This is a genomic window from Sinorhizobium sp. P24N7, from assembly GCF_042436655.1.
In the GTDB taxonomy this organism is placed as follows: domain Bacteria; phylum Pseudomonadota; class Alphaproteobacteria; order Rhizobiales; family Rhizobiaceae; genus Sinorhizobium; species Sinorhizobium meliloti_A.
Genome location: NZ_JBHMIW010000007.1, coordinates 169,956 through 226,830, shown reverse-complemented (window position 1 = coordinate 226,830; position 56,875 = coordinate 169,956). Strand labels below are relative to the sequence as shown.

50 protein-coding genes and 1 riboswitch (1 of these 51 running past the window's edge) are annotated in these 56,875 nt (G+C 63.3%); of the genes, 29 read left to right on the top strand and 21 right to left on the bottom strand.

Annotated elements, in window-relative coordinates; all coding sequences use genetic code 11:
- Nucleotides 1-43 precede the first annotated feature (43 nt).
- Complete coding sequence (locus ACFHWW_RS14455) at nt 44-1,243, bottom strand: winged helix-turn-helix domain-containing protein (protein ID WP_275602609.1); 1,200 nt, start codon at nt 1,241-1,243, stop codon at nt 44-46.
- Between the two features lie 132 nt (nt 1,244-1,375).
- Between ACFHWW_RS14455 and ACFHWW_RS14450 the strand changes: the two genes are divergently transcribed.
- From ACFHWW_RS14450 to ACFHWW_RS14430, 5 genes are read left to right on the top strand one after another with little or no spacing between them, the layout of a single operon-like run.
- Nucleotides 1,376-2,056: an energy-coupling factor ABC transporter ATP-binding protein gene (locus ACFHWW_RS14450; protein WP_379938870.1), complete on the top strand. Its 681-nt coding sequence runs from the start codon at nt 1,376-1,378 to the stop codon at nt 2,054-2,056.
- Nucleotides 2,050-2,655 carry a CbiQ family ECF transporter T component gene (locus ACFHWW_RS14445; RefSeq protein WP_379938868.1) on the top strand — a complete coding sequence of 202 codons (606 nt, stop codon included), beginning with the start codon at nt 2,050-2,052 and terminating at the stop codon, nt 2,653-2,655. Before ACFHWW_RS14450 ends, ACFHWW_RS14445 begins: the two co-directional genes overlap by 7 nt.
- 31 nt (nt 2,656-2,686) lie before the next feature.
- Nucleotides 2,687-3,250 carry a biotin transporter BioY gene (locus tag ACFHWW_RS14440; RefSeq protein WP_379938866.1) on the top strand — a complete coding sequence of 188 codons (564 nt, stop codon included), beginning with the start codon at nt 2,687-2,689 and terminating at the stop codon, nt 3,248-3,250.
- Between the two features lie 4 nt (nt 3,251-3,254).
- Entirely contained in the window at nt 3,255-4,751 is a 1,497-nt protein-coding gene (locus ACFHWW_RS14435) for a class I adenylate-forming enzyme family protein (protein ID WP_379938864.1), read from the top strand.
- Nucleotides 4,735-5,928: a thiolase family protein gene (locus tag ACFHWW_RS14430; protein ID WP_379938862.1), complete on the top strand. Its 1,194-nt coding sequence runs from the start codon at nt 4,735-4,737 to the stop codon at nt 5,926-5,928. Before ACFHWW_RS14435 ends, ACFHWW_RS14430 begins: the two co-directional genes overlap by 17 nt.
- Here ACFHWW_RS14430 and ACFHWW_RS14425 read toward each other — a convergent pair.
- Nucleotides 5,916-6,317, bottom strand: coding sequence for an acyl-CoA thioesterase (locus ACFHWW_RS14425; protein WP_379938860.1), 402 nt, complete (start codon nt 6,315-6,317; stop codon nt 5,916-5,918). The two genes, ACFHWW_RS14430 and ACFHWW_RS14425, sit on opposite strands and share 13 nt — an antisense overlap.
- A gap of 13 nt (nt 6,318-6,330) precedes the next feature.
- Here ACFHWW_RS14425 and ACFHWW_RS14420 point away from each other — a divergent pair, with 13 nt between their 5' ends.
- The 7 genes from ACFHWW_RS14420 to ACFHWW_RS14390 all read left to right on the top strand — a co-directional run bounded on the left by ACFHWW_RS14420 (nt 6,331) and on the right by ACFHWW_RS14390 (nt 13,854).
- Entirely contained in the window at nt 6,331-7,299 is a 969-nt protein-coding gene (locus ACFHWW_RS14420) for a zinc-dependent alcohol dehydrogenase family protein (RefSeq protein WP_100669189.1), read from the top strand.
- Nucleotides 7,300-7,361: 62 nt separating this feature from the next.
- Nucleotides 7,362-8,291 carry a histone deacetylase family protein gene (locus tag ACFHWW_RS14415; protein ID WP_018094426.1) on the top strand — a complete coding sequence of 310 codons (930 nt, stop codon included), beginning with the start codon at nt 7,362-7,364 and terminating at the stop codon, nt 8,289-8,291.
- A gap of 3 nt (nt 8,292-8,294) precedes the next feature.
- Nucleotides 8,295-8,546, top strand: coding sequence for an exodeoxyribonuclease VII small subunit (locus ACFHWW_RS14410; RefSeq protein ID WP_003535810.1), 252 nt, complete (start codon nt 8,295-8,297; stop codon nt 8,544-8,546).
- A 199-nt stretch (nt 8,547-8,745) separates the two neighbouring features.
- Nucleotides 8,746-9,669, top strand: a complete 924-nt coding sequence (locus ACFHWW_RS14405) for a pirin family protein (protein ID WP_379938857.1) — start codon at nt 8,746-8,748, stop codon at nt 9,667-9,669.
- A gap of 220 nt (nt 9,670-9,889) precedes the next feature.
- Nucleotides 9,890-11,803 carry a 1-deoxy-D-xylulose-5-phosphate synthase gene (dxs, locus tag ACFHWW_RS14400; RefSeq protein WP_033047215.1) on the top strand — a complete coding sequence of 638 codons (1,914 nt, stop codon included), beginning with the start codon at nt 9,890-9,892 and terminating at the stop codon, nt 11,801-11,803.
- A 51-nt stretch (nt 11,804-11,854) separates the two neighbouring features.
- The gene (locus ACFHWW_RS14395) at nt 11,855-12,610 is read left to right on the top strand and encodes a TlyA family RNA methyltransferase (RefSeq protein WP_018094423.1); all 756 of its coding nucleotides are present in this window, start codon (nt 11,855-11,857) and stop codon (nt 12,608-12,610) included.
- On the top strand, nt 12,607-13,854 hold the full coding sequence (locus ACFHWW_RS14390) for a class I SAM-dependent RNA methyltransferase (RefSeq protein ID WP_379938855.1): 1,248 nt from the start codon (nt 12,607-12,609) through the stop codon (nt 13,852-13,854). The genes ACFHWW_RS14395 and ACFHWW_RS14390 overlap by 4 nt, the downstream gene beginning before the upstream one ends.
- Before the next feature lie 80 nt (nt 13,855-13,934).
- Here ACFHWW_RS14390 and mcpU read toward each other — a convergent pair whose 3' ends face one another.
- From mcpU to ACFHWW_RS14375, 3 genes are all read right to left on the bottom strand, one after another.
- Entirely contained in the window at nt 13,935-16,031 is a 2,097-nt protein-coding gene (gene mcpU / locus ACFHWW_RS14385) for a methyl-accepting chemotaxis protein McpU (protein ID WP_379938853.1), read from the bottom strand.
- Nucleotides 16,032-16,326: 295 nt separating this feature from the next.
- Nucleotides 16,327-17,079, bottom strand: a complete 753-nt coding sequence (locus ACFHWW_RS14380) for a crotonase/enoyl-CoA hydratase family protein (RefSeq protein ID WP_379938851.1) — start codon at nt 17,077-17,079, stop codon at nt 16,327-16,329.
- Between the two features lie 9 nt (nt 17,080-17,088).
- Nucleotides 17,089-18,870, bottom strand: coding sequence for an acyl-CoA dehydrogenase (locus ACFHWW_RS14375; protein WP_379938849.1), 1,782 nt, complete (start codon nt 18,868-18,870; stop codon nt 17,089-17,091).
- A gap of 191 nt (nt 18,871-19,061) precedes the next feature.
- On the opposite strand from ACFHWW_RS14375, the gene ACFHWW_RS14370 reads away from it, so the two are divergent.
- A complete protein-coding gene (locus tag ACFHWW_RS14370; protein WP_275596646.1) occupies nt 19,062-20,051 on the top strand; it encodes a transporter in 990 nt (329 codons plus the stop codon).
- A gap of 14 nt (nt 20,052-20,065) precedes the next feature.
- On the opposite strand, the gene ACFHWW_RS14365 is transcribed toward ACFHWW_RS14370, so the two are convergent.
- Nucleotides 20,066-20,485, bottom strand: coding sequence for a BA14K family protein (locus ACFHWW_RS14365; RefSeq protein ID WP_275596647.1), 420 nt, complete (start codon nt 20,483-20,485; stop codon nt 20,066-20,068).
- A 258-nt stretch (nt 20,486-20,743) separates the two neighbouring features.
- Between ACFHWW_RS14365 and ACFHWW_RS14360 the strand changes: the two genes are divergently transcribed.
- Nucleotides 20,744-21,805: a glycoside hydrolase family 25 protein gene (locus tag ACFHWW_RS14360; protein ID WP_198516562.1), complete on the top strand. Its 1,062-nt coding sequence runs from the start codon at nt 20,744-20,746 to the stop codon at nt 21,803-21,805.
- 1 nt (nt 21,806) lies between these two features.
- Here ACFHWW_RS14360 and ACFHWW_RS14355 read toward each other — a convergent pair whose 3' ends face one another.
- Both ACFHWW_RS14355 and ACFHWW_RS14350 read right to left on the bottom strand, forming a co-directional pair.
- The gene (locus tag ACFHWW_RS14355) at nt 21,807-22,907 is read right to left on the bottom strand and encodes a 2Fe-2S iron-sulfur cluster-binding protein (protein WP_379938846.1); all 1,101 of its coding nucleotides are present in this window, start codon (nt 22,905-22,907) and stop codon (nt 21,807-21,809) included.
- Nucleotides 22,904-24,148: an aromatic ring-hydroxylating dioxygenase subunit alpha gene (locus ACFHWW_RS14350; RefSeq protein ID WP_379938844.1), complete on the bottom strand. Its 1,245-nt coding sequence runs from the start codon at nt 24,146-24,148 to the stop codon at nt 22,904-22,906. Before ACFHWW_RS14350 ends, ACFHWW_RS14355 begins: the two co-directional genes overlap by 4 nt.
- A gap of 112 nt (nt 24,149-24,260) precedes the next feature.
- A riboswitch (cobalamin riboswitch) is annotated at nt 24,261-24,464 on the bottom strand.
- Nucleotides 24,465-24,784: 320 nt separating this feature from the next.
- Here ACFHWW_RS14350 and ACFHWW_RS14345 point away from each other — a divergent pair.
- The 3 genes from ACFHWW_RS14345 to ACFHWW_RS14335 all read left to right on the top strand — a co-directional run bounded on the left by ACFHWW_RS14345 (nt 24,785) and on the right by ACFHWW_RS14335 (nt 27,898).
- Nucleotides 24,785-25,378: a DUF6656 family protein gene (locus ACFHWW_RS14345; protein ID WP_379938842.1), complete on the top strand. Its 594-nt coding sequence runs from the start codon at nt 24,785-24,787 to the stop codon at nt 25,376-25,378.
- A 65-nt stretch (nt 25,379-25,443) separates the two neighbouring features.
- Nucleotides 25,444-26,418 carry an L-threonylcarbamoyladenylate synthase gene (locus tag ACFHWW_RS14340; RefSeq protein ID WP_379938840.1) on the top strand — a complete coding sequence of 325 codons (975 nt, stop codon included), beginning with the start codon at nt 25,444-25,446 and terminating at the stop codon, nt 26,416-26,418.
- Between the two features lie 46 nt (nt 26,419-26,464).
- Nucleotides 26,465-27,898 carry an FAD-binding oxidoreductase gene (locus ACFHWW_RS14335; protein ID WP_379938838.1) on the top strand — a complete coding sequence of 478 codons (1,434 nt, stop codon included), beginning with the start codon at nt 26,465-26,467 and terminating at the stop codon, nt 27,896-27,898.
- Between the two features lie 40 nt (nt 27,899-27,938).
- Here the strand turns inward: ACFHWW_RS14335 and ACFHWW_RS14330 are convergent, their stop codons facing one another.
- A complete protein-coding gene (locus ACFHWW_RS14330) occupies nt 27,939-30,248 on the bottom strand; it encodes a DUF1217 domain-containing protein (protein ID WP_379938836.1) in 2,310 nt (769 codons plus the stop codon).
- A gap of 371 nt (nt 30,249-30,619) precedes the next feature.
- Here ACFHWW_RS14330 and ACFHWW_RS14325 point away from each other — a divergent pair, with 371 nt between their 5' ends.
- On the top strand, nt 30,620-31,186 hold the full coding sequence (locus ACFHWW_RS14325) for a DUF6101 family protein (protein ID WP_100669217.1): 567 nt from the start codon (nt 30,620-30,622) through the stop codon (nt 31,184-31,186).
- 78 nt (nt 31,187-31,264) lie between these two features.
- Here the strand turns inward: ACFHWW_RS14325 and ubiA are convergent, their stop codons facing one another.
- The 3 genes from ubiA to ACFHWW_RS14310 form a co-directional block, all read right to left on the bottom strand.
- A complete protein-coding gene (ubiA, locus tag ACFHWW_RS14320) occupies nt 31,265-32,224 on the bottom strand; it encodes a 4-hydroxybenzoate octaprenyltransferase (RefSeq protein WP_379938834.1) in 960 nt (319 codons plus the stop codon).
- 72 nt (nt 32,225-32,296) lie between these two features.
- Complete coding sequence (locus tag ACFHWW_RS14315; protein ID WP_379938832.1) at nt 32,297-33,103, bottom strand: MipA/OmpV family protein; 807 nt, start codon at nt 33,101-33,103, stop codon at nt 32,297-32,299.
- Nucleotides 33,104-33,903: 800 nt separating this feature from the next.
- Nucleotides 33,904-34,719: a helix-turn-helix domain-containing protein gene (locus ACFHWW_RS14310; RefSeq protein ID WP_018094407.1), complete on the bottom strand. Its 816-nt coding sequence runs from the start codon at nt 34,717-34,719 to the stop codon at nt 33,904-33,906.
- Between the two features lie 114 nt (nt 34,720-34,833).
- Here ACFHWW_RS14310 and ACFHWW_RS14305 point away from each other — a divergent pair, with 114 nt between their 5' ends.
- The 5 genes from ACFHWW_RS14305 (at nt 34,834) to ACFHWW_RS14285 (ending at nt 41,542) form a co-directional block, all read left to right on the top strand.
- Nucleotides 34,834-36,030 carry an MFS transporter gene (locus ACFHWW_RS14305; RefSeq protein WP_018094406.1) on the top strand — a complete coding sequence of 399 codons (1,197 nt, stop codon included), beginning with the start codon at nt 34,834-34,836 and terminating at the stop codon, nt 36,028-36,030.
- Nucleotides 36,031-36,135: 105 nt separating this feature from the next.
- Nucleotides 36,136-37,176: a spermidine/putrescine ABC transporter substrate-binding protein gene (locus ACFHWW_RS14300; RefSeq protein ID WP_275596656.1), complete on the top strand. Its 1,041-nt coding sequence runs from the start codon at nt 36,136-36,138 to the stop codon at nt 37,174-37,176.
- On the top strand, nt 37,173-39,545 hold the full coding sequence (locus ACFHWW_RS14295) for a putative bifunctional diguanylate cyclase/phosphodiesterase (RefSeq protein WP_379938829.1): 2,373 nt from the start codon (nt 37,173-37,175) through the stop codon (nt 39,543-39,545). The genes ACFHWW_RS14300 and ACFHWW_RS14295 overlap by 4 nt, the downstream gene beginning before the upstream one ends.
- Nucleotides 39,546-39,671: 126 nt before the next feature.
- Nucleotides 39,672-40,943: a phosphoribosylamine--glycine ligase gene (purD, locus tag ACFHWW_RS14290; RefSeq protein ID WP_379938827.1), complete on the top strand. Its 1,272-nt coding sequence runs from the start codon at nt 39,672-39,674 to the stop codon at nt 40,941-40,943.
- A gap of 116 nt (nt 40,944-41,059) precedes the next feature.
- The gene (locus ACFHWW_RS14285; protein WP_379938825.1) at nt 41,060-41,542 is read left to right on the top strand and encodes a plant virulence effector HPE1-like domain-containing protein; all 483 of its coding nucleotides are present in this window, start codon (nt 41,060-41,062) and stop codon (nt 41,540-41,542) included.
- A gap of 110 nt (nt 41,543-41,652) precedes the next feature.
- On the opposite strand, the gene ACFHWW_RS14280 is transcribed toward ACFHWW_RS14285, so the two are convergent.
- The 4 genes from ACFHWW_RS14280 to ACFHWW_RS14265 all read right to left on the bottom strand — a co-directional run bounded on the left by ACFHWW_RS14280 (nt 41,653) and on the right by ACFHWW_RS14265 (nt 47,085).
- Entirely contained in the window at nt 41,653-42,168 is a 516-nt protein-coding gene (locus ACFHWW_RS14280) for a DUF523 domain-containing protein (protein ID WP_379938823.1), read from the bottom strand.
- A gap of 59 nt (nt 42,169-42,227) precedes the next feature.
- Complete coding sequence (gene glyS, locus ACFHWW_RS14275) at nt 42,228-44,393, bottom strand: glycine--tRNA ligase subunit beta (protein WP_379938821.1); 2,166 nt, start codon at nt 44,391-44,393, stop codon at nt 42,228-42,230.
- A 91-nt stretch (nt 44,394-44,484) separates the two neighbouring features.
- Nucleotides 44,485-46,419 (bottom strand): DUF2207 domain-containing protein, encoded by a 1,935-nt coding sequence (locus ACFHWW_RS14270; protein ID WP_379938819.1) that lies wholly within the window; start codon nt 46,417-46,419, stop codon nt 44,485-44,487.
- Between the two features lie 117 nt (nt 46,420-46,536).
- Entirely contained in the window at nt 46,537-47,085 is a 549-nt protein-coding gene (locus ACFHWW_RS14265) for a LemA family protein (RefSeq protein ID WP_018094398.1), read from the bottom strand.
- Between the two features lie 239 nt (nt 47,086-47,324).
- Here ACFHWW_RS14265 and ACFHWW_RS14260 point away from each other — a divergent pair, with 239 nt between their 5' ends.
- On the top strand, nt 47,325-47,570 hold the full coding sequence (locus ACFHWW_RS14260) for a hypothetical protein (protein WP_345774906.1): 246 nt from the start codon (nt 47,325-47,327) through the stop codon (nt 47,568-47,570).
- On the opposite strand, the gene ACFHWW_RS14255 is transcribed toward ACFHWW_RS14260, so the two are convergent.
- The 5 genes from ACFHWW_RS14255 to ACFHWW_RS14235 form a co-directional block, all read right to left on the bottom strand.
- On the bottom strand, nt 47,571-48,533 hold the full coding sequence (locus tag ACFHWW_RS14255; protein ID WP_379938817.1) for a glycine--tRNA ligase subunit alpha: 963 nt from the start codon (nt 48,531-48,533) through the stop codon (nt 47,571-47,573).
- A gap of 99 nt (nt 48,534-48,632) precedes the next feature.
- Nucleotides 48,633-48,824, bottom strand: a complete 192-nt coding sequence (locus ACFHWW_RS14250; protein WP_003533286.1) for a hypothetical protein — start codon at nt 48,822-48,824, stop codon at nt 48,633-48,635.
- Between the two features lie 145 nt (nt 48,825-48,969).
- Nucleotides 48,970-49,836 (bottom strand): S49 family peptidase, encoded by an 867-nt coding sequence (locus tag ACFHWW_RS14245; RefSeq protein ID WP_102761391.1) that lies wholly within the window; start codon nt 49,834-49,836, stop codon nt 48,970-48,972.
- Between the two features lie 138 nt (nt 49,837-49,974).
- Nucleotides 49,975-50,745 (bottom strand): tRNA1(Val) (adenine(37)-N6)-methyltransferase, encoded by a 771-nt coding sequence (locus ACFHWW_RS14240; RefSeq protein ID WP_324763026.1) that lies wholly within the window; start codon nt 50,743-50,745, stop codon nt 49,975-49,977.
- A 34-nt stretch (nt 50,746-50,779) separates the two neighbouring features.
- Entirely contained in the window at nt 50,780-51,001 is a 222-nt protein-coding gene (locus tag ACFHWW_RS14235; protein WP_100669239.1) for a DUF2007 domain-containing protein, read from the bottom strand.
- 107 nt (nt 51,002-51,108) lie between these two features.
- Between ACFHWW_RS14235 and ACFHWW_RS14230 the strand changes: the two genes are divergently transcribed.
- The 5 genes from ACFHWW_RS14230 to ACFHWW_RS14210 form a co-directional block, all read left to right on the top strand.
- Entirely contained in the window at nt 51,109-52,125 is a 1,017-nt protein-coding gene (locus tag ACFHWW_RS14230) for a polyprenyl synthetase family protein (RefSeq protein ID WP_010968861.1), read from the top strand.
- A gap of 262 nt (nt 52,126-52,387) precedes the next feature.
- A complete protein-coding gene (locus tag ACFHWW_RS14225; RefSeq protein WP_379938813.1) occupies nt 52,388-54,211 on the top strand; it encodes a tetratricopeptide repeat protein in 1,824 nt (607 codons plus the stop codon).
- Between the two features lie 7 nt (nt 54,212-54,218).
- Complete coding sequence (locus tag ACFHWW_RS14220) at nt 54,219-55,124, top strand: 4-(cytidine 5'-diphospho)-2-C-methyl-D-erythritol kinase (RefSeq protein WP_275596666.1); 906 nt, start codon at nt 54,219-54,221, stop codon at nt 55,122-55,124.
- A 6-nt stretch (nt 55,125-55,130) separates the two neighbouring features.
- On the top strand, nt 55,131-55,673 hold the full coding sequence (gene moaB, locus ACFHWW_RS14215; protein ID WP_018094389.1) for a molybdenum cofactor biosynthesis protein B: 543 nt from the start codon (nt 55,131-55,133) through the stop codon (nt 55,671-55,673).
- 455 nt (nt 55,674-56,128) lie between these two features.
- On the top strand, nt 56,129-56,875 hold the 5' portion of the coding sequence (locus ACFHWW_RS14210; protein ID WP_379938810.1) for a hypothetical protein. Its footprint extends 333 nt past the window's final position; 747 of the gene's 1,080 nt are visible here — the first part of the coding sequence; the start codon lies at nt 56,129-56,131; its stop codon lies off the right edge, out of view.

Genomic DNA, 56,875 nt, shown 5'->3' with positions numbered 1-56,875 from the left:
CGCCGGCCCGCAAGCCAAGAAAAAACAAAGCACGGAAAATCGGTCAGGAAAGGGCAGCGTTCCAGCCATCGAGCAATTTGACCTGCTCGACGCCGGCAAAGCGGGCGATGCGGTCGAGTTCGGCCATAAGCTTTTCCATCCGGCCCGAAGAGGGTTTGACGCCGCGCTCCAGCCAGAGGCGCCGAACGTCGAGGCTTCCGCGCTTGCGATCGGCCTTCATGTCGATGCGGCCGATCAGCCGGTCGCCTTCGAGCAAGGGGAAGACATAATAGCCATATTCCCGCTTCGGCTCCGGTACGAAAACCTCGATACGGTAGAAGAAATCGAAGAGCCGTTCGGCCCGGTTCCGGTCGCGCAGCAGCGGATCGAAGGGGCTCAGCACCCGGACGCGGGCGGGCGGGTCGGGAATGTCGCCGAGCCCGTCGGGAAAGCCGGCGAACGCAAAGGACGGGCGCGGCTTGCCACCATTGGCAGATTCGATGACGATCTCGCACAGTTCGTCCCGATGGGCAGCGACCCAGTCCTTCGCCTCGTCCGGCGATACGAGATCCCAGAAGGCGGCGATCTCGCCGTGGGTGGCGAAGCCCAGCCGCTCGAGCGCGCTGCGGCAGGCCCAGTCGATGAACTCCTCATGCGCGACCTCGCCGTCGTAGTGGCGAGCCGGAATGACGCGTTCCGTCAAATCATAGACCTTCTGGAAATTTTCGCGCCGGGCGATCGCAAGCTTGCCCTGGCGCCAGAGCACCTCGAGAGCCGTCTTCGACGGGTGCCAGTTCCACCAGCCGCCGGATTCGTGGCCGTCCTCCTTAAGGTGGCGCGCCATGACGGCGCCATTGTTCGCTATCCTCGCATAGGTCTCCTCGCAGCCCGCGTCGAAGTCTTCTCCGCGCCATTTGCGCCAGCGCTCGCGGAGCGTTTCGCTCTCCCATTTGAATCGATGCTTCCAGTAGACGAAGAAGGTGCTCGGTATGATCGAAGCGTCGTGGGTCCAATGTTCGAAGAGCTCGCCGTCCTTTTCGAGAAGCTCGGCCAGATGCTCGCGGCGATAGGTCTGATTGCGGGAAAAGAGAATCTGATGATGGGCCCGCTCGACGGTCGCTATGCTGTCGACCTGCACGAAACCCATGTCGTGGATCAATTGCAGCAAGCCGTCCTTGCCGAGCGCGCGATGCGGCGCGGCCGAGAGCCCCTGCTTGGCGAGAAAGATGCGCCGGGCATCGCGATTGGAAAGGCGAATCGTCATGAACAGAGAGTAGGCTTTTATTCCCAAGTTTCAAACGTGAGTCGGCAACAGACCTGTTGTGCACACTACATTGCCCTTTACGATCGACTTGTCCTATAGAGCGATCACGCAAAACATCGCGAGGACCGACGCTTGGAAATCCGCTTTACCGATTGCTCGGTCAGCTTCGGCGAACGGGTCGCGCTTCAACCTCTGAGCCTTGCCCTCGATGAGCGGCGGGTCGGCGTCATCGGTCTCAACGGCTCCGGAAAGACCACATTCGCACGGCTGATCAACGGGCTCGTCAAGCCGACGACCGGACGGGTCAAGGTCAACGGCCTCGACACGGTCGAGGACGACAGGGCAGTGCTCGCCGAAGCCGGTTTCATCTTTCAAAATCCGCAGCACCAGCTGATCATGCCGATCGTCACCGACGATATCGCCTTCGGGCTCAAGAACCGGGGGCTGCCTGCGCATGAGATCGCGTCGCGGACCGAGGCAGTCCTTGTACGCTTCGGCGTCAGCCACCTCGCACGGAGGCGGGTGCACGAGCTTTCCGGAGGCGAAACGCAACTCGTCGCCATGGCGAGCGTCATCGTCACCGGGCCGAAAATTCTGATCCTCGACGAGCCGACCAATCAGCTCGACCTCAGAAATCGCCGGATGGTCGCCGAGACGATCGACACGCTCGACGAAGACACGATCGTCATCACCCATGATCTGGCGCTGGCCGAGAGCGCCGAACGGGTCCTGCTCTTTCACGAGGGCCGCCTTGTTGCCGACGGTGGGCCGACCGAAACCATCCGGCGCTATCACGAGGTCGCCGGATGCTGACGAGCCTCTATGTCGAGGGAGGTAGCTGGTTTCACCGCGTGCCGGTGCGCGCCAAGCTTGTCGCGCTCGCCGTCTTGAGCATCGCGCTCTTCGCGACGGACTCACCCTTCCTGCTGCTGCCTGCCTTTCTCCTCAGCGGCTGGCTTTACCTCTCGCTCGGGCTGAAACCGCGCGAAGCGCTGTCGCGCGTCGGTTTCGTTTTCTTCACCATTCTGATCCTTGCCGCGGTCAATCTGTTCCTCGTTCCCGTGCCGCAGGTCGCGGCGCTCGTCTTGCGGCTGATGGCGCTCGTCCTCTTTGCAGCCGCGGTCACGGCGACCACGACGATCGGCGCTTTCATGGACGAGGTAACGATCCTCCTGAAGCCGCTGGAGCGCCTCGGTCTCTTGAGGGCGGCAGATGTCGGTCTGGCGCTTGGCCTCGTGCTGCGGTTCGTGCCCGACATCTTCGCCCGGTATCAGGCACTCGCCGAAGCGCATCGGGCACGCGGACTGCCGATCCGGCCGTTGACCATCATCGGCCCGCTGATCATCCTGACGCTGAAAGATGCGGACACGATCGCGGCCGCCATTGACGCGAGGGGATTTCGCCGTCAATAAATTCGCGTTTTCTAATAAAAGGTAGGGCTATATGAACACCAGAGACCTCGTCCTCGTTGCGCTTTTCACTGCCATCATCGTTGTGCTCGGCCTCGTACCGCCGATCACGCTCGGCTTCATTCCCGTTCCGATCACGGCGCAGTCGATGGGCGTGATGCTCGCCGGCTGCATCATCGGCGCGAAGCGCGGCGCCCTCGCCTTCCTCCTGCTCATCCTGCTCGTCACGATCGGACTGCCGGTACTTTCCGGCGGCCGCGGCGGACTCGCCGTCCTGGCCGGCCCCTCGGGCGGGTTCATCTTCGGCTGGGCAGTTGCCGCCTTCGTTACCGGCCTGATCGCCGAGCGCTTCGTCCAGTCCACGAATTCGGAAGCGCGCCAGTTTGTCGGCTTCTTCCTCGCCTCGGTCCTTGGCGGCATCGTCGTGCTCTATGGGATCGGGGTTCCGTGGCTCTCTGCCGTCACCGGCACGCCTCTGATGGCCGCCGCAACCGGTTCGCTCGTCTTCATTCCGGGCGACCTGTTGAAGGCCGTGATCGCGACGCTCGCCGCCCGGGCCGTCTACGCCGGCTATCCGCTGCTGCCGGCGCGCGTCTGACGCAGTGCCGCTCTCCGAGGCAGTCGCGATCCATGCGAGCGAACGCCCGTATTCCCCGGCCTTCCGCATGGAAGGCCGGGTTTTCACCTTTGGCGACCTTGCCGCGGAGGCCGGACGCATCCTCTCGGCCATCCACCGCTCGGGTGCACAGGCGACAGAAGAAAGCATACTTTCCGGCCGCGTTCGGCTGGTCGCGCTCGAAACGGGAAATCACCCGCTTTTTCCCGCCGCTTTCATTGCCGCGACCGCGGCCGGCCATTGCGCCGCCCTGATCGACCCGCATCTGCCCGAGATCGCGCGCCAACGGATGAAAGAGCGCCTGCGGCCGGAGATCGTCATCCGCGCCGAACGCGATCTCTTGCGCATCGACGTGCCGTCGGCAGGACAAAGCCGTCTGCTGCAAGGCGCCTCCGATGCTCCGCCCGCAATCCCCGCCGGCTGCGGCGGTGATCCGTTTCTCGTGGTCTTCACCTCGGGCACGACAGGCGATCCGAAGGCGATCATCCGCGACCGCCGGTCCTGGCGGGTGAGCCTTGAGACCGGGCAGAGCTTTTTCGGGCTCGGGCCGGAGACAACGACTTACGCTCCGGGACCGTTGGCGCACGGCCTGACGCTTTACGCGCTCGCGGAGACCCTGACGGCCGGAGCCGAATTCGTGGGCGCTCGGCACTTCGAGGCGGATCAGGCTTTGGCCACGATCGCGGCCACCGGGGCGAAACGGCTGGTGCTGGTGCCCACGATGCTGCGGCGGCTCTGCGAGCGCGCGGCCGGTTCGCCGTTGACATCGGTCAGACAGATTACCGTCGCCGGAGCCAAGCTCACGCCGACGGATCGGGAAGCGGCGACACGCGCTTTTCCGGAGGCTCAGGTCACGGAATATTACGGCGCCTCGGAACTCGGCTTCATCAGCGTTTCCCGGCCGACGGACAGGCACACGCCGACCGCAGTCGGAAAGGCCTTTCCCGGCGTTCGCCTGGAGATCCGGGACGAGAAAGGCGAGCGCCTTCCCGCAGGAGAAACGGGCACGATCTTCGTCGAAAGCGAGCTCATATCCGACGGTTACATCGCGGGCGGCGACGGAGCGGGATTCCGCCGGCAAGGAAAGCTCGCGACGGTCGGCGACCTCGGTTTCCTTGACGAGGGCGGCACCCTGCACCTCATCGGCCGGGCGGGCGGGATGGTGGTCTCGGGCGGGAACAACATCTATCCATCGGAGGTGGAGATCGTGATCCAGGGAGCCGGCGGCGTGAACACGGCCCTTGTCTTCGGTCTCGATCATCCGGATCTCGGCAGCGAGCTTGCGGCGGTGATCGAGCCCGGCGCCGGATTCGACCATGCGGCACTCGAACGTCATCTTGCCGCCGCCCTGCCGCGCTACAAGCGCCCGCGCAGGATATGGCTCTGCCGGAAGATGCCGATGACCGCCTCCGGCAAGGTCGCGGCGGGAGAGCTTCGGCAATGGATCGCGGAGGAGAACAGTGCCCTTGAACGCCTCCTCTGACCCCGATCGCACCCCGGTCGTCATCGCCGCACTGCGAACGCCGGTCGGCCGCGTCAACGGCAGCCTTGCCGCGATCGAGCCTGCAAGCCTTGCCGCCTTGCTGATCGAAAGGATCATTGCGGATACTGGCATCGACCGGGCAGAGATCGACGACGTGATCGTCGGCAATGCCGCCAACAGTGCCGGCAATCTCGCACGCCTCGCCGCGCTCGAGGCAGGATTGCCCGTGGCAATTCCGGGCGTCACCGTCGACCGTCAATGCGGCTCCGGGCTGGAGGCGATCGTCCTTGCGGCTCGGCAGATCCAGGCCGGCGCGGGTCGTTTCTACCTTGCCGGAGGCACCGAGAGCGCCAGTCGCGCGCATATCCGCCTTCGGCCCCCGCTCACGCGCGGCGAAGAGCCACAGCCGGTCCAACGCGCGCGGATGGCGCCCGATTCGATCGGCGATCCGGATATGGGCGTTGCAGCGGAGAACGTCGCCACGGCCTGCGGCATCTCGCGTGAGCGGCAGGACCGGTTTGCGCTCGAAAGCCACCGACGCGCCGTCGCGGCCGAAGCGGCAGGCCGGTTCTCGCGCGAGATCGTGCCCGTGTCGACATCATCAGGGCCTGTCGCAAGGGATGAGTGCCCTCGCGCAAACGCATCTGGCGAGACGCTCTCGCGATTGAGGCCGGTTTTCGTTGCTGGCGGCACCGTCACCGCCGGCAATGCATGCCCGGTCAATGACGGCGCGGCGATGGTACTGATGACGAACCTCGCGGAGGCGCGCAGGCGCGGTGTCGCCTTCGGTCTCGTCTTCACCGATGCGGCGACGGCCGGCGTCGAACCGAAGCTACTCGGCCTTGGCCCCGTCCCCGCCATGGCGAAGCTTCGCGCGCGCAATCCCGCGCTCGATGTGGCCCGCGTCGATTTCATCGAATTCAACGAGGCCTTCGCCTCGCAGGTTCTCGGGAGCCTCGACCAGCTCGATATCGCACCCGAACGCGTCAACAGCGACGGCGGCGCGATCGCGCTCGGCCACCCTTATGGCGCTTCCGGCGCCATTCTCGTCGTCCGGCTGTTCTCGCAGATGTTCGCGGCCTCTTCCCCGGCGGAAGGGCTGGCCATGATGGGCATCGGCGGCGGCATGGGGATCGCCGCCCACTTCAGCAGCTGCAGACCGGATCAGGCGGCATAGCCGGCGAGCCATTCCCGGATGGGAGCGGGCAGCTGTACCGGTTGATGGCGGGCACGGTCGACGGCCACCCAGACGATCTCGACCTCGGCGGCAAGTTTGTCGCCGGTCTCGACGCGCACGGCAAAACCTATCGAGCTGCCGCCGATCTTCGCGACGGTCACCGTAAAGCGCGCGGGATCGTCGAAGCGCAGACCACGATGGAAGATGCAGGCGGAGCGGCGGACGAGATAGGCCGGTTCTTCCGCGATTGCCGGCCGGTGACGCCAGAGATTGGCAAGTGCGGCCTCCGCATGCGCATAATAGGCCGCATTGTGCATATGGCCGTGCATGTCTATATCGCGGAACGGAATGCGGACTTCCGTGACATTTTCCCGCTCTGTGCCGTCCATGCGAGGCTCCCCGATGCGCTCCACACTCGTTAGACAGTTTGGCGACCCCGGACAAGTCATCGAGCTCGTGGACGCACCCCGCCCTGCCGCAGGCGCGGGCGAAGTCGAGGTCGAGATATCGCTCGCGGCAATCAATCCTTCGGACCTGATCCCCGTTACGGGCGCCTACAGCGCGCGCACCGTCCTGCCTTTCGTCCCCGGCTTCGAGGGCGTCGGCATCGTCAGGCGCGTCGGGCCGGACGTGCAAGGCTTCAAGGCCGGAGATCGGGTCGTCCCGATCGGCGCGAGCGGACTTTGGCAGCAATTCCTCCTCCGACCTGCCGAATGGTGCTTTCGCGTGCCGGACGGGATCGAAAACGCACAGGCGGCGATGAGCTATGTCAATCCGCTAACGGCGTTGAGGCTTGTCGAAGCGCTGCGGGAGCATTTCGGATCGCTCGAGGGCATGGATGTCGGCGTGACCTCTGCGGGCTCTGCCATCGGCGGCATGCTGATGAAGCTGCTTGCGCTCGAAGGCGCGGTGCCGACGGCCATGCTTCGCAGCGAGAGGAGACGCGGCCGTCTCGGCGAGGCACACCGGATCCTGGTGGCCGAGAGCGGCGATCTCCTCATGGACAGCCAATTCGATGCGGTGCTGGATGCCGTCGGCGGCGCGCTGGCGGGCGAGCTGATCGGGCGGTCCATTCGCCCCGGCGGGACCTTCATCCAGTATGGAGCGCTCAGTGGCGCACCCGTGCCTCAGACGGCGATCAGCGGCCGGCCCGACATACGTTTCGCCTTTCTTTGGCTGAGAACCTGGGTGCATTCCGCCGGCCGGGAGACACTCGAAGCCGCTTTCCTGCGCAGCTTCGCCGGGCTGCAGAGCGGCCTCTTTGCCAGCCCCATTGCCGCCACCTACCCCTTGAGCAGGCTCGCCGACGCCCTTGCGCATCAGGCCGACCCGGATCGCGACGGCAAGATCCTGCTCGATCCGCGCTGTTGAAAATCGGCAGTTTCGCGTCGCGCGCCATGGATTTTGACAGGCATGCGCACTAATTTCGCCGGATGACCACGCATCTCTACGAAAATCCGGTCTTCCTGAAGCACGAGGTCCCGGAAGGGCACCCCGAACGGCCGGATCGGCTGAAGGCCTTGAATCTTGCGTTGGAGCATCCGAATTTCGCGGATCTGGAGCGGGTCGAGGCATCGAAGGGTGACGAAAATCTGGTGTTGCTCGCCCACACGGAAGAGCACCTGCTGCGAATCAAGCGGGACATCCCGGACGAGGACATCAACCAGCTCGAGGCCGATACCTATGCTGGCCCGCAAAGCCTCGAGGCCGCGTTGACCGGCATCGGCGGTGCTGTGGCGGCTGTCGACGCGGTCTTCGCCGGGGAAGCGGACAATGCCTTCGTCGCAGCCCGCCCGCCCGGCCACCATGCCGAGAAGAACAGGGCCATGGGCTTCTGCTTTTTCAACAATGTAGCGATCGCCGCGCGCCACGCGCAGACGGCGCATGGTGCCGAACGCGTTGCCATCGTCGATTGGGACGTCCACCACGGCAACGGCACACAGGACATTTTCTGGGACGACCCGTCGGTGCTCTTCTGCTCCACGCATCAGATACCGCTCTATCCCGGTACCGGTGCCAAGGACGAGACGGGCGTCAGGAACAATGTCGTCAATGCGCCGATTTCGCCCAATAGCGGCAGCGAGCATTTCCGCGATGCCTTCCGTTCGCGCGTGCTGCCCGCGCTTGAGAATTTCCGGCCCGACTTTCTTCTGATTTCCGCCGGCTTCGACGCCCACCACCGCGATCCATTGGCCCAGATCAATCTGGTCGGCGAAGATTTCGACTGGGCGACGGGTCGTCTCATTGACGTTGCCGGCAGGAGCGCCGGCAACCGCATCGTCAGCCTGCTCGAAGGCGGCTATGACTTGCAAGGCCTGGCCGAGTCGGCCGGCCTGCATATTCTGAGATTGATGAGAGGGTAATTCATGAACAACAATGCGCAACCGGACGTTTCCGCCCTCTCCTTCGAGCAGGCCGTCGAGGAATTGGAACGTATCGTTTCGGCGCTTGAACGCGGCGACGTCGCACTCGACAAATCGATCGAGATCTACGAGCGGGGCGAGGCCCTGAAAAAGCACTGCGAGGCCTTGTTGAAGGCGGCAGAGGACCGTATCGAAAAGATCCGCCTCGACCGCGCCGGCCGGCCGCAGGGAGTCGAGCCGCTCGACGCGGAGTAGTCTTCATTCCAGGCGAGATTCGCCCCTCATCCGGCCTGCCGGCCCTCCCCCGCAGGCGGGGCGAAGGGACAAGCGGCACGCATCGGTGCAAACCCGCTTGCGGGACTCCAAACAGAAACACTCCGTCTCCCGATTGCCGCTACCGAACCGGAAGCACTGACGGTAATCTTCAGTGAATGCCACAACCGGAGCGCCTGCCATGTCCTTCTTTCCCGGTCCCGATCCGCTCGCCGGCGACAAGCCCGCCTGCGACGCAATCGAGCATCTGATCATCCCGCGTACCAGCGATATCGGCGGCCTGCAGGTCAGGCGGGCGCTGCCGACTGCAAAGCGCCGGCTCGTCGGTCCTTTCATCTTCTTCGACCGGATGGGCCCGGCGCTGCTGCGTGCCGGCCAGGCGATCGACGTCCGCCCGCATCCGCATATCGGACTTTCGACCGTCACCTACCTGTTCGACGGCGAGATCAAGCACCGCGACAGCCTCGGCACCGAAATGGTCATTCGCCCGGGCGACGTGAACCTGATGACCGCCGGGCGCGGCATCGTGCATTCGGAGCGCTCGCCGGAAAACCAGCGCGGGCACGAACGCTCTCTTTCAGGACTGCAGACCTGGCTGGCGCTGCCCGACGCCATGGAGGAGATCGATCCGGTCTTCGCGCATACCGAGGAGCGTATGCTGCCGCATCTTGCCGATGGCGGGGTTCGCGCGCGCGTCGTCATCGGTCAGTTCGAAGGGGCGGCTTCGCCCGTCTCCACCTTTACCGATACGATCTATGTCGACCTCATGATCGAGCCCGGCAAGAGCGCGCCGTTCGCGGCCAACTGGGAAGAGCGCGCGCTCTACATCCTTGCCGGCGAAGCGATCATCGCCGGCGACCATTTCGACGACAATCAACTCCTCGTCTTTCGTCCCGGCGACGAAATCACCATCACCGCAGGGCCTGCAGGCTGTCACGTGATGCTCTTCGGCGGGGCAGCGCTCGGCTCGCCGCGCCATATCTGGTGGAACTTCGTTTCCTCCTCCAAGGAGCGGATCGACATGGCAAAGGAAGAATGGCGCACGGGACGCTTCGATATCGTGCCGGGAGACGAAGAAGAGTTCATACCCTTGCCCGCAAGCTGATCTCCGTTAAGGTCGTTTTCAGGGGTTCGATCGCGATGCGACGGAAAACCGCGCAGGTTTTCCTTATCCCGCTCTTGGTTGAAGCCGCAGGAAAGCCTAATTTTGCATTCAACGGCGATTACCTCTAAGAAAGAGCCGTTCCGACGACCCAACAACAATGCGCGCGCCTATCTCCGGCGCGCATGAGGCATGCAGCGTGACACAACTGCCAACCAATCCGATGCCGGCAACTCCCCTGCTCGATAAGGTCGAATATCCCGACGATCTGAAGAAGATCGACGACAGGGACCTGCCGCAGCTGGCGGCCGAATTGCGTGCCGAGATGGTCGATGCCGTGTCGCGCACCGGGGGGCATCTGGGCGCGGGCCTCGGCGTCGTCGAACTGACGATCGCCATCCACAAGATCTTCGACACGCCGCATGACCGCTTGATCTTCGATGTCGGACACCAGTGCTATCCGCACAAGATCCTGACCGGCCGGCGCGATCGCATCCGCACCTTGCGCCAGGAAGACGGGCTCTCGGGCTTCACCCGGCGGGCGGAAAGCGAATACGACCCCTTCGGCGCAGCGCACTCCTCCACCTCGATCTCGGCCGGTCTCGGCATGGCTGTCGCCGCCGAACTCGACGGCAAGAGCCGCAATGTGATCGCGGTGATCGGCGACGGCGCGATGTCGGCCGGGATGGCCTTCGAAGCGCTTAATAATGCCGGCGCGCTCGATGCGCGCCTCATCGTCATTCTCAACGACAACGACATGTCGATCGCACCACCGACGGGCGCGATGAGCGCCTATCTGGCGCGGCTCGCCTCCGGGCGGACCTATATGGGCATTCGCGAGGTCGGCAAGAAACTCACTGCCTATCTCGGCAAGACCGTCGACCGGGCGATCACCCGCGCGGTGGAGCATGCCCGGGGCTACGTCACCGGCGGCACGCTCTTCGAGGAGATGGGCTTCTACCATATCGGTCCGATCGACGGACACTCCTTCGACCACCTGCTTCCGGTCCTGCGCAACGTTCGCGACAATGCGAAAGGCCCGGTCCTGATCCATGTCGTCACGCAGAAGGGCAAGGGCTATCCGCCAGCGGAAGCCGCGGCCGACAAGTATCACGGCGTCAACAAATTCGACGTGATTACCGGGGCTCAGGCGAAAGCGAAGCCCAACGCACCCGCCTACACCTCCGTCTTCGCGGACGCGCTCACGCAGGAGGCGACCCTCGACGACAAGATCGTTGCGATCACTGCCGCCATGCCGTCCGGGACGGGCCTCGATAAGTTCGCCTCGGTGCATCCCTCGCGCTGCTTCGATGTCGGCATAGCCGAGCAGCATGCCGTGACTTTCGCCGCCGGCCTTGCGGCGGAGGGGTACAAACCCTTTGCGGCGCTTTATTCCACCTTCCTGCAACGCGCCTATGATCAGGTTGTCCACGACGTGGCCATCCAGGGTCTGCCGGTCCGCTTTCCGATCGACCGCGCCGGCTTCGTCGGCGCCGACGGGCCGACCCATGCAGGCTCCTTCGACACGACTTATCTGGCGACACTGCCGGGCTTCGTCGTCATGGCGGCGGCCGACGAGGCGGAGCTGAAGCATATGGTGCGCACCGCCGCGGCCTTCGACGAGGGTCCGATTTCGTTCCGCTATCCGCGCGGCGAAGGCGTGGGCGTCGAGTTGCCGGAGCGCGGCGAAATTCTTGCGATCGGCAAGGGCCGGATCGTCAAGCAGGGGAGCAAGGTGGCGCTGCTTTCCTTCGGCACACGGCTCGCCGATTGTCTGCTGGCGGCGGAAGACCTGGATGCCGCCGGCCTCTCGACGACCGTCGCCGACGCCCGCTTCGCCAAGCCGCTCGATCATGATCTGATCCGTCAGCTTGCCCGCCATCACGAGGTTCTGATCACCATCGAGGAAGGGGCGGTCGGCGGCTTCGCAAGCCACGTGCTGCAGTTCCTTGCGGAAGAAGGCCTCCTCGACGGCGGCCTCAAAGTGCGCCCCATGGTCATGCCCGACATTTGGATGGAGCAGGCAAAACCGGAAGCGATGTACGCCCGTGCCGGCCTCGACCGCGCCGGCATCGTATCGACCGTCTTCAAGGCGCTCGGCCAGAAGCACGGCGTCGGCCTCGGCGCCGCCGGCTGAGCCGTCCAAGAGTTCACTTGCATTGCGCGGCGGGACGCGCGATGACGACCCATGTCCCAAGATACACAGATGACGATCCGCCTCGATCAATTGCTCCTGAACAGGGGCTTGGTGGCCAGCCGCGCACGCGCACGCGACGCGATCCAGCGGGGAACCGTGAAGGTCGACGGCCGCACCGTGACCAAGCCGGCCTCGACCTTCGCGCAAAGCGTTACGCTCACCATTGACGATCCGGCGCAGGATTATGTTTCGCGTGCGGCACTGAAACTCGTGGCGGCGCTCGATCACTTCGGCCTCGATCCATCGGAGCAGACCTGTCTCGACGTCGGGGCCTCGACCGGCGGCTTTACCGAGGTGCTGCTGAAGCGCGGCGCCGCGCATGTGGTCGCCGTCGATGTCGGCCACGGTCAGATACATCCGCGCGTCGCCGAAGACCCGCGCGTGACGAACATCGAAGGCCTGAATGCCCGGTCCATGACCCGCGGCGACGTCGGTGAGCGCGCCATCACTTTCATCGTCTCGGATGTCTCCTTCATCTCGCTGAAGCTGGCGCTGCCGCCGGCCCTCGGCCTGGCGGAACCGGGCGCCTGCTGCATCCTGCTCGTCAAGCCGCAGTTCGAGGCCGGCCGCGATGCGATCAGCAAGGCCGGGCTGCTGAAGGATCCGGAGAGCGCTCCGGCGGTGGCAGCCGAACTCGAGCGGTGGCTCGTCGAAGACATGGGCTGGCGAAGCCTCGGCCTGATCCCCTCGCCCATTGCCGGCGGTGACGGCAACAGCGAATTTCTTCTGGCGGGGCGCAAGCCATGAGCACCAGGATCGTGACCATCGATCGTCTCGGCGCCCAAGGCGACGGCGTCGCTCGGACAGAAGCCGGTCTCGTCTTTGCACCGTTCACGCTCCCCGGCGAGACCGTCTCGCTCGCGGTCAACAAGGCGAGCGGCACGCTGATATCGCTGAAGGAGGCCTCCCCGGAGCGGGTCGAGCCGCCATGCCGGCATTTCGGGCCGGACGGTGTCAACGGGACGTGCGGCGGCTGCACGCTGCAGCACGCATCCGACGCGCTCTACCACGCCTTCAAGCGCAATCTCGTCATCGACGCCTTGAGGTCGAAGGGACTGACGCCGGAGGTCGCCCCGCTGATCATCGCGCGGCCCGGCGATCGCCGCCGTGCCGTTTTCACCGCTCGGCGGACGGAAAAGGAACTGCTGCTCGGCTATAACCAGATGCAGAGCCATCATATCGTTTCGATCGGCGAATGTCCGATCACCAGCCCCGGCATCGTCTCGCGGCTGGCGACCATCCGCAAAATCGCCGCGGCCATGGCGTCGAGCGCCGAACCATTCCGTATTACCGTGCTCGAAACCGATACGGGCCTCGATCTCGCCTTCGAGGGGGTGAAACTCAGCGATCCGCAGCGGCGCTCTACCGTCGATGCCGTTCTTGGCGAGCGAGGCATCGCGCGCGTCAGCTTGAATGGCGAGATCGTCGTCGAGCCGATCAAGCCCGCGATCGATTTCGGCGGTGTGACGGTTTTGCCGCCGCCCGGCGCCTTCACTCAGGCGACACGGCCTGCCGAAGACGCGATGGCGAAGCTGGTGCTGGCTCACGTCGGCAAGGCGAAGCGCGTTGCCGATCTCTTCGCCGGCATCGGCACTTTTGCGCTGAGGATTGCACGAACGGCACGCGTTCACGCGGTCGAAGGCGACGACAGGGCCGTGAAGGCGCTGGATTTCGCCGCACGCAACACCCAGGGGCTGAAGCCGGTGACCGCCGAGAAGCGCGATCTTTTCCGCCGGCCGATGATGGCGCAGGAATTGAAAGCCTTCGACGCCGTGGTCTTCGACCCGCCCCGCGCCGGCGCCGAAACGCAATGTCACGAGCTTGCCCGATCCGGCGTGAAGAAGGTCGCCGCCGTCTCCTGTAATCCGGTGAGCCTGGCGAGGGACCTTTCGATACTGACCGCAGCCGGTTATCGCATTACCGGGGTGACGCCGATCGACCAGTTCCTCTGGTCGGCGCATGTGGAAACGGTAGCGACGCTCGAAAAATGAAAAAGGCCCGGCGACGAACCGGGCCTTGTTTGTTCAAGCTATTCCAGACGGAAACCGCTGCACAGTCCCCGGGATTGCCGTCAGGCCGCGCGGCGGCGGCTCGCGGCCTGGTAAGAGGCCGCTTGCGTCTCGCCCAGTATGAACTGGGAGAGCAGCGCGTTGAGCGCCGCTGCCTCGGATGCGAGACCGTGACTGGCGGCCGTCTGCTGCTCGACCATCGCGGCGTTCTGCTGCGTGCCCTGGTCCATCGTGTTGACGGCCGTGTTGATCTCCTGGAGACCGGTCGACTGCTCGCGCGTCGCGGTCACGATTGCGCTTACATGCTTGTTGATCTCCTGCACCTCGGCGACGATCGCCTGCAGCGCCCGTCCGGTATCGCCGACCAGCGTCACGCCCGAATGCACCTGCTCGCCGGAGGTCGTGATCAGCGCCTTGATTTCCTTGGCGGCATTGGCCGAGCGTTGAGCGAGCTCGCGCACCTCCTGGGCGACGACCGCGAAACCCTTGCCCGCCTCGCCGGCCCGTGCCGCTTCGACGCCGGCATTCAGCGCCAGGAGATTGGTCTGGAAGGCGATGTCGTCGATGACGCCGATAATGTTCGAGATTTCTCCTGATGATTTCTCGATGGCATGCATGGCCTCGACCGCATTCTGCACCACTTCTCCGGACTTTTCCGCACCGGCACGGGTACGGGCGACCAGCGCACCGACTTCCTCGGCCCGGTGGGCGGAATCGCGGACGGTCGTGGTGATCTCCTCGAGCGCAGCGGCCGTTTCTTCGACGGATGCCGCCTGCTGTTCGGTGCGGCGTGCGAGGTCGTCGGCGGCCGAACGGATTTCGCTCGCACCCGCGTCGATCGCGCGGGCATTCGCCCCGACGGCGCAAAGCGCGTCGTGCAGCTTGGCGACCGAATTGTTGAAGTCTTCCCGGAGGCGATCCAGGCGATCGGCAAAGGGACTGCCGATCCGATAGGCGAGATCGCCGTCGGCCAGCCGTCCGAGACCCGTTGCCAACGCATCGACCGCATGCTGAACCTCGGCGGCATCGCGGGTCTTCTGCGCTTCGCGCTCGAGGCGCTCGCGCTCCGAAAGCGACCGGTTGGAATCGGCCTCGTCTTCCAGGCGCTTCCGTTCGACCGCATTGGCGCGGAAAACGGCGACGGCCGCCGCCATCGACCCGATCTGGTCGCGCCGCTCCTCACCCGGAATCGTAACGTCGAGACTGCCGGCTGCGAGCTTCTCCATGGCGCCGGTCATGTCGGTTACCGGACGGATGACGAGGCGGCTCAGAAGTGTGGCGAGGAAGGCGATCATGGCGCCGACCGCCAGGATCGTGGCGATCGTCGCGGCGACGCGGAACTGGCTGATCGCCGAATAGGCGACATCCGCATCGAGCGCGAAGCCGACATACCATTCGACCGACGGGAGCCCCTTCACCGGCACGAAGCTCACGAGCATCGGCTTGCCGTCGAGCTCGGTGTGCATGATCCCGGTGCCGATCGCCGGCGTATCCGCCGGGAAGGCGTCGGCGAGCGTCTTCGTCACGAGCTTGGCATTCGGATGAACCAGTATCTGGCCATCCTTGTTGGCAAGGAACGCAAAGCCTTCGCCGCCGACATCGATGCCGTTGACCATGGAAACGAGGGCCTTCAGCGAGAAATCGCTGCCGGTCACACCGTAAAGCTTGCCTTCGTGCTTCACCGGCACAGCGGCGCTGATGATCAGGTCGCCGCTCGACGCGTCGACATAGGGTTCGGTAAGGACGCGTGCATCGGCTTTCACCGCCTGCTGATACCAGGGGCGCTGGCGCGGATCGTAGCCGTCGGGCATTTTCGAATCCGGCCAGATCATGAACCGGCCGCTCTCGTCGCCGACATAGGTGGAGATGAATTCGCCGGTCAGCACGTCGTTCTTCAGGACGCCCTGAATGGCCGCTTCGTCAGCCACCCGGCCGGCAGCGTCCGCCGCCATCGCGGTCAGCGTCACACGGCCGTTCAGCCAGTTGGCGACGCTCTGCGCCGCCTGATTTCCGGAGGAAGCGATATCCTCCTCCACTGCTTTCGTGGTCGTGGCGCGCTGGAGACTGTCGATATAGACGGAAAAGCCTGCAAAGGCGCCGACGACGACGCAGGACGCGGCAACGAGAATGCGCGTCATGAGATTCGATCGTTTGGACAAGGTGGGGGCTCCCTGAAAGAGGCGGCAACGCCGCCGGGATGAGCTCGCGATGATCTTCCCGGCCGCGACGGATCGGCCGCTGAGCGACTTGAAGGACGGCGGGAAAACGATGGGACATGCCGCAAAGGCGGAGCCGGCAATGCTTCATGCGGCCGGGGGTCTCGCGTGCCGCACAATTCCTGCGGCGCCGAGGGAGACCTACTGCGGCTGGACGCTAGCGGGAGCTATTTAAGAAGCGATTAAAATTGATCCATGCAAAGTCGCGATGGCTGGAAGCGACCTGGCGAATTGCCGCCTACCGGCGCATGAAGGCCTCGAACGCGGCGCGCGCCTCGGCGCTTTTCAATTGCGCGGCAAAATGCTTCGCCTCCTCCTCGATCCGGGCAAGCACATCGCTGCGATCGCCGCGAATGAGGTCGCGGGCGATGCGCAGCGCTTCCGGCGGTTTTTTTGCCAGGCGCGCTGCAGCTGATAGCGTTTCCTCCTCGACGGCGGTCTCTTCCACGATCTTCCAGATAAGCCCCGCCTCGCGCGCACCGGCCGCGTCGAGCGGCTCGCCGGCAGCAAGCAGGGCAAAGGCGCGCTGATGGCCCATGATGCGCGGAGCGCTCAGGCTCGAGGCCGCTTCCGGAACGAGCGCCAGATCGACGAACGGGGTCTTGAACACCGAGCGGGCCGAGGCGACCGTCAGGTCGCAATGGAGGTGGATCGTCGTGCCGATGCCGATGGCCAGTCCGTCTACGCCGGAAACGATCGGTTTCGTCGCGCCGGCAAGCGCCCGCAGGAAGTCCAAAACCTCGTCCCCCATGCTGCCCCCCATGGCGAAGGCGAGGAAGTCGGCCATGTCGTTGCCGGCCGAGAAGCACCCTTCCGTTCCGAGGAATGCCATCGCGCGGATGGCGGGATCCGTTCCGGCAGCGGTCATCGCCTCCGTCATCCTGGCGTACATCTGGCGCGTGATGGCGTTCTTCTTCTCCGGCCGATTGAACCGGATAAGCTGAACGCCGGGATAGGCTTCCGGCCGTTCGACGAGCACGTGGTCGGTCATGGGTTTCCCTCAGTCGAGTATGGAACGGGCTGCGGCGAGACTTTCCGCCCCGTTGACGACACGGTCCTTGAGCGCGCTCGTCTCCGAGAGCAGATTTTCCGCTGCGAAGCGGCAAAGCGCAACGCGCCGGTTCTGCCGCCCGTCACCGGCTTCGGCAAGACCGCCTTTGGCGAGATAGACTCCGGTCAGCACGAGGCCGAACAGGCGCTGATAGGCGGTCGCGCCGGCGAGCGCCTCGGCAAGCTTTCCGTCGCGAAGCCTCGAAAGCAGCCAGTCGGTCGCCCCTTCGAGATCCGCAATTGCCGCATCGAGCCGTGCGGCCGTCTCGCCGAAACCTTCCCTGTTCGACGCGGCAGCGGCAGCGGCGACCTCTCGGAGTTCGGCGATGAAGCCGCGCACCTGTGCGCCATCGGAGAGCGTCAGCTTGCGGGTGACGAGGTCGATCGCCTGAATGCCGTTGGTGCCTTCGTAGATCGGCGCGATTCGGGCGTCGCGGAGATAGCGCGCGGCCCCGGTCTCCTCGATGAAGCCCATGCCGCCATGGACCTGAATGCCCATCGAGGCGACGTCGACGCCGGCGTCGGTGGCGAAGGACTTGGCGATCGGCGTCAGCAGGCTCGAACGCTCCTGCCAGTGGCGGGCTCCCTCCCCTTGCGCGGCATGCGCCATGTCGACGGCGTGGGCGCAGGCATAGGCGATGGCGCGCGATCCCTGCGTCAGCGCTTTCATCGTCAGCAGCGTGCGGGCGATATCCGGATGCTCGATGATCGGACTCATGCCGTCGCCGCTCCACCCCGGCGCGCGGCCCTGCGTGCGCTCCTTGGCGTAGGCGATCGCTTGCTGGGTGGCGGCCTCCGCGATGGCGACGCCCTGCATCCCGACCGCGAGCCGCGCATTGTTCATCATCGTGAACATGCAGGCGAGACCGCGGTTTTCATCACCAATCAGATAGCCGATCGCCCCCTTCTCGCGGCCGAATTTCCCGTCGCCGTAGATCATGGTGCAGGTCGGCGATCCGTGGATGCCGAGCTTGTGCTCCAGCGAGTGGCAGAAAACGTCGTTGCGCTCGCCAAGCGTACCGTCCTCGTTGACGAGGAACTTCGGCACGAGAAACAGCGAAATGCCCTTCGTTCCGGATGGCGCATCGGGCAGCCGCGCGAGTACCAGATGGACGATATTGTCGGTGAAATCGTGCTCGCCCCAGGTGATGAAGATCTTCTGCCCCAGGATGCGATAGGTACCGTCGTCGCGGCGCTCCGCGCGGGTCTTCAGCACGCCGAGGTCCGAGCCGGCATGCGGCTCGGTCAGGTTCATGGTCCCCATCCATTCGCCCGAGACCATCTTCGGCAGGAAGGTCGCCTTCAGAGCGTCGGTGCCGTGCTTCTCGAGCGCTTCGATGGCGCCCATGGTAAGCGTCGGCGCAAGGGCGAAGGCCATCGAGCCGCTGTTCCACATTTCCATGGCGGCGACGTGCAACATGTGCGGCAGGTTCTGCCCGCCGAAAGCTTCCGGAGCCGTCAGGCCGTTCCAGCCGCCGGCGATCCAGTTGCGGTAAAGCTCCCGCCAGCCCTCCGGCGTCTTGACGGCGCCATCGACGAGCCGCGATCCCTGCCGGTCGCCCGCCTCGCCGAGCGGCGCCACCTCTTCCGAGGCGAAGCGCCCGGCCTCGCCGAGGATCGCGTCCACAAGGTCGTCGCCGAGTTCGCCGAACGTCCCGGCGTCGAGCACCTCGGACAGGCCGGCGACGTGTTTCAGGGTGAATGCGATCTCGTCGACCGGTGCCTTGTACATGGTGCTCCTCCCTGCATCCGCCGCCGTCCGCAGCCGGCGCCTATTAGATGCGCAGCAGACTAGTCATTTTTACGTGAACGTCAACGTCAACTCGCCACGGGCGGCTGGCGGTTACGGCCAGGGAAACTGTAACAAAACTGTCATGGGCCGCGAATAGAAGCCGACTTAACCGATCCGGCCGAGGCACTCCGATGAACCTGATTTCACCCGAAATACCGGGCCTCGTCTGGGCCTACCGGTTCGCACCGGGCGAAAGCCGGTGTCAGCGCATAGCTGCCGATTCGCCCGTTGAAAGCCTTAAAGCAGGTGAAGACTGGGTCTGGTTGCACCTCGCGCTCAGCGACGCGCGCACACCGGCGCTGATCGAGCGCATCGGCAATCTTCCGCAGGAGGCAATCGCGACCCTTACGAGCCACGACACGCAGGCGGCGATCACGGTCGCGGATGACGTCGTGCACGGCACGCTGGTCGATTTCGAGCGGACATTCGACGCGGTGACGCAGACGATCGGCTGGCTTCATTTCGCCGTCAGCGACCGGATGATCATCACCACGCGCCTGCATCCGCTAAGGAGCATCGACCGGGTGAAGGCGGCCGTGGAAAAGAGCTCCAAATGCAGCCGCCCGATCGATCTCTTCGAAATGCTCGTCGTCGAGTTCCAGCGCACCCTGATCACGCTGGTGCTCGAATTGACGGAGGAATTGAACATCATCGAGGACCATGTCTATGGCGAGGCGGGACACAGGAAACAGCCGGGGCTGGCGCCCTTGCGACGGACCGTCGTGCGGCTGCACCGGCACTTAAGGACCGTGCTCGCCCTGCTGCGCCGGGCCGGGGCACTGGAAGAGGACGAGGTGCCGCCGGGCTTCATCGACGTGACCGAGAGGCTCTCCGATCGGCTGGAATCCGTCGACCGCGATGTGTTCGCTCTTCAGGAACGCGCACGGCTGCTGCACGAGGAAATCGACAGCAAGATTTCCTCGGAAACGAACCGCCATCTCTATATCCTCTCGCTGATGACAGCCTTCCTTCTGCCGCCGACGCTGGTGACCGGCTTTTTCGGCATGAACACGGGGGCGCTACCCTTCTCCGAGGGCAGCGGCACCGTTTTTGCGGGAATGTTCATTGCCTCGTCGATGGGCGTTGCCTGGCTCGTGCTCAAGCGCATCGGCATTATTTGAGCGAAGCGGACCGATCAGCTATAGGGAGAATAGCACTGCCGGCGGGGCCCGTTATAGGGCTGATAGCTGTTGTCGTAAGCCCTGTAAGAGCGGTAGCGATCATAGCACCATTGGATATGCCGGCTGCCGTAGCGCACCGGCGGGCGAACGGCGGGACGGCGCTCGATCACGATGCCGGGTCGGAAGGCAGCCCCCGGGTACCACCAACCGCGGTAATAGCGATAGCCGGGTCGCTGATAGCGGTACCCACGATAGCCGTTATAGTAATAGAAGTCGCCATACCGATAATAACCGCGCCGCGGCGCGTACTGAACGTCCGTGACGGCGCTCTCGACGGCAACCCGCGGGGGTAGAGGCGTGAAAGCCTGAGACGGCACCGCCGATGCCGCCAGCGTCATCGCTGCAAGCGCGCCCGAAAGCCATTTCAGTGACATCATTTCCTCCTGCCTTCGATTTCATGTACAACCGGCCCTTGCAAGGGCGATATACCGAGACTAGGGCAGAAGTCGCCGGAAGCAACCATCGCGCGCGGATGCAGCAAAGGAAAAATCTCGCCGTCGATACAATCCTGGGCGGAATCGGGCCGTCGACTTTGCCTCTTGAGGTCGGTGTACAGAAGCGTCCGCCTCGCGCAGATTGAGGCCGGGGCTGAGATTTACGACCTCTTAACTCTAAGTCGGCAATCTCAGAGAATGGAAAAGCGGGGAATCTCGATCATAGGGATGATCTTGCGCCTGGCGGTCCTCATGGGCCTGACCTTCGCGGCGGCGAACGCACGCGCGAGCGAAGTGGAGCCGTGGAAAGAGCGGCGGAACGCCCTCATCGTCGACGCTTACGAGCTGAACAGCATCGACTGGGAAGCCATGCTGAAGGACAAGCGGATAGCGGGCTTCATCGCGAAGGCTTCCGACGGCCTGCCGGAAAGCTACACCTGTACCGGTGACCACGGCGGCGATACGGTTGCACACTGCAAGACGATGTGGCGCAAATATGCGGTCAGCCGGGAACTCTATCAGACGCGCCGGATGATCGCGCGCTCGCATGGCCTGCTCTGGGGCGCCTATCATCTGGCGAGGCCCGGCAACCCCGTCGATCAGGCGAACCACTTCATCGACTATGCCGATCCGCGCGACGACGAGCTGATGGTGCTCGATATCGAAGGGATCGATCCGGAAAAATACATGTCGCTCGAAGACGCAGCAATCTTCGCCGGCCATGTGAAGGCCCGGACGGGGCGCTATCCCGTCCTCTATACCAACCACGCAACCGCGAAACACATTGCCGCCAACCGCTTCAAGCATCGGCTTCTAGCGCGTCTTCCGCTCTGGTATGCGCGCTATAAGCCCGATATCCGCAAAGTCTTTCCGATGGGAAACTGGGACCGCTACGCGCTCTGGCAATTCTCGTCGGCGCATAATTGCGGAAAGAAGCGTTGCCCCTATCGGGTGCCCGGCACCCTCGACGATATAGACGTGAATGTCGCAGCGATGAGTGCATCGGCACTGAAGAGAGTCTGGCCCCATGGCGCGCTTCTTCCGGAGAAGCCGCCAGTGCTCACCGTTATCGCCTCGGCCACCGTCGGCACGATCCCGGCGTTGAATGCAAGTGCAACGGCCGCTCTTTCGCGGCCGCTCGTGATAAGCCGCGCCGAGGCGGAGAGCGGATCAGGGGCGGGCGCCGACGAGACGGTTACCGGCTCCATCGCCGTCAGGGCCGCCGAGGCACGCCTGCCCTACCAATCCGAGCGGCGGTAACTCAGGCCTCGATCTGGACGTCGCTTGTCGGCCGCGAACAGCAGGCGAGGATGTAGCCCTCCTCGATCTCATCGTCGAGAATGCCGCCATTGTGGTTCATCTCGACATCGCCGGCGATCTTCATCACCCGGCACGTTCCGCAGATGCCGCCCTCGCAGGCGGCCCCGATCCTGACGCCGTTGGCCCGGGCCGTCTGCAGAATCGTTTGGCCGGGAACGGCGGTCGCCTCCTTGCCGCTCATGGTAAAGGTCACCCGCGCCGCACCGGCCCCGGCATCGGCCGCCGGCCCCGCCCGAATTGCAAGCTCCTCGGCCGCCGGCGCCGCGGCGGGCTGGAAGCTCTCCTGGTGATAGCCGGCCATGTCGAAGCCCGCCGATTCCAGCATCGTCCTAACATTGCCCATGAACGGCTCGGGCCCGCAGCAGAAAACGGTTCTTTCCATGAAATCCGGTGCGAGCATCGGCAGCTTCGCCGCGTCGATGCGCCCGCGCAGACCATGCCAGCCATGCCGCGCCTCATGCCCCTCCACGAGGAAGCCGAGATTGAGCCGCGGCATTTGACGCGCGAGAACTTCGAGCTCCGTTCTGAAGAGGAGATCGTCCGGGCGGCGGGCGCAGGAAATGAAGGTGACATCCGTTTCCGGTGCGCAGTCGGCCATCCAGCGCGTCATCGACATCATCGGCGTGACGCCCGACCCCGCCGAAATGAAGAGATACTTTTCACCGGGATGACGGACGAAGCTGAAATCGCCGAGCGGCCCGAACGCCTTGAGCATCATGCCCGGTTTCAGATTGTCGAACATCCAGCGTGTGCCGATGCTTCCCGGCTGCGCCTTGACCGTGACCGCGACCGAAAGCGGGCGCGAGGGCGAGGATGACAGCGTATAGGTGCGCATCACCGACTCGGCCGAGACGGGCAGTTCGAGGGTCACGAACTGCCCGGGCAGGTAGCGGAACCAGGCCGGCTTGTCGGAGCGGAAGGTGAAAGTCATCACGTCGGCGGCCTCGGCTACGGCCGACGTGCACTCCAGCATGTGCTGACGGTCTCTCCAGGGATCGAGCTCGTCGAAATGGTGAAAGGAGCGAGGCATTTCCATGGTCATGCCACCCGCGAGAGGTGCGCGGCCCCGCCCTGAAGGCGGTCCAGCATGAAGCTCGAATACCACTCGACGAACTGCATGACGCCTCCCTCGTGTTCGGCCGAATATGGACCCGGCTCATAGGCCGGCGAGCGGATCCCGAACGCGTTTTCCTCGACGATCTGCCGGTCCTGGTCGTTGGTCTCCGTCCAGACGTGCGTCAGCTCGTCTATCGTATAGTCGACGCCCTCCACCGCATCCTTGTTGACCAGCCATTTGGTCGTAACCTGCGTCAGTTCCGGCCCGAGCGGCAGAACGCGGAAGGTGATCGCATGATCGCCCAGAATGTGGTTCCACGTCGTCGGATAATGGAAGAGGAGCAGCGTGCCGATGCCATCGGCGTCGAGCCCGGCGGAGAGCTGCCTGCGTACGGCCTTCTGTCCGGACATCGTATAGCTCTCGGCGCCGTTGATCAGGGGCATTCTCGTCATGCGGAACTGGCCGGTGGGCGCGATCCTGAAAGCGCTCGGAAGGCCCGCCGCCTCGCATTTCTGCCAATGGGCGCCGATTTCCGGGTCGTTCATCGCCCCCTGGACACCGGTGACGGTCGGCGCTTCGGGATAGGTACGGCAGAGTTCCGGATGATTGGCGGCGCAGTGGTAGCACTCGCGATTGTTCTCCCAGACCAGCTTCCAATTGCCCTTCTCGACGATCGTGCTCTCGAAGGCGACCTTCGTTTCCCCGAGGCGGTGCGGCGCGAGATAGCCCGCGACCGTCTCGCGGAACGGCCGGAAGTCCATTGGTTGTTCGGCAAGGCTGATGAAGATGTAACCGCCGACGGTTTCGCAGTGGATCGGCTTAAGACTGTGCTCGGCCGGGTCGAACCCCTCGGGCATCTGCCGCGCGAAGAGCAGGCGGCCGTCGAGCTCGTAGGTCCACTGGTGGTAGGGACAGACGAGTTTGGCGGATGAGCCTTTTTGCTGCGTGCAGACGCGCGAGCCGCGATGGCGGCACGAATTGTGCAGTGCCCGGACCGCGCCCTGTCTGTCTCGAACGATAACGACCGGGTAATCGCCGACCTGCACCGTGAAATAGTTCCCCGGCCGCGGGACTTCACAATCATGGCCGATGAACAGCCAATCCTTGTACCAGATCTGCTCCAGGTCCTGGCGATAATAATCAGGATCGACGTAGAAGGCGCGGTCGAGGCTGTAGCCTTCGCGACGGGTCTTCAGCTTGCGCAGCATTTCGGTCTGAATTTCCATGCCCTTATCCTCGTTTTCCGCCGTTTCGGAGAGGCAGGACTGGAACCCGCGCCGGCCGCATGGACCCGCAACGCAATTGGCTCCGATCCGGCTGCCCGCCGCAACCAGCTACGGTCTGTTTCTGCTTCAAGGCTGGTTTCCGGGCTCTGGAGCTGTCCGCAAGGGACCTGCCCGGCGCCTTCCCGGACGCTGTGTCCAGTGGCCTTCTGCCGTGGCTGTTCGCTCCACCACCGTTGCGGGGGCAGCGCCGGGATTTGACCGGCTTCCCAATTCTCCGCCTTCCCTTCGAGGCAGCACCTTGAGTGTCCTCATCTAAGCCTGAGGGCCGGTCCGGCAACTGCCAATAGACGACATCCGATTCCAGAAAGACGACAGCCATTCGCGGCGCAATCGGCTCGATTGGCAGACGGATATTATCCATAACAAACAAGGAAGTAGGTGAATCTCCGCGCAGCCGGCGGATTTTTCGGCAGCGCCGTTCATGGCGCGAAGGCGACTGGCCATTTTACGACACGGCCCACCGACACCAGGTCTGATCGATGCCCGCACGGCCGCAAACGAACCAATTCGTTAACTGTGATGATTTACGTTCGCTACCATCAACCCGCTTTCGGACAGGATGGCGCGACGACGCCCATGGCAAAACTCCGATATTACGACGCTGCCGACAAGGCGGCCGCACCGGCGAAAGCCAAGGCTCACACCGAGTTCCTGCGGACCGGCCGGATCGACAGACGCCGGTGGATGGCGAACGAGCGTCAGTATCTCAGTTATGCCGAGGTTGCGCAGCGAACGGCGCGGAAGCTGACGACGGCGGGCGAGACGACCCACAGCCGAATCAACGGGTTTCATGCCTCGATGCAGTTCCCGAAGATGGTCTTCCATCGCACGCTCGCCAACAGTCCGCATCTCGGCTACTGCCACGTGACCGCCGCGAAAACCTGCCTCGCCAAGGGACATGAGATCACCTGGTCCTTTTATCTCGCGAACTTCTTCTGCGACCTCGGGAACGAGACCCATTTCTTCGACCGGATCCAGCCGGGCTATTCGCGCATGTATTTCGCCGTCGCGATCGAGCCCGATGCCGGCGAAGAGCGGATCGTCGTCAACCGCAACGTGCGCGGCAACGGCCTGATTTTCCGGACGCAGGATCCGAAGGTGGCGCTGAAGAACGTGCTGATGCTCGGCGCACGCGACGAAGCCTTGCGGCGGATCATTCGCAGCCTTTGACCAAGAAAATCGTTCTGTTTTTGCAATCGCTCCGTTAAGGAAGCGACGGAAAGGATCAGAACGCCATGGCCGAGATCATCGACACGCGCATCGAACCGGAGCGGGCAATCGAGACGGCTTGCGCAGTTCTTTCGGACAGGGAACCCGTGGCGATCCCCACGGAGACCGTATACGGCCTTGCCGCCGATGCCACGACCCCCGATGCGATCAGCCGCATTTACGAGATGAAGGGGCGGCCGCGGTTCAATCCGCTGATCTGTCACGTCTCCGATCTGGCGATGGCGGAGGCGCATGTGACCTTCGATCCGGTTTCGAGACGTTTGGCCGAGGCTTTTTGGCCTGGCCCCCTCACGCTGATCCTGCCGCAGCGGCGGGAAAGCACCGTACACACGCTCGCATCCGCCGGTCTCGATACGCTCGGAATTCGGATGCCCGACGGGTTCTCGCGTCGGGTGATCGCCCGATTCGGGCGGCCTTTGGCGGCGCCGAGCGCCAACACCTCGGGCAAGATCAGTCCCACCAGTGCGGCCCATGTGCAGGCGGATCTCGGCTCCAGGCTGAAGCTCATCCTCGACGCAGGCCCGGCCGCGATCGGCGTTGAATCGACCATCGTCAAGGTCGAGAACGGAAAGCTGCGGCTGCTGAGGCCCGGGGGGCTCGACGCGGCAGAGATCGAAGCTTTGACCGGTCTTGCCATCGAGCGCCCGGAGACCGCCGGCGCTGTCATCGAGGCGCCCGGCATGCTCGCCTCGCATTATGCTCCCGGTGCCGCTGTGCGCCTCGATGCCGATGAGGTCCGGAAAGGAGAGGCCCTCATCCGCTTCGGCGGAAAGGCACTTCCCGGTGAAGGCGATGCCGCAATCGTCCTGGATCTCAGTCCGGGCGGCAGCCTGCGGGAAGCCGCGGCCAATCTTTTCGATTATATGAAAAAGGCGGATGCCAGCGGCGCCGCGACCATCGCTTTCGGCCCGATCCCGAGCGTGGGGCTCGGCGAAGCGATCATCGACCGGCTGCAGCGCGCGGCCGCGCCGCGGGGCTGATGGCCACCGGCACGCTTGAAGCAACCACGTGATCCGAGGCAGGGCCATGACCACCATACTTCCATCTCCCGAACTCATCGCCTCCTTCGTCGACATCGTCGGGCCCGGCAATGCCCTCACCGCACCCGCCGACACGGCCCCCTACCTGGTCGAGTCCCGCGGGCTCTATCACGGCACGACGCCGCTCGTGCTCAGGCCCGGCTCCGTCGAGGAAGTTTCGCTGGTCATGCGGCTTGCGAGCCAGACCCGAACGGCAGTCGTGCCGCAGGGCGGCAATACCGGACATGTGGCCGGCCAGATTCCGCGCGAGGGCAGAGCCGACGTGGTCCTTTCCCTCGAGCGGCTGAACCGCATCCGCGACATCGACCCGGTCGGCAACGTGATCGTGGCCGATGCCGGTTGTATTCTGGCGGATATCCAGAAGGCCGCCGATGACGTCGACCGGCTTTTTCCCCTGTCACTCGGCTCGGAAGGCTCTGCCAGGATCGGCGGCAATCTTTCGACCAATGCCGGCGGCACTGCCGTGCTTGTCTATGGCAATATGCGCCAGCTTTGCCTGGGGCTGGAGGTCGTGCTTCCGACCGGGGAGATCTGGAACGGGCTCAGACGCCTCAAGAAGGACAATACGGGCTACGATCTGCGCGATCTTTTCATCGGTGCCGAGGGAACGCTCGGCGTCATAACCGGCGCCGTTTTGAAGCTCTTCCCGAAACCGCGGGGCCACCAGGTGGCTTTTGCCGGCCTCAGAAGCGTCGAGGACGCACTGGCGCTTTTCGATCGGGCATCGAGCCTCTGCGGGCCGGCCCTGACGGGCTTCGAACTGATGCCGCGGCTCGGCATCGAGTTCACCACCCGGCACATCGCCGGCGTTCGAGATCCGATGGAAACGACGCATCCGTGGTACGCGTTGATCGATATCTCCACCTCGGATACCGCCGAAAGCGCGGAGCGGATGGTGCAAGACCTTCTCGAAGCGGTCATCTCCGACGGTCTCGTCGAGAACGCCGTCATTGCCCAGAACGAAGCGCAGCGCAGAGCCCTCTGGCACATGCGCGAAAGCATGTCGCCGGCACAAATGCCCGAAGGCGGCTCGATCAAGCATGACGTTTCGGTCCCGGTATCGAGCATTCCGGCCTTCATGACGGAAGCGGATGCGCTGGTCTCCAAGGCCATTCCCGGCGCACGCATCTGCGCCTTCGGCCATATGGGCGACGGCAATATCCACTACAACATCTCCCAGCCCGTCGGCGCGGACAAGCAGGGCTTTCTCGACCGGTGGCGCGAGATCAATGCGATCGTTCACGCCGTCGTGCTCAAGCATGAGGGCTCGATATCTGCCGAGCATGGCATCGGCCAGTTGAAACGCGACGAACTCGCGGCGATCCGCTCGCCGATTGAGATCGAGCTCATGCGGCGGATCAAGCACGCTTTCGACCCGGCGGGGATCATGAACCCCGATAAGGTGCTGCGCGAGGATTGAGGCGAGTAACGACGCGTGCCGGTCCGGCCGCCGTTAAGCCCTACCCACCCTTCCTGAGCTGCGACAGTTGGAAGAGCGTATCGGCGCTGATGCCTATATTGCTGCCGCTGCCCGAGAGCACCACCACGGCCGGATCGACTTCCATGTTGTTCTCCAGATCGTAGAGCACGGTGAAGCGCGCGAGGAGCTTCTTCAGCTCGGCCGGATCGCTCAGCTTCTCGAGCTCGAGGTTCTTCTCGACGATCTTTGCCTGCTGGTCGATGTCCATGGAACTGAATTCGTCGGGCAGGCTGAAGATCGTGCGGAACACTTCGGCGAGCGCATCATCGGCCAGGAGATCGTAAGCGTCGACGAGCGAGCCTGCCTGGCGCTCGAAATAGAGTGCCAGGCGGACACCTGCATTGTCCTCGCCGGCCTGTTCTTCCAGCGTCTGGTGCAGATACCGGTCGAGGGTCTCGTAAAGCCCCTGCCGCGTGACGATGACGCTCTTGTCCTCGCGCAGCACGTTGCCGCCGCGGTCGAAATTGAACGAGGTGACCAGGGCGATATAGGCCCCGGAGTTCTGCTGCTGATTGATGAAGCTCTTGGGATCGTCCAGATCGGAGGTGAAGATGTCGCGAAGGAAATCGACGGTGACATTCTCGGGATCGATGCCGTTTGCCGCGAGAGCGAAATCGACCAGGCGGGAATCGGCCAGAAATTCGTCGAGAGACGAGAGTTTGGCGACCTCGGCCGTGTAATATTCGGCATCCGCTTTGGCCTTGGTCTTGTCCTCCTCCGAGCCAAAACGGGACTTGTTGACGATGTAGGTCTTGGCGGTCTCCTGAATCAGCGTCTCCGACTGCGCCAATGCCGGAACGCCGATGTCGCCCGATGTCGTAAAGTTGAACAGCTGGGCGAGCTTCAGGTAACGCTCGTCCTTCAGCGTGTAGACGAAGCTTTCCGGATCGGTGAGATCGCTGGTCAGCACCCGCTTGATCGTCCGTGCGCTTTCGGCGTCCGGATCGAGGCCGACGGCTTGCAGCGCGAAATCGTAGATCGAAGCCGTGTCGATGAAGTCGCCGACGGACGCCATCTTCTCGACGGCAAGCTTATAGGCGCCGATCGCCTTCGCGTCCGCTGCGTCGTCCTTGTCGTTGTAGCGCGTCATGTAACGGCTGGAGGTGAGTGTCGTCTGTTCCGTGGTCTGCGCCGCATCGGCCGCCGCGAGCGTGCCGTCCGCCTGGAAGTTGAAGGCTCTCGCGAGCGCCTTGTAGTTCTCGTTGCCCTTGCCGATCGTATTGATGTAGCTGTTCGGGTCGTCCGGATCGCTGGTCAGGATATTCTTGATCGTCGCCGGCACGATGGTGACCTCGTTGAGATCGAAGGCCGTGCGGATGTAGTTATAGAGGCGCGTATCGGCGACAAGCTCGCTGACGGTCGTGATGCTCGCGATCTTTTCCTCGAAATAGGCCTTGTTCAGGAGCGCTGCCTGGGGGGTGATTCGGGGATTGCTGGAGACGTAGAGTTCATTCATGGTCTTCTTGTGCGCGGCGGTCTGCGCCGATCCCGCGGCCACCGTGCCGTCGGCGTTGAACTGGAAAGCCGCCGCCATCGCCAGGTAATTGCTGACCGTGGAAATCGACTTGTTGTAGGTGGCTATCTTCGCCCGGAGTTCCAGCTTTTCCGCCTCCGTCGTGCCGCTCTGCTGGAGCTTCGCCTGGACGTCGGCTCTGGCAGCCTCGAGCTCCGATAGTCTGGGTTCGAGCACGGTTTTCTCATAGCTGTCCGGATCGTCGGCATTGCTGGAGAGAACGTTGCGGAGCGTTTCACGGGAGTACGTACTCTCGTCGATACCGAAGACGGTGAAGACATAGGTCCGCAGACGCTCATTGTTCAGAAGCTGATCGACGCTCGTTACCTTGTCGATCATGACGTTGTAGTAGCGCGTCTCTTCCTTCTGGGTTTCCCCGATGCTGGCGATACTCGTATTGTAGAGCCCGATCATCTCGTCGAGCTGCGCTTCGGTCTGGGAAACCGCCGTTCCACCGCTGAAGCTGAACGCCATCGTGAATTCGCGGTATCGTTCGTCCGTCAGCTTGTTGGCAAAGCTGTTATCGTCGGACAGGTCGCTTTCGAGCACCTTCCTCATGAAGGCGACCGACTCGATCATATCTGCCAGGCCATAGGCCTTCATCGCGTAGGAATAGAGGCGGTAGTCGGCGAGGAACTCGTCGACGGAGGCCACACTGCCGATGTTCTCCCTGTAATACTGCGTGTCGCGGGCGACGATCGTCTGCTCCGACACGCGCTTCAGGCTGAGCTTCATGTCCCGTGCGATCAGATTGTAGTCGAGATAAGTCGAAACCATGCGTCGCCCGCCAGCAAGGAACGGGGACCGCCGGCGCGCCGACATCCCCTGAAACCACTCCGATGATGGCGAAGATCGCGCAGCATGCTTGTGTGTGGCTTTCCCGCTGGAGCGGATGAGAAAGAACGGGTGCCCGTTTTCCGCCCGCATCCCGCCCCGGCAAAGCACAACGAAAATGCCCGCGGTTTCATTGACGAATGAGAAACCTTGCGGCCTCGGCTTTTGCTAACCATCGGAGACAGCAAAGTTTTTTTAACCGCGAATTTTAAGCCGCCCGGAACGGAGCCCGCCTATCCTCCGCCCCTAGAGGACGAAAAGTCCCGAGAGGAAAGCCGGAAACGGCTCTCAAGGAAAAACAAGGGCGATATGAAATGCGCAATACACTCTCTCAGCCGGCTTGGGTCGGAAACACGCTCAGACTTGACCCGAAGCGCTTTCCGCAGCAAGCAAGCTACGTGCTGCGCGGGCACACGGGGAATGTCAGCATCAGCCTTGACGAGCGTGGCGCTGTTCTGCGCAAGGTGCTACCATTCAGCGGCCTGCCGCTTTCGATCGCTCTGCCGGCGCGAGCTTTCAAGGGTGTGGCGGCACGGGCAATCGACCATGGCGACGGGGAGGTTACAGTGACGCTCGAACTTCATCACGATGATCCGGATCTCTGTATCCCGCTGCTCGTGGCTCATGATCTTTCGGACATCGCAGCCGATTGGCGCGCCTGGGCCGAAGCCTATCGCATTCCGATGCTCATGGTGGAAGCCGACGGGGTCGCACGGCCGCTCGAGGAACATATCGGCGATGTTCGCACCGCTCCCGCAAAGCCGCGCCGCCGCCATTCCTTTTTCGCCGAGCGCCGGCCGCGCTTTCTCGTGCGCCGCTCCACCGGCAGTCTCGGCATCCAGATGAAGATCGACGGCCGCGAAATCATCGCCCGGGCGTGACCGCAGCGTCCAAGCCACAAGACATCGATCAGCAAGCCGGCCCTTCGGCGCTCCGCGCCTTAGGGCCGGCTTCTGCGTTCAAATGAGCCGCACGAGAAGCGAGAGCACAAGTCCGGCAAAGATGATCAGGCCGACGACGCCGTTGAACTTGAACAGCGCCAGACATTGTAGCGGATCGTGAATGTTCAATACGAGAATCTGATAGGCGAGCATCACCGCGGCCACCAGAAGCCCGATATGGGCGAAAAATCCGGCGCCGGCGGACAGGAAGGCGAAAAGTATCAGGAAAACCGCAATCCCGTATAGCCCGACAAGCCAGGGCCGCGGGTTGTCGCCGAAGCGGCGGGCGGTCGAGCGAACGCCGATCAGCTCGTCATCCTCCCTGTCCTGATAGGCATAGATCGTATCATAACCGATGGTCCAGGCGATGGCGGCAACGTAGAGGATGATCGCGGCCAGGGAGAGGCTGCCGAACTCAGCGGTCCAGCCCATGATCGCGCCCCAGGAGAAGGCGAGCCCCAGGAAAAACTGCGGCCAGTCCGTGAAGCGCTTGGCGAAAGGATAGATCGCGACCAGCGCCAGCGAAAGGAAGCCGAGAAAAATCGTGAAACCATTGAACTGCAGCAGCACGACGAGGCCCACAAGGGCCTGCAACAGCATGAATGCCTTCGCCTGAAAACGGGTGACGCGGCCGGAAGGCAGCGGTCGGGAGCGCGTACGTGCCACTTCCATGTCGATGTCGTGATCGACGATGTCGTTGTAGGTACAGCCGGCGCCGCGCATGGCAATCGCTCCGACAACGAACAGAAAGACATGGAAGAGAAATCGCCCAGCCGAAAAGCTGCCGAGCGATGCCGCCGTTCCGGACGCCATGGCCGCCGACCACAGGCACGGCCACAAGAGCAATTGCCAGCCGATCGGCCGGTCCCAACGCGCGAGCTGCGCATAGGGCCACAGCGCTCGCGGCAGAACCCGATAGACCCAATTGTTGGACGGCGCGTCGTGCACGCGGCCGGAATCGACGGAAGAACTGTTCATGGCCTCTGTTTGGCCCCGCAAAACCCGCCGGTCAAGCGCTCCATTTCATCCCACCGCATCCAGGCCGACCCGTCAGGGGAGCGTGAAATCGAAGCGATAGGTCGCGGTCACCCCGACGAGGAACTGGTCGGGGCTGCCGCGCTCGCGTACGAGGCTTGAATCGGCGGCAGCGCCCATCAATCGCCGATATTCGGCATAGACACCCGTTTCGAGCTTCTCGGTCGCCATCCAGTTGATCTCCGCCCCGAACCCAGCGGAGTGAATACCGCCACCCGGATCATAGGTGCCGAGTCCCGAAGCAGCGGATTCCGCTGCGTTGACGCCATAATAGGCGTCGAAATAATCGCTTGATGCCGCCGTCAACCGCGGTCCGGCGGAAATGCGGACGGTTTCGCCGCGATCGGCGAAGGCATCCGCCGCGACGTCGGCGACGACCCCGTGATGGCTGCGGATACCCTGACGTATCTCGGCGCGAAGGCGCATCCAGTCCGTGGGGTAGACTTCCGCGAAACCGCCGATTTCGCCGCCGAATTTCGGATGGTCGAGGCCTTTAAGATCGCTCGAATCGTCCTCGTCACGCTCGAAAATCAATTTGCCGACGGCGCCAGCGCGAAAATGTCCCTGGTCGAGCAGGGCGTAGGACATGTTGTCGTTGCGCGACGAAAAGCGCACGGCGCTGCCAGCCTTGCCGAGCGAAACGAGCGGCGCCGCCTGAAGCATGCGCTTCGAACCGCCTTCATACTCCGGACCGAGAAAACCAGTGGCGCCTATCTTCAGATACCAGTCTCCAGACCAGGGGTACCGGCGTTCTTCGGCGGCAACGACTCCGGCTGCAAGAAGAAAAGCCTGAGACGCAAGAAAAACAACATGAGTTCTCATCTATACTCCGAAGAATAATTTATTGGGCTGGCAAACCCAGGACGTGCCCAAAGCACGTATAATGGGTGTCTACCCATTCATACAACGCCTTCTTATCTTCGGCAAGTCCATGAGATTCCGTTAATCCGATCTGTTCAGCTTCGGGATTCATACCGAACCGCGGCTACGTCGCAAATTGAACTAGGGCCTGTTGAGATTCAATTTGAGTTCATGACGGCTGCTGCGAGATGGATAACGGCGTTGAAGCTCTGGTCGGTTTTGTCGGCACGCATGGCGATGCGCTGAATTCCTCGCGTAACGACCGTGCGCCACTGCATGTTGATCGTAGCCGGTCAATGGACAGAAACAGCAGCAGCTCAAAGGGCTACAGCGACCTTTGCGCGTCTCATAAGACGCGCGGCGCTGTAGGAAACGTATCGGAGGACTGCAACCTCTCCTCCCCTCATCCCTGTGCTCGTCACAGGGATCCAGCAGCGCCGCGTCCGCGGCGCGGGAAGAGCCTTTCCAGCCCAAGGACTTGGGCTGGCTGGATTCCTGTGACAAGCACAGGAATGAGGACCGGGGATGTGCGCCTACCACAACATTCGCTTGCGAATATGCGAGGGGATGGTCAGCCTGTCACGCGATGAAACGCGCCGAGGGACCGCACCCTCTCCGCCCTCATCTCTCTCTGTGCTCGTCACAGGGATCCAGCAGCGCCGCGTCTGCGGCGCGGGGAATGAGGAAATCAAACAGGCCGCCGCGGGTGGCTCGAATTTCAACAGGCCTTGGCGCATTTCAACGAAAATTGCCGACGCCGTTCAGGTCCGCTGGTCACGCAGATAGACGCTCGGCGGCGCACCCAGCATGCGGCGGAACATGGTCGTGAAAGCTGCGACGTTCTCGTAACCGGCGTCGAGCGCCACCGTGGTGATCGGCTCGCCGTCCGCAATGCGCGGCAGCGAGGCGAAGATGCAGGCATGCTGGCGCCACGTGACGAAGCTCACGCCCGTCTCCTGCCGGAAAAGCCGCGTGAAGGAACGCCGGCTGATGCCCATGCGCGCCGCCCACGCGTCGATATTCGCGGATGCCGACGGCGCCTCCAGAAATTGCCGGCAGAGGGCTGCAAGCTTGCGGTCGCGCGGGAAAGGCAGGCCTAAAGGTCGCTGGTTGAGCCGCGGTATTTCCGTGAGCAGCAATTCCATGATCAGGCTTTCGCGCCGTTCGGACGATGCTTCGTTCCCGGCGCCGACGAGTTCGTCGATGAGGCTGCCGACGAGCGCGCTCATCTCCAGGACGAGGGGCCGGCGCGCTTCGCTTGCCTCCGGCGGGATGTAGATGGAATGCATACGCACATCGCTGACCATCTCGGCCGAATGCTCGATTCCCGCGGGAACCAGCAGGGCGTGTCCCGGGGGAATCATCCAGCGTCCCTCCGATGTATAGACGAGCACCACCCCCGAACGCGCCCACCAGAGTTGAGTCCGGCTGTGGCTGTGGGAGGGCACGGTGAGCCCGCAGGCGTAGTCCCTCCCGATCGCGAGAACGGGCGCATTCGCCTTCTCGATCCATTCCAGGCTTCTGAAATGATCCGCGTCCGGCAACTTTGGCAGGTGATGTCGGTCGGATTTCGCCATATGGCCCACTCTCGAAAGAACTCGACCAAATCACAAAAGCAGGCCAGCGACAACCCGTCTAGAGATGGCCGAAAAGGCTCCGTTGGCGAGCCGCCCCCTAAGGAAACATTCTCCATGGCAACGGTCACGTCGGCGGGCACCATCAGCCCGGAAAAGACAGCATTTTCGGTCATCCTGGCGGTCAGCTTCTGTCATATGCTGAACGACATCATGCAATCGCTGCTGACGGCGCTCTATCCTTTGCTCAAGGAAAACTACGCGCTCGATTTCGTCCAGATCGGCCTTCTGACGTTCACGTTTCAGGTGACGGCGTCGATGCTGCAGCCGGCCATCGGCATCGTGACGGATCGTTGGGCGCTACCCTATTCGCTGCCGTTCGCCATGCTCTCGACCTGCATGGGCCTTCTGCTTCTCGCCAATGCCGACCACTTCTGGATGCTTCTCCTGGCAGCGAGCCTGATCGGCATCGGGTCGGCGATCTTCCACCCCGAATCCTCCCGCGTGGCCCGGCTTGCGTCGGGCGGCCGCCACGGGCTGGCCCAGTCGCTGTTCCAGGTCGGCGGCAATGCCGGAAGCGCGCTTGGCCCGCTGCTGGCCGCATTCATCGTACTCCCTTTCGGCCAGGGCAGCCTCGGCTGGTTCTCCATCGTCGCCATCACTGGTTTCTTCGTGCTTTCCTGGGTGAGCATGTGGTACGTCCGCCACCGCCGCGCGACCATGAGCCGTCCCGTCCCCAGCCGCGCGCTGCCCTTGCCGAAGGCGCGGGTCCTGTGGACGATCGCGATCCTCGTCCTGCTGACGGCTACGAAGAACGTCTATCTCACCAGCATCTCGAGCTATTTCACCTTCTTCGTCATCGAAAGGTTCGGCACCAGCGTACAGCAGGCGCAGCTGATGCTGTTCCTCTTCCTCGGTTCGGCGGCCGCAGGAACCTTCCTCGGCGGCCCGATCGGCGATCGATACGGCGCGCGCTTCGTCATCTGGTTCTCGATCCTCGGCGTCGTTCCGTTCACCCTTCTGCTGCCTTATGCGAACCTGTTCTGGACGGGCGTGCTGAGCGTCATCATCGGCCTCATCTTCTCGTCCGCTTTCTCGGCGATCGTCGTCTTCGCGCAGGAACTCGTTCCCGGCCGGGTGGGGCTCATCGCCGGCGTTTTCTTCGGTTTCGCCTTCGGCGCCGGCGGCATGGGCGCCGCGGTCCTCGGCGTCTTCGCCGATCGGCAGGGCATCGAGTTCGTCTATAAGATCTGCTCCTATCTGCCGCTCCTCGGGCTGCTCACCGTATTTCTGCCGAAGCTGCCGGCGCGATGAACAGGCGTGCGGGCGCCTCGCGCCCGCACGATCTTGCTCCGGACGTAAGCATTCCTCAATCATTGCCGGATAGCGTCCGGCGATGGGGGTGTGCAGGGGCAGAACATGAAGGCACGCAGGGCTATTTCCGTCTTTCTGGCGACACTGCTTTGCGCTTCTGCGAGCCGCGCCGAAACGCTCAACCTGCTTATCTGGGAAGACTATATCGCCGAGAGTCTCATCGACCGCTGGACCGAAAAGACGGGCGTTTCCATCCGCCAGATCAATTTCGACAGCGACGATGCCCGCGACGAGATTCTTGCCGATCCGGGCCGTAACATCGATCTGGTCATCGTCGATGAGAACGGCGCGACGCTTTTCGGACGAAAGGGCATCATCGAGCCGCTCTCCGAGACCAATCTGCCCGCGATCGCGGACTATGCGCCGCAATGGCGCAAATCCTGCGCCGGTTACGGCCTTCCCTACTTCTGGGGCACGGTCGGCATCCTCTATCGCTCCGATGTGGTCACGCCGCCACCGACATCCTGGCGTGACATGATGCGTCCGGCACCGGCGTTGGAGAAGCACATCGCCATGTTCGCCGACCACAGCGAGATTTTCGTGCCCCCGCTGATGCTGCTCGGCGCCTCCGTCAACGCCGACGACACGGCAACGCTGAAGGCCGCATTCGCGCTCTTGAAGACGCAGGCCCCGTCCGTGCTGACCTACGACTACGTCGTCACCTCGATCCAGGATCCGGCCTTGGCCGGAAATATATATCTGGCGCTGGGCTATAGCGGCGATCAGCATGTGCTCAACAGTAAAGCCGGCAAGGCGGGGCTATGGCGCTACGCGGTCCCGAAAGAGGGCACGCTGTCGTGGCTCGACTGTTTTTCCGTCACGGCCGCATCCCCTCGCAAGCAAAGGGCTCTCGAATTCCTGAACTTCATCGGATCGCCGGAGGCCGCCGCTGCCAACGCGATCGCGCTCAACATGCCGACCGCAAGCAGCGCGGCTCTCAAGCTCCTTCCGGAGACCATGCGCTCCGATCCGGAAATCTACCCCCCGTCCGAAATCATGGCGAAAAACCAGCATCACCAGGAATTGTCCGTCAGGTCGATCGAAGCGCGCCGGCGAATCATCAACACGTTGGCGAACTTCCAGTGACCCTCGGCAAGCGTGCGCTCATCCTCATCTTTCCGGTCGTGCTGGCAGGTTATCTTCTCGCGGCTCTCTCCGTACACGTCGCCCAGAGCCGCTCCATCCGCGCACTCGAGCACGCCAAGCTCTCACAACGGCTCGAACACGCCGCCTCCGTCTTCCAGAACGAGGTTCGGCGCAGCCGCGGTGCCCTCAACGCGCTTCTGAGCGGCAACGCGCTGCGGCAATACGTGGCCGAAACCGACAAGAAATACCGCGCCAATGCGCTCGGTGTGCGGCTGCAGGAGAGCCTGACGTCGCTGTCCGACGATCCTGCGGGTTTTATCTCCCTGGCCGTTCTCAACAGCAAGCTGGAAACGGAGTACTACTTCGAGAACAGTTGGGATCCCTTTGCGGAAATCGACCCGGCACAGCTGGATCTCGCGCGCCAGTTGCTCAACGGATCGAAACTCGGCGACTGGAGCTATGTCGACTCCGCCGGCGACCGGCCGCGGATCGTCTATTCGCTGTTCGTCGATCCGGTAACCTTTGGCCGGCCGGCCCCCAGCAACAGGGCAAATGCGCTGCTGATGCAGGTTGCGGTACAGCCCGACCGCTTTCTCAGGCTGCTGGCCCCGCTGAAAAGGGAATATGGCGCCGATATCGTCCTCCAGCCGTGGCCGCTTGCCGTGACCGACGATCTGTCGGCAAGCGTTCCTCTCGGGCCCGCCTTGCATGCGACGCTGACGGTTTCTGATGCGCATTTCGAAGCCCAGATGATGCGGCAGAAACTGCTCCTCGCCCTCGGCGCATTGGCCATGAGCCTCTTTTCGATCTGGCTGATCATCGTGCTCATCCGCCGCTTCATCACGGGGCCGATCGCAACGCTCGATACCAATGTCATGGCGGTGATGGCCGGCGCGCGCGAGGAAATCGCCGAGGTGGACGAGGCCGGCGAAATCGGCCGTCTGACCCGAAACATCCGGGAGATGCATCGACAATCCGTCCAGTCGCTCCAGCTCGTGCAGCGGAGTTCCTGGACCGACACGTTGACGGGCATCAGCAACCGGGGACGCTTCAACATGCTCGCCGCGCAGGCCGTCCAGGAGGCTGTCGCATCCGGCGAGAAATGCAGCCTGCTTTTCATCGACATCGACAACTTCAAGTTCGTCAACGACAAGCACGGCCACGATGTCGGCGACGAGCTCTTGAAAACGCTAGCCGCCCGGATCGCACGCGATGTCGGAGCGATCACGCGCAGGCGCGGACAGGAGCCGGCCATCCTCGCGCGGCTCTCCGGCGACGAGTTCGCGGTTCTGTTGCGTTCGCAGCTCGGCGACGGCGCGGTGCGGGAGGTTTGCGGCGCGATCCTCGCCCTGTTTTCGGACGGGTTCGAGCTTTCCGGCAAGCGTTATCCGGTCACGGCAAGCATCGGCGTTGCCGCATGTCCTGATGATGCGAGCTCGGTCGCGGAGCTGATCTCGAATGCCGACGCCGCCATGTACCAGGCGAAGAGCGCCGGCAAGAACCGGTCCGCCCGCTTCTCCCGCGCGCTCAACGACAAGCGCACCCGCCAGCGGCAGATCCAGGATGAGCTGCGCGCGCTCGATCCCGACGAGCAGTTTCACCTGGTCTACATGCCGATCGTCGACGCCGGCGGAAAAGTCACCGGCTGCGAGGCTCTGTTGCGCTGGCACTCGCCGGTCCTGGGGCATGTGACGCCCGACGAATTCGTTCCGATAGCCGAGAGCTCCGGTCTGTTCACGAAGATCGACTGGTGGGTCATCGACAAGGCGATGTCGGATTGCCACCAGTTGAAGGCGCTGTTCGGCCCCGATACGGTTCTGGCGATCAACATCTCCTCGGCCGAACTGCACTCTAAGTCGATCAACGACCATTTTTCGGACTGCCTCGCGCGCCACGGCCTGGAGGCGCGATCGATCGACATCGAGCTCACCGAAACATTCGCCGTCCAGATCAGCGATCAACTGCGCCTGAATATGGAAGAGCTCAGGAGCAAAGGCTTCCGGCTCTCGATAGACGACTTCGGCGCCGGCTACACATCGGTTCAGCAGATCATCGATTATGCCGCCGACACGATCAAACTCGACCGGGCGCTCGTCTCCAACCTGGCCGCTTCGCGATCGCTGGCGGTACTCAAAGCGGTGGTCGCGCTCTGCCACGCGAAGGAGATGACCGTGGTCGGCGAAGGCGTCGATACGCCGGAAAAGCTCGCCATGCTGACGGCGGCGGGCTGCGACCGCTTTCAGGGCTATCTGATCAGCAAGCCGCTCCCGCTCACCGAGCTGGCGATCTGGGCGCTCTCCCGGGTCGCGCTCGCCGCAGACAAGCCGGCTGACGACGACGGCTGGCCGGTGGCGGCAAGCCGGCGCTGACTTCACTCCCGAGAAAAGGACGCTGGCTGGCACCAGGAAATTTGCAGCGCGGGCCGCTTTTTCCTTGACCTCGTCCCGCCTGCCGTCTTAACCGCAGCGCAACAATTCCTGACGGCGAGGATGGCGATGAAGGTTCTTCTGATCGGATCGGGCGGCCGCGAACATGCGCTTGCATGGAAGATCGCGCAGTCGCCGAGGCTGACCAAGCTTTATGCCGCCCCCGGTAATCCGGGCATCGCCGAGGAGGCCACGCTCGCAGACCTCGACACGGAAGACCACGAGGCCGTCGTCGATTTCTGCAGGACCCATGCGATCGATTTCGTGGTCGTCGGACCCGAAGCGCCCCTGGTCGCCGGTCTTGGCGACGTGCTTCGCGCGGCCGATATTCCGACCTTCGGCCCTTCGGCCGCAGCGGCCCAGCTTGAAGGCTCCAAGGGTTTCACCAAGGACCTCTGCGCGAGATACGGGATCCCGACCGGGGCCTATAGACGCTTTACCGATGCCGCGTCCGCCAAGGCCTATGTCCGCCAAGAGGGCGCACCGATTGTCATCAAGGCCGACGGGCTTGCCGCCGGCAAGGGCGTGACGGTGGCGATGAGCCTCGACGAGGCCCTTGCCGCAGTCGACGAATGCTTCGCGGGCGCCTTCGGCGCGGCCGGCGCCGAGGTGGTCGTCGAGGCCTATCTCGACGGCGAGGAAGCGAGCTTCTTCTGCCTTTGCGACGGCAAGAACGTGCTGCCGCTCGCCTCCGCGCAGGATCACAAGCGTGTCGGCGACGGCGACACCGGGCCGAACACCGGCGGCATGGGCGCCTATTCGCCCGCGCCGGTCATGACCGCCGAGATGGTGGAACGGACGATGAAAGAGATAATCGAGCCCACCGTCCGCGGCATGGCCGAAAGCGGTCATCCCTTCGCCGGCGTATTCTTTGCCGGCCTGATGATCACGGAAAAGGGCCCGGAACTCATCGAGTACAATGTCCGCTTCGGCGATCCCGAATGCCAGGTGCTGATGATGCGGCTCGAGAGCGACCTCCTGCCGCTGCTCTACGCGGCGGCCACCGGAACGCTCGAAGAGACGAAAGCGGAGTGGCGCGACGACGTTGCTCTGACCGTGGTGATGGCCTCGCGCGGCTATCCGGGCGCCTACGAAAAAAATACGCCGATCGAGGCCCTGCCCGACGCGTCCGCCGCGACCAAGGTATTTCATGCCGGAACCTCAATGAAGGAAGGCGGGCTGGTCGCAACCGGCGGCCGGGTGCTGAACGTCACCGCCACGGGAAAGACCGTCGGTGAGGCGAAGGACGCAGCCTATGCGGCGGTTCGCGGCGTTCGCTGGGAGAACGGCTTCTATCGCAGCGACATCGGCTGGCGGGCAATCGCGCGCGAGACTGCCTGACGGCTTCAGCGAGCGGCGCTGCAGGAAAGGCCGTATCGTTCAAATTTTATGATTTCTCCTGACCGGAAGGTAAGGGGAGACCGCTATTCTCACCTTGACCAATCGAGGAGAGATCAATGCGTTCCCTGCTGATCACAGCCGCTCTCATCTATACCGCCGGTCCCGCGGCAGCCTCTTCGATCGACAACATCACCTCCGGCGAGGCTGTCAATTCGAGCGTCGCGACGGTTTCCTGCGCGGCCTGCCCGCCCTTGCAGCCAAAGAGGAAGCCTTCCTACGTCGTCCCGGATCTTGCGCCGGGCACGGATCGCGTGGAGCTCAAGGAAATCCATGGAGAGGTGAAGTCGGTGCGCACGGAGGCGTGGCTGGGCGGCTCGCCGGTCATTTTCGTCAACGATGCATCGGATGTCACGATCCGGGCCGCGGGAATGCAGACCGGCGAACCGGCAGTGGCCGACGTCCCGGCAAGCACCCTCCGCACCGGGATTGCGGAAATCTCCATCGACCATACCGCAAAAACCGCCGCGGTTGCTGCCTCCATGGCCAGCGGCGGTTCACGGAAAATTGATCCGGCTATTTTCGATCTTCGCCTAGATTGATACCATATTATTAACGTTCCCTGCCCCAGTCAGTCGACGTTCAAGGCTGACGGGCAAATTCGCTGCAAAAGCGAGAGGTTGCGCCCCTGAGAGAAGCAGGGGCGTAATCTTTAGAGCGATACCCCAACTTCGTTGCCGGCATCGCCGACCCTTTCGACCAAGGTCTCTATCTCACGATCGGAATAGATTTCGATGCCGTTGGCCCGCAGCAGCGCGGCCGTCACGCCCTCACCCGCAATACGCTCGCCGCTGAACCGGCCGTCATGGATGAAGCGGGAGCCGCAGGATGGACTGCCGTCGATCAGCAGGGCAAACCGGCAATTCGTCTCGCGTGCCAGCGCAAGCGCATTCTCCGCTGCGCGACGAAACTCCGACGTCACATCGCCGCCCGTCTTTTCGAGGACGCGCGTCCTGCCGGCGAGCACGTCGGCGCCCGTCCTGCCGCCTTCGATCTCGGCCGGCGGACGCGGCACCGGCATGCCGGCCGACATTTCCGGACAGATGGTGACGAGCCGCCCTTCCTTCCTCCAGCGATCGATCGCCGGGTGAATGAGCGGCTTCGATGCGCCGTCGTAACGAACGGCATGTCCCATGAGGCAGGCACTGACGAGAATCCTGGCGGTCATGGGCTTTCATATCGGTCGGTCGTCAACGCGGCAACCTGTGCGGTGCAGAGCGCTTCGAGTTACCCCGATATCTTCGAGAAGTCCGCCACCTCACCCGTCGCCGAGCGGATGAGGCCCAGCAGCGCGAGGCGGTTGGCACGGATCGCCTTGTCCTCGTCATTGACGAGAACATCGTTGAAGAAATCGTCGACCGGCTCGCGCAGTTTCGAGAGCGCCTCCATGGCCGAGCGGAAATCCTCCTTGACGATCGCGTCGCGCGCATCGTCCGACGCGACCTTGATCGAAGCGTGCAGCGTCCGCTCGGCATCGAGCCGGAACAATGCTTCGTCGACGCTCTCGGCGACTTCCGTACCCTTCTTCTCTTCGGCAGCGAGAATCTGCGTCGCACGTTTCGTGCCGGTGAGCAGGTTCCTGCCCTCCTCAGCCGTGATGAAGGCGGTCAGCGCCTCGACGCGGCGGGCGATCATCAACAGATCGTCCGCATCCGACGCGAGCACCGCATCGATCAGATCGTATCGCGCGCCGAGATCGCGCAGGTAAACCTTCAGGCGATCATGGAAGAAGGCGAGCAGATCGGCGGAAATCTCGGCTGCGATATCCGGACGCTGTGCCTTCAGGGCGGCGAGCGCCACATCGAAACAAGGCAGAAGCGGCAGCCGCGCACTTCCCTCCAGAATGAGCCGGATCACGCCGAGTGCCGCACGGCGCAGCGCATAGGGGTCCTTGGAACCGGTCGGCTTTTCGTCGATTGCCCAGAAGCCGACGAGGGTATCGAGCTTGTCGGCAAGCGCCACCGTTACCGAGACGGGATCGGTCGGCACACGGTCGGATGGTCCCTGCGGCTTGTAGTGATCCTCGATCGCATTGGCGACGGCCGCGCTTTCACCCTGCAGAACGGCATATTTGTGGCCCATGATGCCCTGCAGCTCCGGGAATTCGCCGACTGCCTCGGTGCGAAGGTCCGCCTTGGCGAGCACGACTGCGCGATCGACGGAGGCGGGATCGGCACCGGTGAGCTTGGCGAGCGCTGCGGCGAGCGAGCGGATTCGGACGACACGATCGCCCTGCGTGCCGAGCTTGGCATGGAAAGTCACGTTCAGCGCGTCGAGCTTCGCCATGCGCTGGTCGAGAGGCTTTTTCAGATCGAGGCCGAACTTCTCGGCAGACGCCGCCAGCGTTTCGAGATCCGGCAAATCGCCCTGGTCGCGCTTCCAGAAATGCGCCGCGTCGGAGAGCCGCGCACGCACGACCTTGCCGTTGCCGTGGGCGATCTCCTTGCCGCCGTCCTTCGCCTCGATGTTCGAAACGAGAATGAACCGGTTGGACAGCGTTTCGGCGCCGGGCTTGCGCGTGACGAAGCATTTCTGGTTGGTCTTGATCGTCAGTCGGATGATTTCGGACGGGATTTCGAGATAGCTTTCCTCGAAGCTGCCCATCAGCACCCTCGGCCATTCGACGAGACCGGCGACTTCCTCCAGGAGGCCTTCGTCTTCAACGAGCTCGAGGCCGTTGGCGAAAGCGATGTTGTGGGCGTCGGCCGAGATGATCTCCTTGCGGCGCTCCGCATCGATCACGACCTTCGCCTTTTCAAGCTTCTCGGCGTAGTCGGCGAAGCGGCGGACCGTGATCGCCTCCGGCGCGTGGAACCGGTGGCCGTAGGTGACGTTCGAGGCGACGATGCCATCGATTTCGAAGGGGATCACCTTCGTCTCGTCGTGTTCCGCGCCGAACGTGCAGACGATCGACTGCAGCGGCCGGACCCAGCGAAGACTGCCCGGTTTGGCCGAAGCGGCACCGGAGCGCATGGATTTCGGCCAGGGAAAGTCGCGGATGATCGCCGGCATCACATCGGCGATGATCTCTTCCGCCTCCCGGCCGGGCTTTACGATGTGCGCCACATAGAAATCGCCCTTCTTCGGGTCGTTATGGACATGAGCCTCGCTGATGGAGGAGAGGCCCGCGGCGCGGAGAAAGCCTTCGATCGCCTTCTCGTTCGCGTCGATGCGCGGGCCCTTGCGCTCCTCGCGCAGGTCGGCGGAGCGCGCGGTCAGGCCGCGGATGTCGAGCGCCAGCCGCCTGGGCGTCCAGTATTCGCGCGCGCCTTCATAGGTGAGCCCCGCCTCAACCAGAGCGTCCGTCACGAGCTTCTTCAGATCGCCGGCCGCCTTGCGCTGCATGCGGGCGGGGATTTCTTCGGATCGCAATTCAATAAGGAGATCGGGCATGGATTCGAGACTTCGTTCTGTTCCGGAAGGTTGCGGCGGACTTAGCAAGCTCTGGCGAAAATGTCATCACGGCCGGCGAGGAAATCCGCTGTCACCAGCCGCCACCGCCACCGCCGCCACCGCCACCGCCGGAAAACCCGCCGCCGGAAGAAAAGCCCGAGGACGAACTCTTCGCAGGCGGCGGCAAGGAAGACGTCATCGTATCCGCCATCGAACCGGCGAAACCGCCGATCGTGTCGGTGAAGGATCCGGGCCCGAAGCTGTCGCCGTGATACCAGCTCGGCTGATAGGCGGCTGCCGCCGCGCCCGCCGAAGCCGCAAGCAGCCAACGCTCGAAGGTCTCGCTCCAGGGCTTTTCCACACCGAGTGCGACGGCATAGGGGAGCAGGGTCTCGAAATGCCGCGGCGACATTTCCGGCGCGCCCTGCATGTTCAGGCGGTCTTTCTCGGCGAGCGTAAGATATTGCCTGAGTCCGTCGATGCCATCCATCATGCGCGTGCCGAGCGGCGTCGGCGCGCCCATGAGGTAATAGAAAAGCCCGTTGACGAGGACGATGCCACCGATCGCGAAGAACAGCGGCAGGTCGCCCGGATCGCTGGCCGAAAAGACGAGCGCGGCGAGAATGCTCGAGAAAACCGTGAACAGCACGAAGCCGATGAAGGCAAGCACGACGATCGACAGAATGCGGCGTGCGAGGCTCGAGCCGCGCCGGAGCGATTTACCGACCGAAACGGCGAAGGCGGAAATGAAGACGGCGAGGAAGACCGGGACGATGACGAAAGGAACGCTGTCCTCGCTCAGGTCGCCGAAGACGAACAGCGCCGCGAGAGTGACGACGGAAAGCACGATGCCGCCAACCACGTATCCGGTATTGGCGCGGTAATACTTGCCGCGATGCTCGCGCTCCATCGCGCTGCGGAAGCCGGAGCCCGCCGCCTCAATCTTCTTGCCGTTCGCCCTGTCGATGGTGAGCTTGCCGCCGGCCGCGTCCACCGCTTTCATCAAGGCCGCTTCGCCGGTCGGCAACTTCTCGCCGTTCTTGCCCGTGGCGGTGATGACGACCGCCTTCTTCAGGTCTTCGAGGATGACATGCCCCTTGACCGCAAGGTTGAGCGCCGCCGCGGAAAGCGCTGTCCATCCTTCGCCGGAAAAACCCTTGTTATCGATATAGTTGACGAGCGCGGGCGAGACGCCGTGCGGAGGGTCCCAGCGCGGGACCATGACGCCGCGGGCCGGGTCGCGGCCGACACGCACCCAGGCGCGCCCGTAATAGAGCAGGACGAGGAGGAGGCCGGACCCGGCGATGACCAGAGTCATGTGATCGCGCAGCCACCAGATATTTTCCTGGGAGGCGGTCGGCCGTTCGATGCTGCCCTTGGGCAGCTTGATCGCGACGGTCAATCCCTCCTGCGGGCGCAGTCGGCGCGTGGTCGCGAAGAAGATCTCGTCGCCCTCCTCCACCGCGCGCGCATCCTTTTCGGTCGCGCCGTAGCCGCCGGTAAAGACGTCGAGCGCCTCCGCCTTCACGCCCTTCGGCAAGGTGACGGTGGCGGTCGCCTCCTCGATCGGGAATGCCCATTCGGTTCCGGTCACGTTCCAATAGAGCTCGTCGTGGTCGTCGAAGAAGCGGATCTGCCGGCTCGTCTCGTAGGTGATCTGAAAGGTGTGTTCGCCATGCGGCAGGAGCACGTCGGCGCTTCCCGTGTAGATGCGGATGCCGCCGCTGATCGATTCCGTGCGGTATTCCTCTTCGTCGCCGTCCCGCTCGACGGACAGAAGGTTGAAGTCGACCTTGCTGCGGCCACCGCGCTCGTCGACGAAGGTCAGCGGAAAGTCGCGGTAGATGCCGCGCCGGATACGGTTGCCTTCGACATTTGCCGTGATCGTCTCGGTGACCGTGAGCGTGCCGTCTTTCGCGACCTCTATGACCGAATGGTAGGCGGAGATGAACTCTTCCGCCGCCGCGACGAGCGGCGATGCAAGAACGAAGGTGACGAGCGCAAGCGCCGCGAAAAGCCGCCTCATCGGGATTCCCTTTTTCAGGCCCACCGGAGCACTTCCAGAAAAGTATTTAACGGTTTTCCGTCCGGAAGTGCGCGGTTTCGAACCGATAGATCGTTTTATTGATTCAGTGAAATTGATCTAGAACTTGACCGACGGAACCGCGCGGTCCGCCTCGTTGGTGATCTCGAAATAGCTGGCCTTGACGAAGCGGAAGGCGTTGGCGATCAGGTTCGATGGGAAGCTCTCGACCTTGACGTTGAGATCGCGCGCTGCGCCGTTGTAGTAGCGCCGGGACATTTGGATCTCGCCCTCGATCGTTTCCAACGAACGCTGGAGTTCTGCGAAATTCTCGTTGGCCTTCAGGTCCGGATAGGATTCGGCGAGCGCGAAGACGCGGCCAAGCGCCTGCGAAAGCGCGCCTTCGGCCGCGGCCCGCGCCGCGACATCGCCTTCCGGCACCGCCTGAGCCCGGTTGCGCAGCGTAACGACCTCCTCGAGCGTCGACTTCTCGTGAGCGGCGTAACCCTTCACCGTCTCGATCAGATTCGGGATGAGATCGGCGCGCCGCTTCAACTGCACGTCGATGCCGGACCAGGCCTCCTCGGCCATCTGCCGCGCCTTGACGAGGCCGTTATAGACGAAGACGAGATAAAGAATAACGGCGACGCCAATTGCCAGCCCGATCATCAAACCCTCCTTTGGATCACGGCGATCCTACTGCATGTTTTCTTAAATTCTATTCGATTCAAGAACAAACCTGTCAGCACTTCAAAGTTCTACAGCGGCCGATCACAAGACCGCCCCCAGCCCCTGCCGAACGGGTGGTGCCGACGTCTGCAGCCTCAGGCTGTTCCACCGGTAACGGCAACGCGTCGGCGGATGCTCGATAGTCCATCCATCGAACAACCTCAACGCTTAGTGCCGCCATGAACACCCCCGTGAGCTTCATCAACGTGATCGCCTTTGCCGCCCTTTTCGCGACCCATGCAAGCGCGGGCCCGATCGAAAGGCCGAGCGGTGTGCGCCGCGCGCTGCAAATCTATGCCGGCGAGTTGTCGAGCGTCAGAGCGCCGGCGCCGAAGTGGCGGCTCGACGGGAGCGAGCACATCTGCTCGCAGCGATCGGACCCGCTTGCTCCGCCATGCGGCCGGAGGACCTCTGCGACCTCCTGATCAGGCCGCTTCCCTGTTCCAGTTGGCGCCGCCGGCCTCAGTCAGCAGGAAGGCTTCGCCGCAGGCTTTCGCGAGCGTACGCACGCGCAGGATGTAGCTCTGGCGCTCGGTCACCGAAATCACGCCCCGGGCATCCAGAAGATTGAAGACGTGGCTCGCCTTGATGCACTGGTCATAGGCGGGGAAGACGCATTTGTGCAGGCGGTTGTTGCTGGAGTCATCAGGCGCACCGGCGGCCAGCAACGCCAGGCATTCCTTTTCCGCATCGATGAAATGCTGATGCAGCATCGCCGTGTTGGCGTATTCGAAATTGTGCCGCGAATATTCCTGCTCCGCCTGCAGAAAGACATCGCCATAGCTGATCTTCTCGGCGCCCTCGCGGCCGTTGAAGTTGAGGTCGTAGACATTGTCGACGCCCTGGACATACATCGCCAGGCGCTCGAGGCCGTAGGTCAGTTCGCCGGAAACCGGACAGCATTCGATGCCGCAAACCTGCTGGAAATAGGTGAACTGCGACACTTCCATGCCATCGCACCAGCATTCCCAGCCGAGGCCCCAGGCGCCGAGCGTCGGGCTCTCCCAGTCATCCTCGACGAAACGGATATCGTGCAGCAGCGGATCGAGGCCGATCGCCTCGAGCGAGCCGAGATAAAGCTCCTGCAGATTGGAAGGGTTGGGCTTCAAGATCACCTGATACTGGTAATAGTGCTGCAGCCGGTTGGGATTTTCGCCGTAGCGACCGTCGGTCGGGCGCCTCGACGGCTGCACATAGGCCGCGCGCCATGGCTTCGGCCCGAGCGCCCTGAGGGTCGTCGCCGGATGGAACGTGCCTGCGCCGACCTCCATGTCGTAGGGCTGAAGCACGGCGCAACCCTTGTCGGCCCAATAGTTGTGCAGCGTCAGGATCAGAGCCTGAAAGGAGCGCTTCGGGTTCATGTGGTCCGGGAGGGGTGCAATCGTCATGGGATCCGGGTCCGAATTCGTCAAGATTTGCGGGGACAGGTGCCATGCCGCAGGGCGAGGGTCAAGCGCCTTCACCCGCCGGTATTCGGTCAGGCAGCCTCACTCGTCGTCGCGCTTCAGGCGGTACTCGCCGGTCTCGGCGTCCTTGACGAGCGTGCCGTTTGCGCCAGTCTCGCGCTGCCTGCGCAGGCGCTCACGCTGACGCGTCAGCTTCTCGGCGTCTGCGATGAACTTGCGATAGCCGATCCAGGCGATGACGGCGATAATCAGAAGCAGGATGATCTGCGGCATGGTTCCTCCTCTGCATTTCCCTCCAATGGAACGACGGCGCGAGGGGATGCAGCAAATCGCAGTGTTAGCGCGCTCTTGCGGTGCTGGCCAGATGCCGCGAGACCGTTCTTCAAAAACACACGCTCACGCAAGGAACAGGGCCGGTTCAAAGACCGAAACGCGCCCAGAGCGCCCGTTCCTCGACGGCGTCGACAAGACCTGCAGCCGCCGTTGCGACGAGCGGCCCCGCGATTGCTCCGGCTACGGCTGCCCCGGGCTGACGTCGCCCGAAGAGGCTTCGGGCCGGCTGGATCAGCTCCAGCCGCGCTTTTTCTCCATAGCGCTTCTTCACCTCGCCCCGCATGTCGCCGAGAGCGTCGACCAGGCCGAGTTCCTGGCCACGTTGCCCCGTCCAGAACAGCCCCGAGAAAAGATCGGGATGGTCGGCCAGGAGCGAACCGCGCCTGCTCTTGACCATCTGGATGAAGATGTCGTGGATCTCGAGCTGCAGGCCTTTGAGAAATTCGATGTCACGCTCCTTCTCCGGCTGGAAAGGATCGAGAACCACCTTGTTTTCGCCCGCCGTGTAGACCCGTCTCTCGACGCCGATCTTCTTCAGGAGATCGGGGAAGCCGAAGCCGCCCGAAACGACGCCGATCGAGCCGACGATCGAGGTCGGATCCGCGATGATCTCATCGCCGGCCAGTGCGATCATGTAACCACCGGACGCCGCCACGTCCTCGACGAAGATCAGCACGCGCTTCCTCTTCTCCTGCGCGAGATCGCGGATGCGCTGATAGATAAGACGGGACTGCACCGGCGAACCGCCCGGAGAGTTGATGGAGATGGCAACGGCCGGGGCCTCTTTGACGGAGAAGGCCTTTTCGAGCAGCGGCGCAACCGTCGCAAGATTGAGAGCCGGGCGGAGCGGGCTGCCGCCGGCCATGATTGCGCCATGCAGCCTGATCGCCGGAATCGTCACACCATCCCTGCGGAAGCGCTTCGGCATCAGCTTTCTGAAGAATCCGGCCATTTCAACTCCTGCCCGCTGCAATCTCTGCATATCTTCTTAAATCCTAGCCGATTTAAGAACAAAGACATGCAGCAATCCAAATCGTCGTCGTGCATGTATGCATTGGCGTCGCAAACGCAATGCCCTGCTTACGGTTAATCATCGGCGATGATAGGCCGCGCGGCCATTGTTGAGATCGTCGACCTCGGGCGAGAAGCGGTGTCCCTCCCCGTGCATCACGAGCGGCGCGCGCAGCGCCAGCCGCTTGCGGCTCTGCTTGATCGCGGATACGAGGATGCGCACGGCATTTTCGCCTGCCCGCGGCAGAAGCGGGGTGATCTCTATGCCGCCGAAGCGGCGGCCGCAGGCTTCGATGATCCCGGCGATCGATTCGGGCCGGGCGATCAGGGAAAGCTGCCCGCCCGGCTTCATGATTGCTCCGGCCGTTTTGATCCACGCTTCGAACAGGTCGCCGCTCATTGCATGGGCCTCCGCCTTCAGCCGGTCGGGCGTCCTGCGATCCGCGGCGTCGTTGAAGGGTGGGTTCATGATCACGTGGTCGAATGTGTCGTCCGGAAGACCCGCGGCCGCGCGCGCCTTGCCGCTCAGCGCGACATCGGCTTCGAGCACCGAGACACGGCCGGCAAGATGCGCGTTCTCAGGCAATGCGAGGCTGCGGCGCGCAAAATCCGCCATGACCGGCGAACGCTCGACCAGCAGCACTTCGGCCTCCTCGATCCGCGACGCGACGGCCAGGCCGGCCGCACCGGCGCCGGCGCCGAGATCGGCGACGCGGCACGCGCTGCGGCAGGAAACGAGGGATGCGACCAGCATCGCATCCATTCCCGAACGATGCCCCTGACCCAGAGGCTGGATCAGGTGGAACCTGCCGCGGTGGAAAGCATCCACCGTCTCCGGAATTCCCGTCATGCCGCTTTCCGCCTCGCGGAAGGGCCGCAGCCGATCATTGCCGCAATTCCCGTTCGAGGCCCGCATCGATCAGAATGCGCCGCGCCCGGTTGGCATCGTCCTCGGCGACCAGGAAGCGCCGCGGCAGGAGGCCGAGCGATCCTTCGAGTATGCTCATGTCCTGATCGGCGATGAAGCATCCGATCCCGGCATCCTTCATCAGGCTTTCCGCAAAGGAAAGAAGGACGGCATCATTGGTGCGGATCAGCTCTTTCATCCGGCTCTATTTTCCTGTCTTAAAGCTGCGGGCGGGACAATTCGCCTCTTGCCGCCCGAAGCCCCTCTTTCTATTGTCGAACCCGCAACGAAACAGGAGTCCGGGCGTTGGGCGTAGTGATACCGCTGGAAGACAATAAAAACAAACAGGCATCTGTGAAGCCGCTTGTCGACCTGACGCTGTCCGACATGGAGCGGGTCAACCAGCTCATTCTTTCCAAGGCGGGTTCCGACGTCCAGATGATCCCGGAAGTCGCCAACCACCTGATTTCCTCGGGCGGCAAACGGCTCCGGCCGATGCTGACGCTCGCAGCCGCTTCGATGTTCGGCTACGAGGGCGATGGTCACATCAAGCTCGCGACCAGCGTCGAGTTCATGCACACGGCGACCCTTTTGCACGACGACGTGGTCGACGAGAGCGATCTGAGGCGCGGCAAATCGACGGCGCGGACGATCTGGGGCAACCAGGCAAGCGTGCTCGTCGGCGATTTCCTGCTCGGGCAGGCTTTCCGCATGATGGTCGACGTCGGCTCGATCGATGCGCTCGACGTCCTTTCGACCGCCGCATCGGTGATCGCGGAGGGCGAGGTCCTGCAGCTTTCGGTCGCCAAGAACATGGAGACGACCGAGGACGACTATCTGCAGGTCATCCGCGCCAAGACAGCGGCCCTCTTCGCCGCCGCCTCCGAGGTCGGGCCGATCGTCGCAGGCGGAAGCAAAGCCGACCGCAACGCGCTGAAATCCTACGGCACCAATCTCGGCCTTGCCTTCCAGCTGGTCGACGACGTTCTCGACTATGGCGGAACGTCGAGCGATCTCGGCAAGAATGTCGGAGACGATTTTCGCGAAGGCAAGATCACGCTGCCGGTCATTCTCTCCTATCGCCGCGGCACGCCGCAAGACCGGGCGTTCTGGCGCGAGGCGATCGAGGGCGGCGCAAGCGACGCGGCAAATCTCGAAAAGGCGCTGGGTCTCATCCGTCGCTACGGCGGCCTTACGGATACGATCGCCCGTGCCAAACACTACGGTACGATCGCCCGCGACGCGCTCGCGCCGCTGCCGGCTTCCCCATGGAAATCGGCGCTCGTCGAGGTGATCGATTTCTGCATCGATCGGGTAAGCTGAGCCACTTCATGTTTCCTTGCATCGCGGCCGATCCAAGGGCAGAAACATGCAGCAATTCAAAGTGTTGCCGCGAGGCTTACGCTTCCGGCACGGGACCCGGCGCCGCAGCAGCGGCGGACGAAGACTTCTCCGGAGGATTTTCTTGCCGCGTTGCGCCAAAAAAGCCATTCTATTCTTGAAGACTTGCGCCCGATTTCCAATCGGCTCCGGGCCAACCAGCGGTGGCGTCTCGAATCGTACCACCGGCAATGAAAGGTTTGATATGCGGCAGAATACATTCCTTCGCCTTCTCAGCGGCGCGGCAATGCTGGTTCTTGCAACGGTGACCGGCAACCAGCAGGCCTTTGCCGAGGAGAAGGCGCCGGTCGAAGACGCCGAGCCTTTCGATATCAGGAGCGTCAACACCTTTGCCGGCGCATTCCTTGCGGCGCGCACGGCAGACGTCGATCGCGACTTTGCGGCGGCAACCGAACTCTATCGTACCGCACTCAGGTTCGAGCCCGGCAATAACGATGTCAAGCAGCGGCTGATGATCACGCTGCTGATGAGCGGCAAGTTCGATGAAGGCGCCAAGATCGCCGAAGAGCTGAAATCGGATTCCGCCGTCGAAAGGATCACCACGGTGGTCCGCGCGATCGAAGCTATCCGCAAGCGAGAATACCGCAACGCGCAAAAGCTCTTGAACTACGACGGTCCGAACGACCTCGACCGGCTGATGAGTTCGCTGCTTTCCGCCTGGGCCAAGTTCGGCCAGGGCCGACCGAAGGAAGCGCTGGCGCAGATCAAGAATTTGGATGGCCCGGAATGGTTCCGGATCTTCAGGAACTATCATGCGGGGGCGATTGCGCTTGCGGCCGGCGACAAGACGACGGCGCGCGCCCGGCTCAACGACGCCATTCTTGACCGAGAAGGCGGCGGCGCCGCGCCGGACACTTTCATGCGGGCCGTCGAGGCGCTGGCGCGATTCGAAGCGCGCGAAGGCAACAAGCAGAAGGCGTTGGATACGATCGCCGTCGGCGAAAGCCTCGTCAACAACTACACTCCGCTCGAGGCGCTGAGGAAGAGTGTCGAGGAAGGGAAGCCGCAGGAGCAGCAGGTACGCAACGCCGTGCAGGGTGCGGCCGCCGTTCTCTTTTCGATCGGTGGCGCGCTCAACCGCGAAGGCGCGGAAGACATCGTTTCGCTCTACCTTCAGACGGCGCGACGGCTCGACCCGGAAAGCGCCGATATTCTCGTGATGCTCGGCGGGATCGCCGAAAACCTCAAAAAGCCGGAAGAGGCGATAGCGCTTTACAAGAGCGTGCCGGAGAGCTCGCCGATGCGCCGCCTTTCCGAACTTCAGCTTGGCCTCAGCCTCGCCGGCATCGGCAAGGTAGACGAGGCGAAAAAGCATCTCAAAGGGCTGATCGACGTCGATCCCAAGAACATCCGCAACTATCTCGCCTATGGCAGCGTGCTTTCCGACGCCAAGGACTACAAGGAGATGGGCGAGCTTTACGACCGTGCGGTCGCCGCGATCGGCCCCGTGCCGAAGCGGAGCGACTGGACCGTCTTCTTCCAGCGCGGCATTGCCTACGAACGCCAGAAGCTCTGGGAAAAGGCGGAGCCGAACTTTCGCAAGGCACTGGAGCTCAACCCGGATCAGCCGCAGGTTCTGAACTATCTCGGCTATTCCTGGGTCGACATGAACATCAACCTCGAGGACGGGCTTGAGATGATCCGCAAGGCGGTCGAGCTCAAGCCCGACGACGGCTATATCGTCGACTCGCTCGGCTGGGCCTATTTCCGCATGAACCGGTTCGACGAGGCTGTGACCGAGCTCGAGCGCGCTGCCGAACTGATGGCCGGCGACGCGACGATCAACGACCACCTCGGCGATGCCTACTGGCGCGTCGGCCGGAAGCTCGAAGCCGTGTTCCAGTGGAATCAGGCGCTGGAACTGAAGCCCGAGGAAGCGGAAATTCCGAAGATCAAGGCGAAGATCGAAAACGGTCTGCCGCCGCTTAAGGAACCGGTCCCGGCCGCGGCGGATGCCAAGGAAATACTGCCGAAAAAGACCGAGACAGCGCCGGACAAGAAGTCCTGACCGTAACATGCAGGCAGACGGCATTCCGGGCTTCGCACTGACCTTTGCGGCGCCCGCCAAGATCAATCTCGCGCTGCACGTCGTCGGGCAGCGCGCCGACGGCCACCATCTGCTGGAAAGCCTGGTGACCTTCGCCGAATGTGGCGACCGGGTCGGGCTGACCGCGGCGGAAAGGGACCGTTTCACGGTGTCGGGCCGCTTCGCCACCGACCTTTCATCCGAGGGCAATGGTGGTAATCTCGTGCTCCGCGCCCGGGACCTGTTGCGGCGCGAGCTTTCGGCGCAGGGTGGAATGGCCGGCCCGGTTCATCTGCATCTCGAGAAGAACCTGCCGATAGCATCGGGGATCGGCGGCGGCTCGGCCGATGCCGCCGCGACTCTGCGCGGGCTGCTGTCGCTCTGGGGCGCGACCGTCGAAGCGGCAAGGCTCGACAGCCTTGCGCTGCAGCTCGGCGCGGACGTTCCGATGTGTCTCGACCGAGGCCCCCTCGTCGCGAGAGGCATCGGCGAAGAGATCACGCCTTTTCCCGAGCTGCCGCCCTTCGACGTCGTCCTCGTCAACCCCCTCGTCGCGGTCTCCACGCCGGTTATCTTCCGATCGCTCGTCAGGAAGACCAATCCTGCGCTGGTCTTGCCTGAAGATGCCCGCTCGACTGCCGAATGGCTGACGGCCATGGCGGCCATGCGGAACGATCTGGAGCCGCCGGCACGTGCGCACGAGCCGATGATCGAAACCGTCTCGAACGCACTGCACGATGCAGGCGCCGCGCTCGTGCGGATGTCCGGCTCAGGCGCCACCTGCTTCGGACTGTTCACGGGGACGAAAAGCGCCGAGCGTGCCGCTGAGACCATTTCCGCCGACCACCCGCGATGGTACGTTCAGGCGACGCGAACCGCGGGAAAATCAGGATAACGCCAGATGCCCGGCCTCGATGAAAGACGCCCCTTCATTCCCATCGGCATCGCCGTGCTCACGGTCTCGGACACGCGCACACGCGCGGACGACAAGTCCGGCGATGTGCTCGAAGCAAGAATACGGGAGGCCGGCCACCGGCTCGAGGCGCGGACAATCGTTCCCGACGAGCGCGAGAAGATCTACGGACAGGTAAAGGCCTGGACGCTCGATGCCGCGATCGACGTCGTCATCACCACCGGGGGCACCGGCTTCACGGGCCGCGACGTGACGCCGGAAGCGCTGGAGCCGCTCTTCGAGAAACGCATGGATGGCTTTTCGGAGGTGTTCCACCGGATCTCTTACGAGAAGATCGGCACGTCGACGATCCAGTCGCGAGCCACGGGCGGGGTCGCCAACGCGACGTTCATCTTCGTCCTGCCCGGATCCCCCGGTGCCTGCAAGGATGCCTGGGACGAAATCCTGAAGCAGCAACTCGATTACCGGCACATGCCGTGCAATTTCGTCGAGATCATGCCGAGACTCGACGAGCACCTGAAGCGCGGCTGACGAAATTCGTGTTCCGTTTGGAACAGCCCAGCGCCCAGAATCCCGTTAGTTTGCCTTCGTCGGCTTGGCTCGAAGCGGGCAAGGCAAGCACCGTTTAATTGCTTCGAGCGAATGTCCGGCCTCTTTTCTGGGGCAATATCGGGAAAAGAGAGAAGGCTACGACGTGCTGCCCGTTCGCAACGGTGGGCCTGCATGGCAAGACATTTTCACAGACGATTATTTGCATAAACAAGGTCATTTGAGAGCCACTTTGGGGGGTACCGCAAGGTACGCCCCATTCTTGCTTCGGAGAAGAGGCTCAGCTCGGGCTGCCACCGGCATATGACGGCTTCTCGTCGCCGGAGAAAGCCCATTCCTGTTTACCGCCTCGGAGCCCCTTTCCCGATTTTCACTAACGACGCAGGCGCGCCGCTCGAGGCTCCGCGCCGCGACCCCGCGAGGGTAAGGAGGAGGTCATGGGAACGGCAGAGCATACATATTCGAAAACGGATTGGCCCGAGGCCGAGATTCCGCTGGGGCTGCGGGCGCTCTACGAAAGGCGGCGGAAGGATGAATGGCAGGCAACGGTGGACAGGCTGGACGCATTGCGCCGGTCTTTCGCGGAGCAGCGACGGCATATCATTGCACCTGAACTGCGCGACAGGATCAAGAATGTTGCAAGGTCGGGCTTGCGGGATGATCCGCGCGGCCCCGGTCTTCGATACAGGTCGTTCGTTGAGGCCAGGAATGCCGACCTTGATCTGAACGCGCTCAAACGGCTTCATAAGCGCGCCTATAGCGAAGTCGGCGCGTTGGTGAAGAGCCCTGAAGCCTTCCACCGCCACGAAACGGTGGTCGGCAGCGTGACCGACATCTTCAAACAGCCACCGATCGTGTATGTCGCGCCCGATCCGGACAAGGAAAAGCTGTTTCTCCCGCCCTTTGGAGGTTGCTGGGACAGACTCGATCAGAATCAGGCAACCGGCGACGGAGCAATCGTGGAGAACAGTTCCTATCTGGACTGTGCCGGCCGGTTTGGATCGAAACTGATCGCCCGCAACAGCGATGCCTCCGACGTGGATCTTCTCTGTGCCTATCGGGAGAACGGCTATCTCGTGCCGTTCAAGACGCTTCGCACCGGGATACTGCAAGTCAAGGCCGACCTGTCGGCCCTCATCTGCCGCCATCACATTTCGACCTACGACGAGTTCGGGTGGTCCGAC

Coding starts and splice junctions, on each gene's coding strand:
- ACFHWW_RS14455 (WP_275602609.1), bottom strand. CDS start 1,243: ATGACGATTCGCCTTTCCAATCGCGATGCCCGGCGCATCTTTCTCGCC.
- ACFHWW_RS14445 (WP_379938868.1), top strand. CDS start 2,050: ATGCTGACGAGCCTCTATGTCGAGGGAGGTAGCTGGTTTCACCGCGTG.
- ACFHWW_RS14440 (WP_379938866.1), top strand. CDS start 2,687: ATGAACACCAGAGACCTCGTCCTCGTTGCGCTTTTCACTGCCATCATC.
- ACFHWW_RS14425 (WP_379938860.1), bottom strand. CDS start 6,317: ATGGACGGCACAGAGCGGGAAAATGTCACGGAAGTCCGCATTCCGTTC.
- ACFHWW_RS14420 (WP_100669189.1), top strand. CDS start 6,331: ATGCGCTCCACACTCGTTAGACAGTTTGGCGACCCCGGACAAGTCATC.
- ACFHWW_RS14415 (WP_018094426.1), top strand. CDS start 7,362: ATGACCACGCATCTCTACGAAAATCCGGTCTTCCTGAAGCACGAGGTC.
- ACFHWW_RS14410 (WP_003535810.1), top strand. CDS start 8,295: ATGAACAACAATGCGCAACCGGACGTTTCCGCCCTCTCCTTCGAGCAG.
- ACFHWW_RS14405 (WP_379938857.1), top strand. CDS start 8,746: ATGTCCTTCTTTCCCGGTCCCGATCCGCTCGCCGGCGACAAGCCCGCC.
- dxs (WP_033047215.1), top strand. CDS start 9,890: ATGCCGGCAACTCCCCTGCTCGATAAGGTCGAATATCCCGACGATCTG.
- ACFHWW_RS14395 (WP_018094423.1), top strand. CDS start 11,855: ATGTCCCAAGATACACAGATGACGATCCGCCTCGATCAATTGCTCCTG.
- ACFHWW_RS14390 (WP_379938855.1), top strand. CDS start 12,607: ATGAGCACCAGGATCGTGACCATCGATCGTCTCGGCGCCCAAGGCGAC.
- ACFHWW_RS14380 (WP_379938851.1), bottom strand. CDS start 17,079: ATGACCGACCACGTGCTCGTCGAACGGCCGGAAGCCTATCCCGGCGTT.
- ACFHWW_RS14375 (WP_379938849.1), bottom strand. CDS start 18,870: ATGTACAAGGCACCGGTCGACGAGATCGCATTCACCCTGAAACACGTC.
- ACFHWW_RS14370 (WP_275596646.1), top strand. CDS start 19,062: ATGAACCTGATTTCACCCGAAATACCGGGCCTCGTCTGGGCCTACCGG.
- ACFHWW_RS14365 (WP_275596647.1), bottom strand. CDS start 20,485: ATGTCACTGAAATGGCTTTCGGGCGCGCTTGCAGCGATGACGCTGGCG.
- ACFHWW_RS14360 (WP_198516562.1), top strand. CDS start 20,744: ATGGAAAAGCGGGGAATCTCGATCATAGGGATGATCTTGCGCCTGGCG.
- ACFHWW_RS14355 (WP_379938846.1), bottom strand. CDS start 22,907: ATGACCATGGAAATGCCTCGCTCCTTTCACCATTTCGACGAGCTCGAT.
- ACFHWW_RS14350 (WP_379938844.1), bottom strand. CDS start 24,148: ATGGAAATTCAGACCGAAATGCTGCGCAAGCTGAAGACCCGTCGCGAA.
- ACFHWW_RS14345 (WP_379938842.1), top strand. CDS start 24,785: ATGGCAAAACTCCGATATTACGACGCTGCCGACAAGGCGGCCGCACCG.
- ACFHWW_RS14340 (WP_379938840.1), top strand. CDS start 25,444: ATGGCCGAGATCATCGACACGCGCATCGAACCGGAGCGGGCAATCGAG.
- ACFHWW_RS14335 (WP_379938838.1), top strand. CDS start 26,465: ATGACCACCATACTTCCATCTCCCGAACTCATCGCCTCCTTCGTCGAC.
- ACFHWW_RS14330 (WP_379938836.1), bottom strand. CDS start 30,248: ATGGTTTCGACTTATCTCGACTACAATCTGATCGCACGGGACATGAAG.
- ACFHWW_RS14325 (WP_100669217.1), top strand. CDS start 30,620: ATGCGCAATACACTCTCTCAGCCGGCTTGGGTCGGAAACACGCTCAGA.
- ubiA (WP_379938834.1), bottom strand. CDS start 32,224: ATGAACAGTTCTTCCGTCGATTCCGGCCGCGTGCACGACGCGCCGTCC.
- ACFHWW_RS14315 (WP_379938832.1), bottom strand. CDS start 33,103: ATGAGAACTCATGTTGTTTTTCTTGCGTCTCAGGCTTTTCTTCTTGCA.
- ACFHWW_RS14310 (WP_018094407.1), bottom strand. CDS start 34,719: ATGGCGAAATCCGACCGACATCACCTGCCAAAGTTGCCGGACGCGGAT.
- ACFHWW_RS14305 (WP_018094406.1), top strand. CDS start 34,834: ATGGCAACGGTCACGTCGGCGGGCACCATCAGCCCGGAAAAGACAGCA.
- ACFHWW_RS14300 (WP_275596656.1), top strand. CDS start 36,136: ATGAAGGCACGCAGGGCTATTTCCGTCTTTCTGGCGACACTGCTTTGC.
- purD (WP_379938827.1), top strand. CDS start 39,672: ATGAAGGTTCTTCTGATCGGATCGGGCGGCCGCGAACATGCGCTTGCA.
- ACFHWW_RS14285 (WP_379938825.1), top strand. CDS start 41,060: ATGCGTTCCCTGCTGATCACAGCCGCTCTCATCTATACCGCCGGTCCC.
- ACFHWW_RS14280 (WP_379938823.1), bottom strand. CDS start 42,168: ATGACCGCCAGGATTCTCGTCAGTGCCTGCCTCATGGGACATGCCGTT.
- glyS (WP_379938821.1), bottom strand. CDS start 44,393: ATGCCCGATCTCCTTATTGAATTGCGATCCGAAGAAATCCCCGCCCGC.
- ACFHWW_RS14270 (WP_379938819.1), bottom strand. CDS start 46,419: ATGAGGCGGCTTTTCGCGGCGCTTGCGCTCGTCACCTTCGTTCTTGCA.
- ACFHWW_RS14265 (WP_018094398.1), bottom strand. CDS start 47,085: ATGATCGGGCTGGCAATTGGCGTCGCCGTTATTCTTTATCTCGTCTTC.
- ACFHWW_RS14260 (WP_345774906.1), top strand. CDS start 47,325: ATGAACACCCCCGTGAGCTTCATCAACGTGATCGCCTTTGCCGCCCTT.
- ACFHWW_RS14255 (WP_379938817.1), bottom strand. CDS start 48,533: ATGACGATTGCACCCCTCCCGGACCACATGAACCCGAAGCGCTCCTTT.
- ACFHWW_RS14250 (WP_003533286.1), bottom strand. CDS start 48,824: ATGCCGCAGATCATCCTGCTTCTGATTATCGCCGTCATCGCCTGGATC.
- ACFHWW_RS14245 (WP_102761391.1), bottom strand. CDS start 49,836: ATGGCCGGATTCTTCAGAAAGCTGATGCCGAAGCGCTTCCGCAGGGAT.
- ACFHWW_RS14240 (WP_324763026.1), bottom strand. CDS start 50,745: ATGACGGGAATTCCGGAGACGGTGGATGCTTTCCACCGCGGCAGGTTC.
- ACFHWW_RS14235 (WP_100669239.1), bottom strand. CDS start 51,001: ATGAAAGAGCTGATCCGCACCAATGATGCCGTCCTTCTTTCCTTTGCG.
- ACFHWW_RS14225 (WP_379938813.1), top strand. CDS start 52,388: ATGCGGCAGAATACATTCCTTCGCCTTCTCAGCGGCGCGGCAATGCTG.
- ACFHWW_RS14220 (WP_275596666.1), top strand. CDS start 54,219: ATGCAGGCAGACGGCATTCCGGGCTTCGCACTGACCTTTGCGGCGCCC.
- moaB (WP_018094389.1), top strand. CDS start 55,131: ATGCCCGGCCTCGATGAAAGACGCCCCTTCATTCCCATCGGCATCGCC.